48 protein-coding genes and 1 tRNA gene (1 of these 49 running past the window's edge) are annotated in these 57,671 nt (G+C 69.2%); 29 read left to right on the top strand and 20 right to left on the bottom strand.

What is annotated here, in order from left to right; all coding sequences use genetic code 11:
• From ffh to rimM, 3 genes are all read left to right on the top strand, one after another.
• Window positions 1-521: the end of a signal recognition particle protein gene (gene ffh / locus MKK64_RS20095; RefSeq protein WP_243936689.1), read on the top strand. The gene continues 1,045 nt to the left of window position 1, outside the view; 521 of the gene's 1,566 nt are visible here — the last part of the coding sequence; its start codon lies beyond the left edge, outside the window; its stop codon occupies window positions 519-521.
• 104 nt (window positions 522-625) lie between these two features.
• On the top strand, window positions 626-988 hold the full coding sequence (rpsP, locus tag MKK64_RS20090) for a 30S ribosomal protein S16 (protein WP_147728730.1): 363 nt from the start codon (window positions 626-628) through the stop codon (window positions 986-988).
• 11 nt (window positions 989-999) lie between these two features.
• Window positions 1,000-1,665 carry a ribosome maturation factor RimM gene (gene rimM, locus MKK64_RS20085; protein ID WP_243936687.1) on the top strand — a complete coding sequence of 222 codons (666 nt, stop codon included), beginning with the start codon at window positions 1,000-1,002 and terminating at the stop codon, window positions 1,663-1,665.
• Between the two features lie 33 nt (window positions 1,666-1,698).
• Here the strand turns inward: rimM and MKK64_RS20080 are convergent, their stop codons facing one another.
• Together MKK64_RS20080 and MKK64_RS20075 are read right to left on the bottom strand one after the other, a co-directional pair.
• A complete protein-coding gene (locus MKK64_RS20080) occupies window positions 1,699-4,005 on the bottom strand; it encodes a PAS domain-containing protein (RefSeq protein ID WP_243936686.1) in 2,307 nt (768 codons plus the stop codon).
• A gap of 5 nt (window positions 4,006-4,010) precedes the next feature.
• Window positions 4,011-4,814, bottom strand: coding sequence for a Crp/Fnr family transcriptional regulator (locus tag MKK64_RS20075; protein ID WP_243936684.1), 804 nt, complete (start codon window positions 4,812-4,814; stop codon window positions 4,011-4,013).
• Window positions 4,815-4,970: 156 nt separating this feature from the next.
• Between MKK64_RS20075 and MKK64_RS20070 the strand changes: the two genes are divergently transcribed.
• Entirely contained in the window at window positions 4,971-6,032 is a 1,062-nt protein-coding gene (locus MKK64_RS20070) for an MBL fold metallo-hydrolase (protein WP_243936680.1), read from the top strand.
• 54 nt (window positions 6,033-6,086) lie between these two features.
• On the opposite strand, the gene MKK64_RS20065 is transcribed toward MKK64_RS20070, so the two are convergent.
• The 4 genes from MKK64_RS20065 to MKK64_RS20050 form a co-directional block, all read right to left on the bottom strand.
• A complete protein-coding gene (locus MKK64_RS20065) occupies window positions 6,087-6,971 on the bottom strand; it encodes an EamA family transporter (RefSeq protein WP_409567984.1) in 885 nt (294 codons plus the stop codon).
• Between the two features lie 4 nt (window positions 6,972-6,975).
• On the bottom strand, window positions 6,976-8,289 hold the full coding sequence (gene hslU, locus MKK64_RS20060) for an ATP-dependent protease ATPase subunit HslU (protein ID WP_147843262.1): 1,314 nt from the start codon (window positions 8,287-8,289) through the stop codon (window positions 6,976-6,978).
• On the bottom strand, window positions 8,286-8,939 hold the full coding sequence (locus MKK64_RS20055; RefSeq protein WP_243936679.1) for a hypothetical protein: 654 nt from the start codon (window positions 8,937-8,939) through the stop codon (window positions 8,286-8,288). The genes hslU and MKK64_RS20055 overlap by 4 nt, the downstream gene beginning before the upstream one ends.
• Window positions 8,940-9,048: 109 nt before the next feature.
• Entirely contained in the window at window positions 9,049-10,719 is a 1,671-nt protein-coding gene (locus MKK64_RS20050) for a methyl-accepting chemotaxis protein (RefSeq protein WP_147843265.1), read from the bottom strand.
• Window positions 10,720-10,979: 260 nt separating this feature from the next.
• On the opposite strand from MKK64_RS20050, the gene MKK64_RS20045 reads away from it, so the two are divergent.
• Entirely contained in the window at window positions 10,980-12,440 is a 1,461-nt protein-coding gene (locus MKK64_RS20045) for a hypothetical protein (RefSeq protein WP_243936678.1), read from the top strand.
• A 60-nt stretch (window positions 12,441-12,500) separates the two neighbouring features.
• On the opposite strand, the gene hslV is transcribed toward MKK64_RS20045, so the two are convergent.
• The 5 genes from hslV to MKK64_RS20020 all read right to left on the bottom strand — a co-directional run bounded on the left by hslV (window position 12,501) and on the right by MKK64_RS20020 (window position 18,269).
• Window positions 12,501-13,031 carry an ATP-dependent protease subunit HslV gene (gene hslV, locus MKK64_RS20040; protein ID WP_147844277.1) on the bottom strand — a complete coding sequence of 177 codons (531 nt, stop codon included), beginning with the start codon at window positions 13,029-13,031 and terminating at the stop codon, window positions 12,501-12,503.
• Window positions 13,032-13,139: 108 nt separating this feature from the next.
• On the bottom strand, window positions 13,140-13,862 hold the full coding sequence (locus tag MKK64_RS20035) for an ABC transporter ATP-binding protein (RefSeq protein WP_147728685.1): 723 nt from the start codon (window positions 13,860-13,862) through the stop codon (window positions 13,140-13,142).
• Entirely contained in the window at window positions 13,855-15,927 is a 2,073-nt protein-coding gene (locus tag MKK64_RS20030) for an ABC transporter permease subunit (RefSeq protein WP_147844276.1), read from the bottom strand. The genes MKK64_RS20035 and MKK64_RS20030 overlap by 8 nt, the downstream gene beginning before the upstream one ends.
• Window positions 15,928-15,931: 4 nt before the next feature.
• The gene (locus tag MKK64_RS20025; protein ID WP_147728683.1) at window positions 15,932-16,804 is read right to left on the bottom strand and encodes a branched-chain amino acid ABC transporter permease; all 873 of its coding nucleotides are present in this window, start codon (window positions 16,802-16,804) and stop codon (window positions 15,932-15,934) included.
• A 238-nt stretch (window positions 16,805-17,042) separates the two neighbouring features.
• Window positions 17,043-18,269 (bottom strand): ABC transporter substrate-binding protein, encoded by a 1,227-nt coding sequence (locus MKK64_RS20020; RefSeq protein WP_147727533.1) that lies wholly within the window; start codon window positions 18,267-18,269, stop codon window positions 17,043-17,045.
• A 442-nt stretch (window positions 18,270-18,711) separates the two neighbouring features.
• Here MKK64_RS20020 and MKK64_RS20015 point away from each other — a divergent pair.
• Together MKK64_RS20015 and MKK64_RS20010 are read left to right on the top strand one after the other, a co-directional pair.
• Window positions 18,712-18,785 (top strand) — tRNA-Gln (locus MKK64_RS20015).
• A gap of 116 nt (window positions 18,786-18,901) precedes the next feature.
• On the top strand, window positions 18,902-20,686 hold the full coding sequence (locus tag MKK64_RS20010) for a site-specific integrase (RefSeq protein WP_243936677.1): 1,785 nt from the start codon (window positions 18,902-18,904) through the stop codon (window positions 20,684-20,686).
• 43 nt (window positions 20,687-20,729) lie between these two features.
• On the opposite strand, the gene MKK64_RS20005 is transcribed toward MKK64_RS20010, so the two are convergent.
• Window positions 20,730-20,987: a helix-turn-helix domain-containing protein gene (locus MKK64_RS20005; RefSeq protein ID WP_243936676.1), complete on the bottom strand. Its 258-nt coding sequence runs from the start codon at window positions 20,985-20,987 to the stop codon at window positions 20,730-20,732.
• A gap of 106 nt (window positions 20,988-21,093) precedes the next feature.
• Between MKK64_RS20005 and MKK64_RS20000 the strand changes: the two genes are divergently transcribed.
• From MKK64_RS20000 to MKK64_RS19965, 8 genes are all read left to right on the top strand, one after another.
• Window positions 21,094-22,344, top strand: coding sequence for an MBL fold metallo-hydrolase (locus tag MKK64_RS20000; RefSeq protein ID WP_243936675.1), 1,251 nt, complete (start codon window positions 21,094-21,096; stop codon window positions 22,342-22,344).
• Window positions 22,341-23,420, top strand: coding sequence for a hypothetical protein (locus MKK64_RS19995; protein ID WP_243936707.1), 1,080 nt, complete (start codon window positions 22,341-22,343; stop codon window positions 23,418-23,420). Before MKK64_RS20000 ends, MKK64_RS19995 begins: the two co-directional genes overlap by 4 nt.
• A gap of 191 nt (window positions 23,421-23,611) precedes the next feature.
• Window positions 23,612-24,418, top strand: coding sequence for a hypothetical protein (locus MKK64_RS19990; RefSeq protein ID WP_243936674.1), 807 nt, complete (start codon window positions 23,612-23,614; stop codon window positions 24,416-24,418).
• A gap of 28 nt (window positions 24,419-24,446) precedes the next feature.
• Window positions 24,447-24,884, top strand: coding sequence for a hypothetical protein (locus tag MKK64_RS19985; RefSeq protein WP_243936673.1), 438 nt, complete (start codon window positions 24,447-24,449; stop codon window positions 24,882-24,884).
• A gap of 14 nt (window positions 24,885-24,898) precedes the next feature.
• On the top strand, window positions 24,899-25,603 hold the full coding sequence (locus MKK64_RS19980; protein ID WP_243936672.1) for a hypothetical protein: 705 nt from the start codon (window positions 24,899-24,901) through the stop codon (window positions 25,601-25,603).
• Window positions 25,604-26,158: 555 nt separating this feature from the next.
• Window positions 26,159-27,367 carry a site-specific DNA-methyltransferase gene (locus MKK64_RS19975; RefSeq protein WP_243936671.1) on the top strand — a complete coding sequence of 403 codons (1,209 nt, stop codon included), beginning with the start codon at window positions 26,159-26,161 and terminating at the stop codon, window positions 27,365-27,367.
• A 75-nt stretch (window positions 27,368-27,442) separates the two neighbouring features.
• The gene (locus MKK64_RS19970) at window positions 27,443-28,144 is read left to right on the top strand and encodes a DNA methyltransferase (RefSeq protein ID WP_243936669.1); all 702 of its coding nucleotides are present in this window, start codon (window positions 27,443-27,445) and stop codon (window positions 28,142-28,144) included.
• Window positions 28,144-30,474, top strand: coding sequence for a hypothetical protein (locus MKK64_RS19965; protein WP_243936667.1), 2,331 nt, complete (start codon window positions 28,144-28,146; stop codon window positions 30,472-30,474). Before MKK64_RS19970 ends, MKK64_RS19965 begins: the two co-directional genes overlap by 1 nt.
• A 196-nt stretch (window positions 30,475-30,670) precedes the next feature.
• Here the strand turns inward: MKK64_RS19965 and MKK64_RS28455 are convergent, their stop codons facing one another.
• From MKK64_RS28455 to MKK64_RS19945, 5 genes are all read right to left on the bottom strand, one after another.
• Complete coding sequence (locus MKK64_RS28455) at window positions 30,671-30,787, bottom strand: hypothetical protein (RefSeq protein ID WP_409567983.1); 117 nt, start codon at window positions 30,785-30,787, stop codon at window positions 30,671-30,673.
• Window positions 30,788-31,067: 280 nt separating this feature from the next.
• Entirely contained in the window at window positions 31,068-32,465 is a 1,398-nt protein-coding gene (locus tag MKK64_RS19960) for a tetratricopeptide repeat protein (protein ID WP_243936665.1), read from the bottom strand.
• A gap of 2 nt (window positions 32,466-32,467) precedes the next feature.
• Entirely contained in the window at window positions 32,468-35,290 is a 2,823-nt protein-coding gene (locus MKK64_RS19955) for an AAA family ATPase (RefSeq protein ID WP_243936663.1), read from the bottom strand.
• Window positions 35,291-35,295: 5 nt separating this feature from the next.
• Window positions 35,296-35,835 (bottom strand): hypothetical protein, encoded by a 540-nt coding sequence (locus MKK64_RS19950; RefSeq protein WP_243936661.1) that lies wholly within the window; start codon window positions 35,833-35,835, stop codon window positions 35,296-35,298.
• Window positions 35,835-37,655: an ABC-three component system protein gene (locus tag MKK64_RS19945; protein WP_243936659.1), complete on the bottom strand. Its 1,821-nt coding sequence runs from the start codon at window positions 37,653-37,655 to the stop codon at window positions 35,835-35,837. Before MKK64_RS19945 ends, MKK64_RS19950 begins: the two co-directional genes overlap by 1 nt.
• Window positions 37,656-38,353: 698 nt before the next feature.
• On the opposite strand from MKK64_RS19945, the gene MKK64_RS19940 reads away from it, so the two are divergent.
• The 3 genes from MKK64_RS19940 to MKK64_RS19930 all read left to right on the top strand — a co-directional run bounded on the left by MKK64_RS19940 (window position 38,354) and on the right by MKK64_RS19930 (window position 42,088).
• Complete coding sequence (locus MKK64_RS19940) at window positions 38,354-39,571, top strand: PGN_0703 family putative restriction endonuclease (protein WP_243936657.1); 1,218 nt, start codon at window positions 38,354-38,356, stop codon at window positions 39,569-39,571.
• Window positions 39,572-40,002: 431 nt separating this feature from the next.
• Window positions 40,003-40,590, top strand: a complete 588-nt coding sequence (locus MKK64_RS19935; RefSeq protein ID WP_243936656.1) for a hypothetical protein — start codon at window positions 40,003-40,005, stop codon at window positions 40,588-40,590.
• Between the two features lie 259 nt (window positions 40,591-40,849).
• Complete coding sequence (locus tag MKK64_RS19930) at window positions 40,850-42,088, top strand: phospholipase D-like domain-containing protein (RefSeq protein ID WP_243936654.1); 1,239 nt, start codon at window positions 40,850-40,852, stop codon at window positions 42,086-42,088.
• A 528-nt stretch (window positions 42,089-42,616) separates the two neighbouring features.
• Here the strand turns inward: MKK64_RS19930 and MKK64_RS19925 are convergent.
• Both MKK64_RS19925 and MKK64_RS19920 read right to left on the bottom strand, forming a co-directional pair.
• A complete protein-coding gene (locus tag MKK64_RS19925; protein ID WP_243936652.1) occupies window positions 42,617-43,795 on the bottom strand; it encodes a hypothetical protein in 1,179 nt (392 codons plus the stop codon).
• 206 nt (window positions 43,796-44,001) lie between these two features.
• Complete coding sequence (locus tag MKK64_RS19920) at window positions 44,002-44,247, bottom strand: hypothetical protein (RefSeq protein ID WP_243936650.1); 246 nt, start codon at window positions 44,245-44,247, stop codon at window positions 44,002-44,004.
• A gap of 1,001 nt (window positions 44,248-45,248) precedes the next feature.
• Here MKK64_RS19920 and MKK64_RS19915 point away from each other — a divergent pair.
• Window positions 45,249-46,151 (top strand): ArdC family protein, encoded by a 903-nt coding sequence (locus tag MKK64_RS19915; protein ID WP_243936648.1) that lies wholly within the window; start codon window positions 45,249-45,251, stop codon window positions 46,149-46,151.
• Between the two features lie 143 nt (window positions 46,152-46,294).
• A complete protein-coding gene (locus MKK64_RS19910; RefSeq protein WP_243936646.1) occupies window positions 46,295-46,642 on the top strand; it encodes a 2Fe-2S iron-sulfur cluster-binding protein in 348 nt (115 codons plus the stop codon).
• 130 nt (window positions 46,643-46,772) lie between these two features.
• Here the strand turns inward: MKK64_RS19910 and MKK64_RS19905 are convergent, their stop codons facing one another.
• Entirely contained in the window at window positions 46,773-47,294 is a 522-nt protein-coding gene (locus tag MKK64_RS19905) for a MarR family winged helix-turn-helix transcriptional regulator (protein ID WP_243936644.1), read from the bottom strand.
• Between the two features lie 122 nt (window positions 47,295-47,416).
• On the opposite strand from MKK64_RS19905, the gene MKK64_RS19900 reads away from it, so the two are divergent.
• The 9 genes from MKK64_RS19900 to MKK64_RS19860 form a co-directional block, all read left to right on the top strand.
• Window positions 47,417-48,691, top strand: a complete 1,275-nt coding sequence (locus MKK64_RS19900; RefSeq protein WP_243936642.1) for an amidohydrolase/deacetylase family metallohydrolase — start codon at window positions 47,417-47,419, stop codon at window positions 48,689-48,691.
• 65 nt (window positions 48,692-48,756) lie between these two features.
• Window positions 48,757-51,060: a xanthine dehydrogenase family protein molybdopterin-binding subunit gene (locus MKK64_RS19895; protein WP_243936705.1), complete on the top strand. Its 2,304-nt coding sequence runs from the start codon at window positions 48,757-48,759 to the stop codon at window positions 51,058-51,060.
• Window positions 51,057-51,923 (top strand): FAD binding domain-containing protein, encoded by an 867-nt coding sequence (locus MKK64_RS19890; protein WP_243936640.1) that lies wholly within the window; start codon window positions 51,057-51,059, stop codon window positions 51,921-51,923. Before MKK64_RS19895 ends, MKK64_RS19890 begins: the two co-directional genes overlap by 4 nt.
• A complete protein-coding gene (locus tag MKK64_RS19885; protein ID WP_243936638.1) occupies window positions 51,920-53,143 on the top strand; it encodes a xanthine dehydrogenase family Fe-S subunit in 1,224 nt (407 codons plus the stop codon). The genes MKK64_RS19890 and MKK64_RS19885 overlap by 4 nt, the downstream gene beginning before the upstream one ends.
• Before the next feature lie 37 nt (window positions 53,144-53,180).
• Entirely contained in the window at window positions 53,181-54,332 is a 1,152-nt protein-coding gene (locus MKK64_RS19880; RefSeq protein WP_243936636.1) for an ABC transporter substrate-binding protein, read from the top strand.
• Window positions 54,333-54,405: 73 nt separating this feature from the next.
• Complete coding sequence (locus MKK64_RS19875; RefSeq protein WP_243936635.1) at window positions 54,406-55,278, top strand: branched-chain amino acid ABC transporter permease; 873 nt, start codon at window positions 54,406-54,408, stop codon at window positions 55,276-55,278.
• Window positions 55,275-56,303 carry a branched-chain amino acid ABC transporter permease gene (locus tag MKK64_RS19870; RefSeq protein WP_243936634.1) on the top strand — a complete coding sequence of 343 codons (1,029 nt, stop codon included), beginning with the start codon at window positions 55,275-55,277 and terminating at the stop codon, window positions 56,301-56,303. Before MKK64_RS19875 ends, MKK64_RS19870 begins: the two co-directional genes overlap by 4 nt.
• On the top strand, window positions 56,300-57,127 hold the full coding sequence (locus tag MKK64_RS19865) for an ABC transporter ATP-binding protein (RefSeq protein ID WP_243936633.1): 828 nt from the start codon (window positions 56,300-56,302) through the stop codon (window positions 57,125-57,127). The genes MKK64_RS19870 and MKK64_RS19865 overlap by 4 nt, the downstream gene beginning before the upstream one ends.
• The coding region (locus MKK64_RS19860) for an ABC transporter ATP-binding protein (RefSeq protein ID WP_243936630.1) at window positions 57,120-57,671 on the top strand (552 nt) is incomplete at its 3' end. The genes MKK64_RS19865 and MKK64_RS19860, both read left to right, overlap by 8 nt.

The following is a 57,671-nucleotide window of genomic DNA, read 5'->3' as shown; positions in this document are numbered from 1 at the left end:
TGATGGGCATGCTGCCCGGCATGGGCGCGATGAAGAAGCAGGTCGAGGGCGCCAACCTCGACGAGAAGATGTTCAAGCGCCAGCGCGCGATCATCTCCTCGATGACGGCGCGGGAGCGCAAGAACCCCGATCTCCTCAAGAACTCCCGCAAGAAGCGCATCGCGGCCGGCTCGGGCACCAAGGTCGAGGAGCTGAACAAGCTCCTGAAGATGCACCGGACCATGGCCGACATGATGAAGGCGATGGGCTCGGGCAAGCGCGGCATCGGCCAGGCGCTGGGCTTGATGTTCGGCCTCGGCGGCGGCGGGATGCCGGGCGGCATGGGCGGGATGCCCGGGCTTCCCCCGGGGATGCCCGAGCCGACGCCGGAGCAGATTGAGGCGATGCAGAAGCAGTTCGGCGGCAAGCTGCCGCCGATGCCCCCCGGCCTCGGGGGCGGCGGCAAGATGCCGGGCCTTCCGGGTCTCGGCGCGCCGAAGATGCCGGGCCTCGGCGGCTTCCCGTTCGGGAAGAAGAAGTAGGGCGAATGGGGAGTAGCGAATAGCGAACGGGGCTTTCGGCTATCTGTTCGCTACTCACTACCCACGATTCGCCGATCGATCGAAGCAAATCAGGAGCTGAAGACATGTCCCTCAAGATCCGCCTCACCCGTGGCGGCGCCAAGAAGCGCCCGTACTACCGCATCGTCGTCGCCGACGCCCGCGCGCCCCGCGACGGCCGCTTCATCGAGAAGGTCGGCGCCTACGACCCGATGAAGGCCAAGGACGACCCGGCCCGCATCGTGCTCGAGGCCGAGAAGATCACGGCGTGGCTCGCCAAGGGCGCGCAGCCGACCGACCGCGTCCTGCGCTTCCTCGACGCCGCCGGCCTCGCCAAGCGCCCCACCCGCAACAACCCGCAGAAGGCCGAGCCGGGCGAGAAGGCCAAGGAGCGCGCCGCCAAGCGCGCCGAGAAGGCCGCCAAGCCCGCCGAGGACGCGGCCGCTTAAGGAGCGCCAGCATGCGTCGTCCCGCAGGCCCATCCCGCGGCGACGGCGCGCGCCGCGGCGCCATCGCGCCCGGCACCCAGACCTCGCCGCGGCCCAAGCCCGCGGCGAAGCCGGCTCCCGCCGCGGTCGATCCGAGCCTCGTCGTGATGGGCGAGTTCGGGCGGGCGCAGGGGCTGAACGGCGAGATCCGCCTGAAATCCTATACCGGCGACCCGCAGGCGATCGCCGGCTACGGCCCCCTCGTCGCGGCCGACGGCCGGACGTTCGAGCTGACGAGCGTGCGCCCGGCGCCCGGCTCCTCGCCCGACCTGCTGATCGCGCGGGTGCGCGGCGTCTCCGACCGGACCGGCGCGGAGGCGCTGAACCGGACCCTCCTCCACGTCCCCCGCGAGCGCCTCGGCGACCCCGATGAGGACGAGGTCTTCACCGCCGACCTCGTCGGGCTGCCGGCGATCGATGCCGCCGGCACCGTGCTCGGCACCATCGTCGCCGTGCCGAACTACGGCGGCGGCGATCTCCTCGAGATCAAGCCCGCGCAGGGTGGCGCCACCGCGCTGCTGCCCTTCACCAAGGCCTTCGTTCCCGAGCTCGACGTGGCGGCCGGGCGCGTCGTCGTCGCTCCGCCGGAGGATTTCTTCGCGCCGCCCGGCCCGAAGCCCGCGGACGATCCGGGCTGAGCGGAGCCCCGGCGTGCCCGGCGGCGATCCGCCCTACGCTTCCATCAATCCGCTGAGCGGCGCCGTGACCGTGCAGGTGACGCCGGTTTCCGGGTAGGCCAGCGCCACCGCGCCGCCGATCGCGCCGACGAGGCCGCGCTCGATCAGCCGGGTGCCGAAACCCTTGCGGCGCGGCTCGACCACCGGCGGACCGCCCTGCTCGCGCCAGAGCAGGTGGATCACCGCGCCGGGCCCCTCGCCGGCGACGTGCCAGCCCAGGGCCACGCTGCCGCCCGGCACCGAGAGCGCGCCGTACTTGACCGCGTTGGTGGCGAGCTCGTGCGCCATCAGCGCCAGCGACAGCGCCGCCTTCGGGCCGACCGCGAGGTCGGGGCCGGACAGCCGGAACCGCTGCGGCCCGCCGTCGTCGTGGATGCTCAGCGCGCCGCTGAGCACCGCCTCCATCCCGGCGCTCTCGCTCTCGCCGGAGAGCAGGATGTCGTGGGCCTTGCCCATGGCCACGAGACGGGCCGACAGGGCCTCGCGCGCCGCGTCCAGATCGGTGACGTTGCGCAGGGTCTGCGTCGCGATCGCCTGGACCAGCGCCAGCGTGTTCTTCAGGCGATGGCCGAGCTCGTGGTGGAGGATGTCCTGCTGCGCCGCGGCGCGCTTGCGGTCCTCGATGTCGCTGATCGCCACCACGGCGCCGATCGTGGCGCCGGACGGGTCCTTCACCGCCTCGCCGACGATCTCGATCCAGCGGCGCGACCCGTCCGGCCGCTGGTAGTGCGCTTCCAGCTCGGCATGGTCGACCTCGCCCGCGGTGAGGCGGGCGAGCGGGTAGTCCTCCGGCGCCACCGGCGCCCCGTCCGAGCGGAAGGCGCGGTAGGCGCCGTAGCCGGCACGGTCTTCGGCGTAGAGGGTGGCGTGGCCGAGGATGCGCTCCAGGCGCGAGTTGCCGAAGACGATCCGGCCGCTCGGGGCCTCGGCCAGCAGGATGCCCACCGGCATGGTCTGGAGCACGGTGTCGAGCTGCGCCTGGTTCTGGCGCAGGCGGCGCTCGGTCTCGTTGCGCCGGGTGATGTCGAGCATCGCCCCGATCATCCGCACCGCCCGGCCCGCGCCGTCGCGGATGATGTAGCCGCGGTCGATCACCGCGGCGTAGCTGCCGTCGCCCCGCCGGAAGCGGTACTCGTCGGTCCAGGTCTCGGTCGCGCCGTCGATCGCCGCATGGATGCTGCGGGCGATCCGGTCGCGGTCCTCCGGATGGATCTGGGCGAGCCACCAGGCGCCCTGCGGCGCGACGTCCCCGAGGTCGTGGCCGTGGGCCAGCATCAGCGCCTCGTTCCACCGGACCTGGTCCGCGACGAGGTCCCAGTCCCAGATCGCGTCGGTGGTGGCCCGCGCCGCCAGGCGATAGCGCTCCTCGGTCGCCTTCAGGGCGAGGTCGGCGGATTTGTGCTCGGTGATGTCGCGGACGGTGCCGATGAAGCGGACCGCGACGCCGTCCTCGAGGATCGCCCGCCCGCGGGCGGCGATCCAGCGCTGCGCGCCGGTGTCGGCCGCGATCACCCGGTAGTCGATGTCGAGCGCGCCGGTGCCGGCCGGGTCCATGGCCGCCCGGACCGCCGCGTCCGCGCGCTCCCGGTCGTCGGGGTGCAGGCCGCCGAGATAGGTCTCGGCGTAGGTGACCGGGCCGCGGGCCGGCACGCCGAACAGGGCGCGCACCCGCGCGTCCCAGCGCAGCTCGCCGCTCGCGAGGTCGAAGTCGAAGATGCCGATGCCGGTGGCTTCGACCGCGAGCCGCAGCTGCTCCTCGGCCAGCGCGCGGGCGGCGAGCGCCTGCTCGCGGTTCTCGATCGCCCGGCGCAGCTCGAGCTGGACCATCACCTGGCGCGCGAGGGCGGCGAGCGTCGCCATCTGCCGGTCGGTCAGCCCTTCGGGGCGCGGGACGGAGTCGATGACGCAGAGCGTGCCGAGGGCGAAACCCTCCTGCGTGTGCAGCGGCGCGCCGGCATAGAACCGGATCTGCGGATCGCCCGTGACCAGGGCGTTGTCGCGGGTCCGCGGATCGCGGGTCAGGTCGGGGATGACCAGGATGCCGTCCCGGCCCAGCGCGTGCGCGCAGACCGATTGCGACAGCGGCGTCTCGCACGGGTCGAAGCCGATGCGGGCCTTGAACCATTGCCGGTCCTTGGCGACGAAGCTGACGAGCGCGGTCGGGGTCTCGCAGGCCTGCGAGGCCAGCAGGACGATGTCCTCGAAGCCGGCCTCGGCGGGCGTGTCGAGGATGTCGTAGGTGTCGAGGGCGGCGAGACGCGCGTCGTCCAGCGGGTCGTCCGGCGTCGGTGCGGCGGTCATGGCGCTCAGGCCGCCCTTCCCTGCGAGGGCTGGCCGGCCGCGGACCCGCCGGCCGCGGCCGGGTCGACGGCCACCAGCGTGCCGTCGTCGCGATAGACCGCGCCGAGCACCTCCTCGAAATGACGGCGCACCCGGTCGTGGCACTCGCAGGCCGCCCGCTCCAGGGCCGCCCGGTCGCGGATGGCGATGCGGCCGCGCGACACCGCGATCATCCCGCGGTCGTGCAGGCCGCGCAGGACGCCGGACAGGTAGGTGCGGCGGACGCCGAGCATCTCGGCGAGCACGTCCTGGGTGATCGGCAGCACGTCGGTCGAGAGCCGGTCGTGCAGGGTCAGCAGCCACTTGGCGGCGCGCTGCTCGATCGGGTGCAGGGCGTTGCAGGCCACCGATTGCAGGAGCTGGGCGATCAGGCAGTCGGAGTAGCGGGTGAACAGGTTGCGCAGCGTGCTCGACGCGTGCTTGGCCGCCTGAAGGCGCCCCGCCTCCACGCGCAGCCCCGGGCCGCCGATCTGGACCACGGCGCGGCTGAAGGCCGGCAGGTAGCCCTGGCTGACCACGCCGCCGACCGCGCCCTCCCAGCCGACCGTCGCGGTCTCGGTCATGCGGCCGTCGAGCATGGTGATCGCCAGGGTGACCACGGTGTGGTCGCACGGGAAGGTGACGTGCGAGACCGGATCGCCCGATTCGAACACGATGTCGCCGCGCGCGAACTCGGCCGGCTCGGCGTAGGGCGCGATCAGCGCCCGGTCGGCGGGCTGGAGGGCGCGCAGCAGGAGGTTCCTGCCGAAGGACGTGGCGGTAACGGCCATGGCGGAGCGGTTCGTTTCCCAGGTGCAACAAGGCCATAGCGCAGCGCGAGGCCGCCGTCTGTTCACAAGTCGAAGTTCGCGCAAGTTTTCGATGACGGCCGGGCCGGCATCGGCATCCGCTTGATTCCGGGGCGGCGCCGGCCATGTGATCACGGCATGAAACGGCGAAGCCTGCTCACGGCCGCGAGCGCGGCCACGGTGATGACCCTGGGCGGCGTCGGCTACGCCGTGCACAGGCGCGGGCGCAACCCGTACTACCGCGGGCCGGAAAGCGACCACTTCGACGGGGTGCGGTTCTTCGCGCCCGGCCAGGTCGCCGACAAGGCCCTGGCCGACGTCCTCCGCTGGAAGGCCGAGCGCGGCGGAACGGCGTGGCCCAAGGCCTATCCGAGCCCCTTCCCAGCCGACCGTCCGCCGGAGCGCGTCACAGGCCTGCGCATCGTGCTGATCGGGCATGCCAGCTACCTAGTGCAGGTCGCCGGCCGCAACATCCTGATCGACCCGGTCTTCGCCACGCGCGCGAGCCCGACGCGCTTCGCGGGCCCGAAGCGGGTCAACCCCCCCGGCATCGCCATGGCCGACCTACCGCCGATCGACGCCGTGCTGATCACCCACAACCACTACGACCATCTCGACGGGCCGAGCCTCACGCGGATCTGGCAGGCGCACCAGCCGCTGGTCGTCGCGCCGCTCGGCAACGACACGATCCTGCGCGGCTACGACGACACGATGCATGTCGAGACCGCCGACTGGGGCGGCTCGGTCGATCTCGGCGACGGGGTGGCCGTCCACCTGACGCCGGCCTACCACTGGTCGGCCCGCGGGCTGAACGACCGGCGCATGGCCCTGTGGTGCGCCTTCGTGCTGACCACGCCCTGGGGCGTCCACTACCATGTCGGCGATACCGGCTTCGGCGACGGCGCGATCTTCCGGGACGTGCGTGCCCGCTTCGGGCCGCCGCGGCTGGCGACCCTGCCGATCGGCGCCTACGAGCCGCGCTGGTTCATGCAGGCGCAGCACATGAACCCGGCCGACGCGGTCGCCGCCCTCGACCTGCTCGGGGCGACCCAGGCGCTCGGCCATCATTGGGGCACCTTCCGGCTCACCGACGAGGGCATCGCGCAGCCGGCCGAGGCGTTGGACGCGGCAATGGACCAGGCCGGGCAGCCGCGCGCGCGCTTCCTCGCGCTGCGGCCGGGGCAGGTGTGGGAAGGCTGACCGCGGACGAACCACCCGCGTCGGTCACGGTGGAGACGCCCTCTCGATCGTCCGTCAGGCGGTCCGCTCCGTCGCGCTCGCCTTCCGGCCACCGGCGGTGATGCCGGCGGAGGCCGCGATGACGCAGCCGATCGCCAGCCATTGCAGGAGGGACAGGCGCTCGCCGAGCAGGATCAACGCCGCGAGCGCCGCGATCGCCGGCTCCAGGCTCATCATCACCCCGAAGGCCTGCCGCGTCAGCCGGCGCAGGGCCACCATCTCCAGCGAGTACGGCAGCGCGCTCGACAGCACCGCGATCCCGAAGCCGAGCGCCAGCGTCTCGGGATCGAGCAGGGCCGCGCCGGAGCTCGCCAAGCCGAACGGCGCTACCACGATGGCCGCCGCGAGCATGCCGAGCGACACCGCCTGCCCGCCGTCGACCCGGCCCGCGCGCTGCCCGAACACGATGTAGAGCGCCCAGGCCAAAGCCGCGACGAGGGCGTAGGCCACACCCGCCGGGTCCAGGCCGCCGGCCTCGCGCATCGGCAGCAGCAACCCGAGCCCGAGCACCGCGAGGCCGATCCAGGCGAAGTCGGCGGTTCGGCGCGAGGCCGAGAGCGCGACCGCGAGCGGCCCGAGGAACTCGATCGCCACCGCGGGCCCGAGCGGGATCGTGCGGAGTGCCAGGTAGAAGGTGAGATTCATCATCCCGAGCGCGGCGCCGTAGAGCGCGATGATCCCGGCCTCGCGCAAGCTCAGGCTCCGCCGCCACGGCCGCCACACCGCGAGCAGGATCAGGCCCGAGAAGCCGACGCGCAGGCTCGACACGCCGGCCGCGCCGACGATCGGGAACAGGCTCTTGGCCAGGGCCGCTCCGCTCTGGAGCGAGACCATGCCGGCGACGAGCGCGACGACGGGCAGGAGCGTCGCCGACGCGCCCGGCCGTTCGAGGCCGCGCACGGCGCTACAGGATGAACCGGCTGAGGTCGGCGTTGGCCGCCAGGCTCTCGACCCGGTCGCGGACATAGGCCGCGTCGATCGCCACCGTCTCGCCCGAGCGGTCGGTGGCGGTGAACGAGACCTCGTCGATGACGCGCTCGAGCACGGTCGAGAGGCGCCGCGCGCCGATGTTCTCGACCGAGCCGTTCACCTCCACCGCGACGCGGGCCAGCGCGTCCACCGCGTCGTCCGAGAAGGCCAGCGTCACGCCTTCCGTCTGCATCAGCGCCACCGTCTGCTTGAGCAGGCTCGCCTCGGTGGAGGTCAGGATCTGCTTGAAGTCCTCGACGGTGAGCGGCTGCAGCTCGACGCGGATCGGCAGGCGTCCCTGCAGCTCCGGCAGCAGGTCGGCGGGCTTCGAGACGTGGAAGGCGCCCGAGGCGATGAACAGCACGTGGTCGGTCTTCACCGGCCCGTGCTTCGTCGTCACCGTCGTGCCCTCGATCAGCGGCAGCAGGTCGCGCTGCACGCCCTCGCGGGAGACGTCGGCCGAGGACCGCCCCTCGCGGGCGCAGATCTTGTCGATCTCGTCGAGGAAGACGATGCCGTTGTCCTCGACCTCGCGGATCGCCTCGCGGATCAGCGCGTCGTCGTCGACGAGCTTGTCGGATTCCTCGGCGAGCAGGGGCGCGTAGGCGTCGCGCACGCTCATCCGGCGCGGCTTGCCCTTGGCGGCGCCGAACGCCTTGCCGAACATGTCGCCGAGGTTGACCGCGCCCATGGAAGCGCCCGGCATCCCGGGGATCTCGAACATCGGCAGGCCGGAGGACGGATTGCCGGCGAGCTCGATCTCGACCTCCTTGTCGTCGAGCTGGCTGTCGCGCAGCTTCTTGCGGAAGCTGTCGCGCGTCGGCTGGCTCGCGGTCGGGCCGACCAGGGCGTCGAGGATGCGGTTCTCGGCCGCCGCCTCCGCCTTGGCCTTGACCGCCTTGCGCTTCTCCTCGCGCACGAGCCCGATCGCCACCTCGACGAGGTCGCGCACGATCTGCTCGACGTCGCGGCCGACATAGCCGACCTCGGTGAACTTGGTCGCCTCGATCTTGAGGAACGGCGCGCCGGCGAGCCGCGCGAGCCGGCGGGCGATCTCGGTCTTGCCGCAGCCGGTCGGGCCGATCATCAGGATGTTCTTCGGCGCGACCTCCTCGCGCAGCGGCCCGGTGAGCTGCTGCCGGCGCCAGCGGTTGCGCAGCGCGATGGCGACGGCACGCTTGGCGTCGTGCTGGCCGACGATGAAGCGGTCGAGTTCCGAGACGATCTCGCGGGGGGAAAACGTGGTCATCGGGCTCCGATCGGGTGCGGCAGCCGGTCTGCCAGGCGCGCGGGCAGGCCGCGCAGGACGACGCCCCGCATCGCGTGCCAGCCGGCGCTGAGCAGCAGGACGAAGGCGCCGAGCGCCAGGAAGCTCAAGGGGGCGGCCCGGTTGCTGAAGCCGGCGTCGCGGATCAGGGTTCCGAACGCGATCCCGGCATAGGGAAGCGGTGCCGGCGCGCCCGATCCGCTCGGTCCCGGCAGGGCGCTGCTCCAGCCGATCGCGAGGCCGGCCATCGACGCGAGCGCCAGGAAGGACTCGACCGCGAAGATCGCCAGCAGGGCGATGCTCGGCAGCGCCATCCTGCGGCGGCGGGTGAAGAACTCCGCGAGCGCCCAGGCCAGGGCCGCGACGAGCACCCGGCTGCCCGTCTCGCCGAGGGTGTCGCCGGCCAGGAGCCAGGCCGCGCCCAGGAACAGGCCGATGCCGAGGGTGACGAAGATGTCGGCGAAGCCGGTGATGAAGCGCAGGCGCTCGTCGTCGTCCACGCGCTCGGGCACCGGCACCGCCTCCTCGCGGGCCAGCCGGTCCAGGGCCTCCACCTGCGCGGCGGTGAGGATGCCGCGGGCGACCGCGCGCGACAGGAGCGCGGGGTCGATCACCGGAGGGCCGGCGGGCACGGGGAGGGACGTCGCATCGCCCCGATCTAAGCGCGAAGCGGGACGCTTACCAGGGTCGATCGCGCCGCCGAGCGCGCGGCTGATCCGGCGTGCGATCCCCCGGCCGGCGTCAGGCAGCGCGGATCTCGCCGACGAAGCCGGCGACCTCGCCGCCGAGGCCCTCGGAGCGGCGCGCGAGCTCGCCGGCCGCGGCCAGCACCTGCGCCGCGGCGGCGCCCGCCTGCAGGGCGGCGGCCTGGACCTCGGCCATGGTCTCGCTCACCGCCCGGGTGCCCTCGGCGGCGTCGCTCACGCTGCGGGCGATCTCCTGGGTGGCGAGCTGCTGTTCCTCCACCGCCGCGGAGACGCCCATCGCGATCTCGTGGACCGAGCCGATGGTGCCGCCGATCTCCTCGATCGCCGCCACCGCGTCGGCGGTGGCCTCGCGGATCGTGGCGATCTCGGCGGTGATCCGGTCGGTCGCCAGCGCGGTCTGGCCGGCGAGGCTCTTCACCTCGGCGGCCACCACCGCGAAGCCGCGTCCCGCCTCGCCGGCCCGCGCCGCCTCGATCGTGGCGTTGAGCGCCAGCAGGTTGGTCTGGCCGGCGATGCCCGAGATCAGCGAGACGACCTCGCCGATGCTGGCGGCACTGCGGGCGAGCCGCTGCACCGACTGCTCGGTGCGTCGCGCGTTCTCGACGGCGCCGGCGGCGGCGACCGAGGTCTGCGAGACCTGCGCGCCGATCTCGTTGGCGGTCGCGGCCAGCTCCTCGGTGGCGGCCGCCACCGCCTGGACGTTCATCGAGGCCGCGCCGGCGGCGTCCATGACGGCCTGCGACTGCAGGCTGGTGCGCTCGGCGTTGCGCGCCATCGCGCGGGCCGTCTCCTCCATCGTCCCGGCGGACGCGGCCAGGTGGCCGACGAGGCCGCCGACGCTGCCCTGGAATCGGTCGGCGAGGGTGTCCATCTCGGCGCGCTTGACGGCGCCGGCTTCCAGGCCGGCTTGGGCCTGGCTGCGGCGCAGGGCGTCCGCCTCGCCCATCGCGTCGGCGAAGGTGCGCATGCTCGCCCAGATCGCGCCGATCTCGTCGCGCGAGGGCTTCACCGCCGGCAGGTCGCGGTCGCCCTCCGCGAGGCGGCGGATCGCGGTCGACACGGCCCGCAGCGGCCTCGCGATCATGCGATGGCCGAACAGCCCGCCGATGAGCAGGCCGCCGAGGGCGCCACCGAAGGCCAGCGCCAGGAGCAGGCGCAGGCGCCCCGTGTAGAGCGCGTCGGCACCGGCGTTCAGGCTCTCGATGCGGTCGCGGTTGCGCATCACGAGGGCCTCGATCCCGGCCTGGAAGGCGATGCGGTTGTTGCGGTTCTCCTCGGTGAAGCCCTGCTCGGCGGCGGCCTTCGGCGAAACCTCGGTGCCGAGACGGGCCGTCTCGGTGCGGTGCCGTCGGAAATCCGCGGCGTCCTTCGCCACGCGGTCGAACAGCGCCCGATCCTCCGCCGGCACCGCCGGGAGCCACTCGGTCAGCAGCGCATCGATCGCCGAGAGATCGCGGACGATGCCGCCGGCGTAGGTCCGCGCGGCCTGCGTGCTGGCGGCGGCGTAAATGCCGCGGGATTCGAGTGCGGTGTCGGTGGTGAGCCGGGTGAGCTCGGCCGCGAACAGCGCGTTCTCGGTGGCGTTCCGCGCGGCCCCGACCGACGCGTTGAAGGTCCGCAGGGTGTCGAGCCCGACGCCCGCGACCACGAGGGTCACGAGGCTGGAGGCGCCGACCAGTCCGATGAGTTTGCCGCCGATCGTCATCGCGTCCACGCCCCGTGCTTGCGTGGTCGAACCTACCCAGAGGTTGTCAAGGACCCGTTAAGCTTGCAACCCGCTCACCCCTGCACGGCCTCGGGGCGCGAAGCCGACATCCTCGATGCTTCGCCACCCTGCGGTCGAAGCTGCGAGAACGACAGCATAAACCCGCTGACCCGGCGGCATAACCTTGACCGTTCCTTCGTCAGCCCGGATGAGTGGACCCTGCCGGGATCGATGATCGAGCCCGGTCCGGGGGACGTCAGATGAAGCGATGGATCGTGGGGGCCGCCCTGCTCGCCGGGCTGGCCGCGCCGGCTTGCGCCAAGGATATCGTCCTGCCGGCGAAGGAACCCGCCGTCACCGCGACGATGCCGGACGACTGGGACACCAGCGTCTACGAGACCGAGATCGCCTCCGTCTCGGCCGACGGCGACATCGTGGTCAACATCGCCACCGACAGCAAGGCGCGCCTCGACGCGCTGATCAAGGACAGCAAGGCCTACCTGACCAAGAACAAGGTCAAGCTCGTCGGCAAGCCGACCGAGCAGACCATCGACTTCAACGGCACCCCGGGCCAGGTGCAGCGCTACCAGGCGACGGACAAGAACGGCAAGGCGATCATCGACTTCGTCACCCTCGACGCGAGCCGGAACCGGGTGGTCCTGCTGACCGTGTGGGGCTCCGAGGACGACCGCCAGACCAACGGGACCGCCCTGGACGCGATCATGAAGAGCGTGACGGTCCCGGCCGGCGGCGGAGGCGGCGGGTTCTGGTCCGGTGCCGCCGTCCCGTCCGGCAAGGCCGGGACGGGCAAGACGGAAGCCACCGCGCCCGAGGCGGTCAAGCCGCCGCCGGGGGCCGCCGCGGCGGCGCCCCAAGCGCCCGCTCAAGCCCCCGCTCAAGCACCCCCTGCCGCAGCGCCGGCCGCCACCCAGACCCTCGGGGTCCGGCGCGTGCTGTTCGTCACGCGGCCCTCGGACGGCTTCGGCGACGCCGACCCGCGCGCCGCGAGCCCCTTCCTGCCGAGCGAGAAGGTCATCACCTACATGGAGCCGATCGGCGAGACGCTGGTGCCTGTCGCCGGCGGCGACGTGCGGTTCGGCCTGGTCGTCGACTACGCGCTGCAGACCAGGGGCGGCGCGATCCTCGCGGGCCAGAAGGCCGTGATCGACCGGGAGTTCACCGCCGGGAAGGACGCCCTGCTGGACGGCTCCCCGAAGTTCTCCTTCCACTTCACACTGGGCATCACCGGCGTCGACCCGGGCGAGTACGTCCTCGCCTTCACGCTGCGCGACAAGTTCAGCGACCGCACGACCCAGATCGAGCGGCCGTTCACGGTGGCGGCGGCCCCGGCCGCGCCCGTCCCCTCGGCTCCGACGGCCGCCGCGCCCGCGCCGTCGACGCCCGCTGCCGCCCCGGTCGTCGCGGCGGCTCCGCCCTCGCCTGCGGGTGGGCTCTGCGCGCAGGACGCGGTGCGCACGGATCTGATGGCCTCGGTCAACGGCGCCCCCGACTTCAAGGACGGCAAGCGCCGGCTCAAGGCGCTGGTCGAGCCCGAGACGGTCTTCGAGGATCGCAAGGCCAAGCGGATGACCTGCCGCTACACCTCGGTCTGGGACGAGACCCAGGACACGGGCACGACCGAGACGCGCATGAAGATGACCTTCAAGGCCAGCGACGACGGCAAGGACGGCATCGACCTCGATTACAGCTTCGACAAGTAGCAGCCGCTCAGCCTCCCGGCGGCCCGAGGGCCGTCGGGACGGAGCCGGTGAGGGCCGGACCTAGCCCGCGTCGAGAGCCTCGAGGACGAGGCTCTCGTTGGTGTAGACGCAGATCTCGGCGGCGATCCGCATGGCCTTGCGCACGATCGCCTCGGCGTCGAGGTCGGTGTCCTCCAGGGCGCGCGCGGCCGACAGCGCGTAGTTGCCGCCGGAGCCGATCGCCATCACCCCGCCCTCCGGCTCGAGCACGTCGCCCGCGCCCGACAGCAGCAGGCTGACGTCCTTGTCGGCCACCAGCATCATCGCCTCCAGGCGGCGGAGATAGCGGTCGGTGCGCCAGTCCTTGGTCAGCTCGACGCAGGCGCGGGTGAGCTGCCCGGGATACTGCTCGAGCTTGGCCTCCAGGCGCTCGAACAGGGTGAAGGCGTCGGCCGTCGCGCCGGCGAACCCGCCGATCACCGCGCCCTTGGCGAGCTTCCGGACCTTCCGGGCATTGCCCTTGACGATGGTCTGGCCGAGGCTGACCTGGCCGTCGCCGCCGATGACGACGCGGCCCCCCTTGCGCACCATCAGGATGGTGGTGGCGTGCATCTGGGCCGGGCCTGAATCGTCGTGTGCCAAGGGTGTCTCCGGGTGTCGCTCGGCGTCAGGTAGGGGCTCGCGCCCCGGATTGCCAAGCGGCGCCGCGAAGACCCGCGGTCAGTGGTCGCCGCCGAGATAGGCCGCGCGCACCGCCGGATCGCTCTTGAGCCGGGCCGCCGGCCCCTGGAAGCGGATGCGGCCGTTCTCGAGGACGTAGGCGTAGTCGGCCACCCCGAGCGCCGCCATGGCGAACTGCTCGACGAGCAGCATCGTCACCTGCTCCTCCTTGAGCTGGCGGATGATGCGGAACACCTCCTCGACGAGCTTCGGCGCCAGCCCCATCGACGGCTCGTCCAGCAGCAGGATGTCGGGGCGCAGCATCAGGGCGCGGCCCATGGCGAGCATCTGCTGCTCGCCGCCCGAGAGCGTGCCGGCGAGCTGCAGCCGGCGCTCCTTGAGGCGCGGGAACAGCGCGTAGGCGCGCTCGCGGTCGGCGGAAACGTCGCCCTTGGGGCGCGAGCCGGTCAGCCGCGGGAAGGCGCCGAGCGTCAGGTTGTCCTCCACCGACAGGGTCGGGAACACCCGCCGCCCCTCCGGCGAGTGGGCGAGGCCGGCGCGGGCCACGTCGTGGCTGTCGAGCCCCGAGATCTCACGCCCGGCGAGCCGGATCGAGCCGGCGCGCGGCTGGATCATCCCCGAGAGGGCCCGCATCGTCGTGGTCTTGCCGGCCCCGTTGGAGCCGATCAGCGTCACGACCTTGCCCTTCGGCACCTGGAACGAGAGCCCGTGCAGGACCTCGATCTGGCCGTACCCGGCCGACAGGTTGGCGACCTCAAGCATGGGCTGGCTCCGGAGCGGCCGAGCCGCCCATGTCGTCGGGGGCGCCGAGATAGGCCTCGATCACCTTCGGGTCGGCCTGCACCTCGCGGGCCCCGCCCTCGGCGATCTTGTGCCCGAAATCGAGCACGCTGACCCGGTCGCACAGCCCCATCACCACGTCCATGTGGTGCTCGATCAGGATCACGGTGATGCCCGCGTCGCGGATCTTGCGGATGATCGCGGTCAGGTCCGCGATGTCGGGCGCGGTCAGGCCGGCGGCCGGCTCGTCCAGCAGCAGCAGCACGGGGTCGAGCGCCAGCGCGCGGCCGATCTCCAGGAGGCGCTGCTTGCCGTAGGGCAGGTTGCGGGCCTCCACCTGGGCGAGGCTCGACAGGCCCATGAAGTCGAGGATCGCCATCGCCCGGGCGCGGGCCTCGCGCTCCTCGCGGCGCCGCCGCGGCGTGCCGAGGATCGCGTCGACGATGGTGCCGTGGAAGGCGTGGTGCAGGCCGACGAGCACGTTCTCCAGGGCCGTCATCTCGCGGAAGAGCTGCACGTTCTGGAAGGTGCGGGCGACACCGGCGAGCGCGATCTCGGAGGGCGTGCGCCCGTCGAGGCGCTTCGGCGCGCTGCCGGCCGCGGCCAGCGTCACCGCGCCGGCGGTGGGTTTGTAGATGCCGGTGAGCACGTTCATCATCGTGCTCTTGCCCGAGCCGTTCGGGCCGATGAGCCCGTGGATCGTGCCGGGCCTCACCGACAGGTCGACGCCGGCCAGCGCCTTCAGGCCGCCGAACTGCATCAGCGCCTGCTCGACCTGCAGCAGCGGCTCGGTGCCGGCGGCCTTGCCGCGCTGCGCGATCAGCGCGTCGCCGTCGGCCGAGAGCGCCTTGCCCTCCGCCGTGTGGGCCGGGCGGAGCGCCGGGATCTTCTCGCGCAGGAAGCCGACGATGCCGTCGGGCAGGTAGTAGACCACGAACAGGATCAGCAGGCCGAACACGCTGAGCCGGAAGTCGGTGACCGATTGCAGCGCCAGCGTCGCGGGCAGGAACAGGATGCAGAGCACCACCGGCACGAGGATCGCGAAGCGGTTCTCGCGCCGGCGCAGGAAGGCCTGGATGCCGACGACGAGCGCCACGGCGGCGATGAGGCCGGCCATGATCCGCACGAGGTCGATGTCGGCCAGGATGTTGGGCATCATCACGATGATCGCCGAGCCGATCAGCGGGCCGGCCCGCGATTTCCGGCCGCCCATCGTCACCGCGAGCAGGAACAGCACGGTGAGCTCGAAGCCGTAGGAATTCGGGGCGACGTAGCGCTCCGACCAGGCGAACAGCGCGCCCGCGAGCCCCGCCAGCGCCGCTGAGACCACGAAGGCGTAGACCTTGTAGCGGTAGACGCTGACGCCCATGCAGTCGCAGGCGATCGGCGAGTCGCGCAGCGCCTCGAAGGCGCGCCCGAACGGCGAGCGCACGATGCGGTTCACCACCACGATCGTCAGCAGGAGGCAGGCGCAGACGAGGTAGTAGAACTCGAGCTTGCGCCCCGCCGCGCCCCAGGGCGGCGTGATCCCGAGCGTCGCGAAGTCGATGACGCGGGCCGGCGGCAGGGTGATGCCGAGCGGCCCGTTGGTGATCGGCGTCAGCTCGTTGATGAAGATCTGCACGATGGTGCCGAAGGCCAGCGTCACCATCGCGAGGTACGGGCCGGTGACCCGCAGCGCCGGCACCGCGAGCAGCAGGCCGAAGGCGGAGGTGACGCCGATCCCGGCGAGCAGGCCCCACCAGATCCCGAGCTTGAAGTGCAGGAACAGCACGGCCGCCGCGTAGGCGCCGACGCCGAACAGCCCGGCATGGCCGAGGCTGACCTGGCCGGTATAGCCGACGACGATGTCGAGCCCGAGGATCAGGATCGCGTAGATCGCGATCACCAGCAGCAGGTGGATGTAGTAGCTGCTGGTGACCACGTGCGGGAAGGCGGCGAGGAACACCACGAGCAGCACCGCGCCCGCCGCGCCGATATGCCGGCCGAGACCGGCGGAGGCCGAGGGCGCCGGGGCGGCGGCCGGCGCGAAGGTGGAGTGCGCCATCGGCTCAGACTTTCTTGATCACGGCCTTGCCGAACAGCCCCACGGGGCGGATCGACAGCACGACGAGGAGCAGGATCAGGCCCGGCACGTCCTTGTAGCCGGTGGAGATGTAGAAGCCGGTCAGCGTCTCGGCGATGCCGAGGATCAGCCCGCCGACGATGACGCCGAGGCCGGATTCGAGGCCGCCGATGATCGCCACCGCGAAGGCCTTCAGCGCCAGCACCGCGCCCATCGTGGCGCCCGTCAGCGTGACCGGGGCGACGAGCACGCCGGCGAACGCCGCCGTCATCGCGCTGATCGAGTAGGACAGGGTGATGACGCGCTTGGTGTTGATGCCCATCAGGCCGGCGGCATCGATGTCGTTCGAGGTGGCGATCACCGCCTTGCCCCAGATCGACTTGCGATTGAAGATCTCGACCGCGAGCATCATCAGCAACGCCCCGGCGATGATCAGCAGCTCCATCGGCAGCATGCGGATGCCGCCGAGCTGCAGCGCCTCCTCGGGCAGCGGCGACGGGAACTTGAGGTCGTCGCGGCCCCAGATGTTCTCGGCGAGATTGCGAAAGATGATCCCGAGCGCGATGGTGGCCATGATCCACCCGTACTCGGACTTGATCTTCACCGCCGGGCGCACGCCGAGGCGCTCGACCACGGCGCCCAGCGCGAAGCCGAAGACCAGCACCAGCGGGATCATCAGCCAGTAGCCGGTGAACGGCGCCAGCGTCAGGCCGAACAGGGCGCCCAGCGCCAGCGCCTCGCCCTGCCCGAAGTTCAGCGTCTTCGAGGTGGCGAAGGTGAGCTGGTAGCCGAAGGCGATGGCGGCGTAGATCATGCCGACCGCGACGCCGGACGCGACGAGCTGCAGGAAGATGGTCATCGTGTCACCGGCGCCCGTGCGTGAGGGTTTGGTCGTTCATGACGTCCGGTCCCGACCCGATCCGTCGAGGCGCGGGCTCCCGTCCCGCTCGGGATCGGGCCGCGCGACGGGCGACCGGACGGCGTCGGGCCGGCCGTGCCGCCCCGGCACGCGGGCGGTTGCGGGACCTCGCGCGCCGCCGGACGCTCGATAAGCGTTCCGGCGGCGGTGGATCATCCCGCCCGACCGACGAAAATCGTCAGTTGGAGGTCTTTTCCTTGACGCGCACCACGCCGGCGTTCTTGGCGTCCGTGTCCTTGGCGTAGACGATCTTGCCGTCCTGCACCTTCCCGAACACGACCATGTTGCGCGAGATCGCGTTGTGGTCGGCGGCGGTGAACGGCTTGTCGTAGGTCGTCACCACGCCCTCGACCTTCTCCTTGAGGTTCTCGAGCGCCTCGCGGATCTTCGGCCCGTCGGTCGAGCCGGCCTGCTTGATCGCGGCGGCGATCAGGAACACCGAGTCGTAGCCCTGCGCGCCGGCGACCGGGGTCGGGATCTTGGTCACGCCGTAGGTCTTGTAGTAGTCCTCCAGGAAGGCCTTGCGCTTCGGCAGCGTCTTGTCCTCGATGAAGGTCTGCGGCATCACCACGCCGTTGCCGTTGGCGCCGGCGATGTCGATGAAGCTCTGCATCGAGGCCGGCCACGAGGTGATCATCGGCACCTTCCAGCCGAGCTTGGCCATGCCGTTGGCGATCTGCGCCAGCTCCGGCCCGATGCCGTAGGCCAGGATCACGTCGGCGCCGGCCTGCTGGGCCTTCAGCAGCTGGGCCGTCATGTCGACGTCCTTGATGTTGAACTTCTCGACCACCACCGGCTTCACGCCCTTGGTGCCGAGGTACTTCTCGATGTCCTCGCGGCCGAGCTGGCCGTAATTGGTCGAGTCGGCGAGGATGGCGATCTTCTTGTGGCCCTGCGCGACGGCCTCGTCGACCATCATGCCGGCCTGCAGCACGTCGTAGGCCGAGTTCCGGAAGACGTAGTTGCTGTCGTAGTCCGGCGCCTTGAACTGGTTGGTGATGACGGTGCCGGTGGCGACGTTGTTGAACACCGGGATCTCGGCTTCCTGGTAGAAGCGCTGCGCGGCCAATGCCACGCCGGTGTTGATGAAGCCCAGCGTGGCGACGACCTTCTCCTTGCTGATGAGCTCCTGCGCCACCTGGGCGCCGACCTCGTTCTTGGCCTCGTCGTCGCGCTCGACGAGCTGGATCTGACGCCCGAGCACGCCGCCGGCCTTGTTGATCTCGGCGGCCGCCAGCCGTGCGCCATCGCGCATCGACACCCCCATGGCGGAGGAGCCGCCGGTATAGGGGCCGGTGACGCCGATCTTGATCGGGTCCGCGGCCTGGGACGGCAGGGCGCCGAGCGTGGCCAGTGCCGTCGCGCCGAGCAGGGCGCCGACGAACGCGCGCGTCGTCAGTGTCATGGCTGTTTCCTCCGTGTCCCGATCCGGGCATTTTTTGTGTCGCGGTGCCTTGAGGCACCGTCGCGGGTTCTGCGGCCCGAAGTCTCGGACCCCTGCCCGGGCGCTGGAATATTGTCGAACGTGCACGCGAACGCAACGCAGGACGCGAGGTCCGGCCTACAAATCCAAAGGGTTGTGGGTTTTACGGCGCGAACCTCGGGCCGCCGCGGCGAGGGTCGGCCAGGCGGCGTCCGTCGCGGCCTCCGCGGGGACCATGCTCCGGCCGATGCGCCCGGGCGTTCCGGAAGCACCGGGCCGGCCCGGAAATGCGCCGGCGCGGGCAAAGCCTGTTGACCGATCCGCGCTTTCCCCTTAACGGAAGCGCTCCCGAACGACGGACCCCTTCCGAGCGGTCGCCGGCTTCCAGCCGTGCCCGGATCGCGAGCGGTACCCGTCCCTTCGGTGGGGGATAGTTTAACGGTAGAACGGTGGACTCTGACTCCTCTGGTCCTGGTTCGAATCCAGGTCCCCCAGCCACTTAAGACCTAAGCCACTGCAGGCATTGATCTTTTTCCTGATCCGCCCTGCGGTCTGAGCGCTTTGCTACACACCGCTGCTACACAGGCCGTCCGTGCGGATGGCGGGAGCGCGGTTTGGGTTCGGTCACCAACGTCGTCCAGCGCGGTCGCACCTTCCACTTCCGACGTCGTGTTCCAGCCGACCTGCGACGGCGCCTCGGCCGGCACGAGCTCGTGCGCAGCCTCGGCACGGGTGAGGTCCGTGCTGCCAAGCTCGGAGCCTGTCAGCTATACGTGGCGGCAGAACAGCTGTTCTCGACCTTGCGTGCCGCTCCAATGCTCACTGACGACCAGATCGCCCATCTCGTCCGGGACTTCTACGACACCATCCTAGTGGACGAGAACGCAGGCCGGCTTCGCCGCGGATCGCTACCGAAGGGCGTGCGCGAGGCTCGAGTGACGCAGTACGCGACGATGGCTGCCAAGGGCCGCGAGGCGCTCGCCGCCAATCGCCTCGACGAGGCGGCCTTCGTCGCCGAGATGATGTTGAAGCGTCAAGGGATCGCCATCCGAGACCTGGCTCCGGCGGACGCAGCGAAAGCCAAGCAGGCGATGCTTCGCGCTGGCATCGACCTCTCCGAGGCTCTGAAGGCCCGCTATGAGGGCGACTTCAACTACGAGCCGCGCGACAAACTCCTGAAGGCGACGCTCGCCGAGCCGCCCGCGAAGGTTTGGCCAACGCCCGCGTCAGCGCCGATGGCCGCGACCGCAACTGCTCCTCCGGCGGCATCACCACCACCCGAAAAGGACGAGCTTGCTCCCGCGCCCAATATTCCGTTCGAGGAACGCGGCAAAGCCTTCCGCGATCAACAAGTCCAGACGAAGCGCTGGGATAAACAGACCGCGGCGCAGGCCGGCGCCACCTATCGACTGTTCGTCGATGTGTGCGGCGACAAGCCCCTCGAAGCCTACACACGCAAGGACGCGGGACGTTTCCGCGAGCGCGTCGAGCGCTTGCCCAGCGACTACGGAAAGCACCCGCGCTACCGTGGCCTCAGCGTCGAGGCGATCCTGAGCGCCTACACGGCCCTGCCGGAGGGAACTCGCACTGGGATCATCTCTCAGAAGACCGTCAAACGCCACTTCTCGGCCCTGTCGACCCTCTGGACGGCAGCGGTGGCGGAGGGTGACGCGAGTGAGAACATCTTCTCCGGCCATCGCTTCGCCGCCACCCGCAAGCCAAGCGAGCAGCGGGACATGTGGGAGCAGGCCGACCTCGCACGCCTGTTCGCCACGCCGGTCTGGACCGGCTGCCGATCGGCGACGCAGCGCAGCACGCCCGGCACGCTCGTCCTCCGCGATGAACGTTTCTGGCTGCCGCTGATCGCTGTCTTCTCCGGCCTGCGCCAGGAGGAGATCTGTCAGCTGCAGATCGAGGATGTTCGGCAGGAAAACGAAATCTGGTACTTCGATATCAACGATCGACCACCGCGCAAACTCAAGAACGGTACAGCGATCCGGCGCGTGCCTGTACACTCGGACCTGATAAAGCTGGGGTTCTTGGAGCACGTCGAGCGACTACGCCGCAGCCGCCAGACCCGCGTGTTTCCCGCATTCCGCCCCGGCGGAGCGGACGACCGTCTCGGTCACGCCTTTACCAAGTGGTTCACGCGCTATCGTCGGGACGTCAGCCTCTACCGCCCGGGGCTGAACTTCCACTCCTTCCGGCACACCGCGACGACGCTGATGCATCAGTCCGGTGTGGCCACGGCCGTGATCGATCACGTCACAGGCCACACCACCCCGGGCGAGACGGCCCGGTACACCAAGCGTTCGACGCTCGCGCAGCTGAAGGCAGCGATCGAGACGATCCAGATCGATGTGGATCTCTCCCCACTCAGCACCTGCGTGCTCGACTGAGCCAATCAGCGGGGCACCCAGCCTTACCCGATAAGGGGAGCAATCAACGACGACGCCCACCCGGGAGTGGCGCGGGCGGCGTCGCCCCTTCGGCGGGGGCTACGAACAGCTCACCCAGCGGCACCGCCAGCGCCTCGGCGACCTTATCGAGCAGGTCGACCGTCGGGTTCTCCGCCTGCCGCTCCAGCCCGCCGAGATACGCCCGGTCCACGCCCGCGTCCGCCGCCAACCGCTCCTGGCTCAGGCCCTGCGCCACGCGTACCCGCCGCAGGTTCCACGCCACCAATGCTCGACCCTTCATGAGCCAGGATCAGCGGTCAGCGCGGGCTATCTAACCACTGGCTATAGCCACATGGTACGGCTAAGCTCGCTCCGCGGCGGAGGACCGTAAGAGGCACAGAGTCACGATGCAGGTGTGCATCCATCGCGGCACGCGCGAGATCGGCGGCACCTGCGTCGAGCTGGAGCACGATGGGGGCCGGCTGCTACTCGACCTCGGATTGCCGTTGGACGGGGACCACAGCGACACGAGCCGCCATCCGGCGGTCGAGGGACTTACCGGCAGCGGCGACCTGTTCGCGCTCGTACTCAGCCATGGCCACCGCGATCATGTTGGGCTCAGCCACCTCGCCGGACCGGATCTTCCCGTGGCGATGGGCGCGGCCACCCTGCGCATCCTGCAGGCGGCCGCAGCCTTCGTCCCGGACAGCTATGTCCCTACGAACACCGTCACCTTCACCGACGGGCAGGCGCTCCGCTTCGGCCCGTTCACGGTCACGCCGATCCTCGTCGATCACTCGGCCTACGACGCCTACGCCCTCTTGGTGGAGGCCGCCGGGCAACGGCTGCTGTACTCCGGCGACCTGCGGGCCCACGGCCGCAAGGGCGCGCTGTTCGAGCGCCTCGTGCGCGATCCGCCGCGCGGGATCGACACCCTGCTGCTGGAGGGATCGAGCCTCGGCCGCCTCGAGGACGACCGCACGTTCTCGACCGAGACGGGCATCGAGGCCCGCTTCGTCAGCCTGTCCGGCGACACCGAAGGCATGGCGCTGGTGGCGGCCTCGGCCCAAAACATCAACCGCGTCGTCTCCCTCTACCGCGCCTGCAAGCGCACCGGCCGCACGCTGGTGCTCGACCTCTATGCCGCCGAGATGCTGGCCGCGACCGGCAACTCACGCATCCCGCAATCCGACTGGCCCGGCGTGGCAGTGTTCGTGCCCCAGCACCAGCGCGTGCGGATCAAGCGCACCGGCCGCTTCGACCTGATCGAGCGCCACGGGGCCAACCGCATCTACCCAGAGCAGCTCGCGACGCTCGCCTCGCGGGCCGCCCTGCTGTTCCGGCACTCGCTGCTGCCCGACCTCGACCGAGCCGGGTGCCTCGCGGGTGCACGGGCAATCTGGTCGCAGTGGGCCGGCTACCTCGACCAGCCCCGAGGCCAGGCGCTCGTCACCGATCTGGCTGCCCGCGCCATTCCGCTTATCCACGCCCACACTTCGGGCCACGCCAGCATCCCGGATCTGAAGCGCCTGGCAGGGGCGATCGCGCCGCGGCAGCTCGTTCCGGTCCACACCTTCGAACCCGAGCGCTTCCCGGCGCTGTTCGGATCATGCGTCACAATCAGAGAGGACGGACAATGGTGGGAGACGGCGGCATGAGTAGCGTGGAGACCGCCCCCGGGAGTGGTACGGCAACCGTTCCCTATCGAAGCCTGGGCGAGCCCTTCCTCGCCGCCCTCGAAGCTCTGGTCGACGCACCGAACGGAGCGTGGTGGGCCGACCTGCTCGCCGACCCGGATCTGCTGCTGGCGGTCCGGAACCGGTCGCTCAACGTCTACTACCGCGGCGCCTCGCTCTTCCGGATCACCCCAGCGAGCGAGGGCGTCGCGGCTGAGACGCACGTGAAGTACTTGGTGCGCCAGCGCCAGGCCATGACCCGCCTCGCCGCGGATGCCGGCTTCAGTCTCGATCCGGCTGCTGCGGTCTGGACCCGCTATGAAGGCCCGGCGACGCTGGCCGAGATGAAGCGAGCCGCAACGCCGCTCGCCGGTCTGGAGAAGACCGGTGTGCACACGCTGGTGCAGGCCAGCCCGCACGTCGTCGACGTTGAGGTCTCACTCACCGGGGCACCCCTCGAGACGGCAGCCGAGCCTGATGGAACGCAGGCTGAGGTAGATGCTGCGTTCCACTCCCCTGACGTGAATGCGGTACCCTCCTCGACGAAGCAGGATCGGCTCGACGTGGCGAGCCTGGAGGAGCGGGGCGTGGCCGACGAGGCGTGGCTCGTCTTCCATGAGGCCAAGCTCGCGACAAATCCTGCCCTGCGCTCGAAATCGATCCCAGCCATCGTCGGGCAGGTCGAACGCTACCGTGCCACGCTGAAACATGAGGCCGAGCGCCTCGCCGCGAGCTACCCCGCCCTGTGCCGTGACCTCGTCCGTCTCGACACCTTGCGCCGCACGGTGCGGCTCGCCCGCGGTCTCGACGTGGGAGCGCTGCCGCAGCGCGATCAGCTCGTGGCCGAGGTGGCCTCCGGCCCACGCCGGCTGCGGGTCGACCCCGAGCCGCGCCTCGTCCTGTTCGGCTTCGACGCTGACCAGAGAGACGGCATGGTCGCGACAATCACCGAGAGCCTGAGAAGCCAGCACAACCTGAGGGTCTACGCAGTCGGCCGTCCGGGCAAAGACACGGCCGCCTTCCGGCGCCCGAAGGATCTGCCATCCGAGAAGGCCTGACCCAGGGTGCGACCGCCGGCCGCAGCAGGAATCTGCGGCCGGCGGTAAATTCGCGGGGTGGGCAGCGGGAATACCTATCCTCGGCTCCGCCGGAGCGTCCGCGAGACCCCTTCGTCATGTCCATCCCATCCGCCGCGGTTCGCTCCCCTGCTGATATCCAGCGGGGTGAGCGTCCAACCCCAAGACCGCCGATGACCATCCTCGTCTGTGCGGGCCTCTGCGCTGCTCTCACCCTCGCCGCCGCCACAGCCACCCAGGCCCGCGAGCCCCTACCACAGGGTGAGGTTCGCCTCCCGACGCTGCCCGCCTACAACGGCACCTGGGCAGCCAGCACGGAGGAGTGCCGCAACCTGAGCTTCCTGCACCAGCGCATCACGATCGATGCCAAGCAGGGCTTCATCACGGATAACCGTGCCGGCGACACCGAATGCCGCATCGTCCGACAGAAGCATTACGCGCAAGGGTCCAACATGGACCTGGTCTGCCAGTTCGGGCAGGAGTCGCCGTTCAACTTCCGCACCGACATCTCGCTGCTCCGTACCGGCGCGGGTCGCATGGCCCTTACGAACAGCTTCGTCGACCGCAAGCCGGAGACGCTGGACCTGATCCGCTGCAAGGACAGCGACATACCGACCCGCACCGTCTACCCCTCGGGCCCGGACGGCGCCCTCACGCCCTCCTACGAGCTGCCGCCTCTACGAGAGGGCGAGTTCTACGCCGGTCAAGCCTACCCCGCGAACTACGCCGAGCGCCGCACTGAGCTGCTGGGCGCGAAGGCGAAGCCGGTCCCCCGCGTCGCCAGCGAGACCTGCACCCACGCTTTCTGCAAGCGCTACCCGGAGATCCGCGCCTGCTACGCCGACTACTGCGTCGGCCGCTGGCAGCGCGCGGACGGCGCGACGGTCGACTACGTCGTGAAGCCGGACGACCTCACCGTGCTGAAGACGGTCTGCCGCGACACCTGCGGCGCGGACGAGATCCGGTCGCCCGCCCGCTGACGACCCACGCTCTGGAGAAGGCGACGCCATGCGACCCGACGTCGAGTACGGATCGGAGCGCCGTGACGGCCAGACAGCGACCGAGCCGAGCGTCGGCATCTTCTGGGGCGTGCAGAACGGCGGACGCACGGTGCTGGTCACGGACCGTACGACGCTGGCGCAGGCGGAAACCTACGGCGACTGTCTCACCCACCCGCGCGGGCACCACGAGGTCTGGGAAGCGTGGCGTCGGCTCGGGGCTACGGCCCTGCGCCGCCGCGGTCTGCCGCCAACCATCGCCACTCACGAGTACGAGGCGTTCCCGCGCGGGCGGGTGGTCTACATGCGCGGACCGGCGCTGTTCACCCTCTACGCCGACCGGCGCCTGCAGCGGCCGGCGACGATCAGCGAACTCGTCCGGCTGTTCGGCCTGACCGGCCTGCATCACGCGGTACGTTCGGACGCGCACTACCGCATACTGGCTTGAGCCGGGGATACGCCATGGGCGGCAGCTCGGCCGACATCGAGGCGCTGCTGGTCGACGTCACCGGCCCGGACAACCCGACACCGGGGATGCTGCCGGCGATCTTCCGCGACATCGTCGGGCGCCTCGACGCGGCCGGGCACGTCTACGCCGTCCTTGGGCGCATCGCCCTGACGCTGCACGAGCAGGCCCGCTTCGTCGGCGACATCGAGATCGTGGCGGACCTCGACCTGGTCGGGGGCGGGCACGCGGCAGACCTCGTGCGGGCGACGCGGACCCGGTTCGCCGCGCACATGGACCCGCACCAATGCCGGCGACCCATCGTCCTGACGCTGCGCCCTTGCACGTGCGCGACCGAGACCCGACTGCTGAGGGAGGCGATCACCCGCCCATGGTTCGGCATCCCGGCGCAACTGGCGAGCGCGGAGCACCTGCTCTGGCTCTGGTGCTGCACCGACGACCTCGACAATAGCGTGAACGCCAGCGCGCTGATCGCAGGCGGCACGATCGACCTCAACCGCGCGCAGGGCCTGCTGCGCGAGACGGACAACATCGAGGAGAACGGCCAGCGACGGCTGCGGCTGGCGATCGGGGACGCGGTCCTGTCGACGATGTCCTCGTTCAGCCGGTACATGGCCGAGCGGCGCGCACGGCTCGACCCGAACCACGTGCCGGTCTGGCGGCAACGGCAGACGGAAGCTCCGAACGGCGACGGCCGCTGATAGCCCAACCGTCCGACACACTGCGGCGTGGCATCGCTGCGAAGGGCGACGCGGTCCACGCCTGCATCGCGGCTGTCGCGATCACTAAATCACCGCGAAAATCACTCCAGCCGGCGGTAGACAAGCTGGACCGACAGGACCACTCCCGCCGCCTACGGCACCCTGGCCGGTGGGCGCCGGTGTACCACCGACAGGCAGATTAGTGCCCCTGCCCCACACCTCTGCCCCAGCACTCCTGCTACCACGCCTGTACGGCTTGGGCCCCCTGGAGCCCCATGCCCGGCTGACCTCAGCACCGAGACCACCCGACCCGGACTATCGCCGGTTTCCCGCCGATTCCGGCCCCGCCAAGTCTTTGAAACTCGGCACCCCTCGCCGGCACCGTTCTGCCGACACGCGGCCTTGACCGCAGCCAGCGACCTCCAGCTCAGGCCCGGCAGGACGATGCCCCGGAGAACGGATCATTCAAGGGTGGTACGGTAAGGAAAGCATCGGCAGGCCCTAGAAGATTACACCTTCTTAAAGTATGTTCTTTTTTTGTTCTGATCGGTTCACATGAATGACACCTTGTCCGACCCGACCCTCGCGGATGCGATCGAAGATCTCGACCGCGAGGGTCTGATCAAGCTCGTGCGCGGGCTGATGTCGAGCGGCGTTGCGCTGAGCTTCCACGGCAAGCGCACCGCCATGGAGATCGCCCGACGGGTCCGCCCGCGTGTAACGCGGCGAGAGCCGCGGCTGCATGTGGGCCCCCCGGCGGAACAGGCCCGCAACCTCCTCGTCGAGGGCGAGAACCTGCAGGCGATGGTGACACTGTACAAGTACCGCGGGCAGGTGGACCTGATCCTTACGGACCCGCCATACAACACCGGGCAGTCGTTCCGCTACAATGATAGGTGGGACAAGGACCCGAACGATCCCGACCTAGGTGCTGTGGTGACGCGCGAGGACGGCTCACGCCATACCAAGTGGATCAAGGCGATGATGCCGCGCCTTCAGATGATGAAGGCCATGCTCAAGCCGTCCGGCGTGGTCGCCGTGTGCATCGATGACAACGAGCTCTTCCATCTCGGCATGCTGATGGACGAGGTCTTCGGCGAGGACAACCGCCTGGCGATCATCAACTGGCAAAAGACCACCGTCAAAAACAACACCAAGCACGCCTCACAGACGACCGAGTACGTGCTCGTCTACGCCAAAGATCGTCCGCTCTCGACGACCGGCCTGCTGGAGCGCAGCGAGAAAAACAACGCTCGTTTCCAGAACGGCGACGCGGACGCAAAGGGCGCCTGGAAGCAGGGCGACCTTACCGGGACCGGCGCCGACAGCCATCTCACCGCGCTCTATGCGATCCAGTCCCCGTTCGACGGCAGCCTACAGTATCCCGGCGAGAACCGCTGTTGGGCGTTCGAGAAGGGGCGAATCAAGGCATGGCTCACCGAATGGGGCGGCGAGTACGTCGAGCGCGACCTTAAGGATGGCCGGACCAAAGCCCTGGTTCTGAAGGGCGCCCCACTCCCGGGTGAGCTCGGCCACGGGCCCAACGATTTCGTCCTGGCCGCGACGCGCACCCGCGCGATGGACCGCCTGAACCAGGGCAATTGGCCGAGGCTTTACTTCGGCATGAAGGGCACGGCCAAGCCGATGGCCAAGGTATACCTGTCCGAAATTAAGGCCGGCGTCGTGCCAACCACCTTCTGGGTCGACGAGGAAGATGAGGCTGACGGGCCGGCCGATCCTGTCGAACTCGGCGCGGCGTCCTAGAGCGCCGCCGAGACCGGCCGCAGCCGCGAGGGCCTGGAGGAGCTGGACGAGGCGGTCGGTCCCGGCCACAACTTCGTGACGGTTAAGCCGCTCAAGCTTTTCAGGAAGCTCATCCAGATCTGGTGTCCGCCAAACGGCCTCGTGCTCGATCCCTACGCCGGCTCGGGCACGACCGGCCATGCCGTACTCGACCTGAACAACGCGACCGGCAGCGCGCGCCGGTTCATCCTCGTCGAGCAGGGGGCTCCGGAGAACGGCGACAAGTACGCCCGGACGCTGACGTGGCAGCGGCTCAGCAACGTCGTCACCGGCCATAGGCCCGGGGGGCGCAGGGCCCCACCGGTCCCCGGCGGCTTTGAGTACCGCCTGCTCACCAAGGCGATCGACGCCCGCGCCGTGATGGAGATGAAGCGCGACGAGCTCATCGACGTCGTCATCACCTCGCACTGGGAGACCCACCGCCGGGGCGCGTCGAACCTCCAAAGGTTCGACGAGGAGGGCTACCAGTACCTTATCGGTCGCGACGAGCTCGGCGAGGGCTACTTCTTGATCTGGAACAACGGCGGCCCCGTGGGCTCGCTGGACCTGGACAGCTACAAGCTCGTGTCGGCCGAGGCCCGCAAGGCCGGCCTCAAGCCGCCGTTCCATGTGTACGCCCGCTACGAGACGTTCCAGACCCACAACGTCCGGTTCTGGAAGATCCCGGACCGGATCCTCGCGCACCTCGGCCTCGACGAAGACGCCCGTTACAACGACGGCGGCGAGGAGGCCGCGTGATGGAGCTCTTTCCGTTCCAAGAGGCCGCCGCCACCCGGATCGCCGAAAGGTTCGCGGCCTACGTCGCAGATCCGCTGATGATCGACCGGACCCGGGCGGTGCCGTTCTTCCAGATGCTGGTGTCGATCACCGGAAGCGGCAAGACCTTGGTCCTCGCCGACGCTGTGGCCCAGATGCAGGCGCGTTTACCCCGCCAGCCCATCGTCCTATGGCTCTCGAAAGGACGGGTCGTCGTCTGGCAGACCTACGCCAACTTGGCGGCTGGCAAGTACGCCTCGAACGTCCCAGGCTTCGTGGTCAAGCCACTGCTTGAACTCGCCCCACAGTACATCGAGGACGGCGATACGCCGTTGATGCTCGTAGCCACCGTCGGCAAGTTCGCACGCCAGGACGATCAGGAAGCGGATCGGCGCATCTTCCAGGTCCAGCTCGACCTGGCCAGTGAATCGTTGTGGACGCTGCTCAAGCGGAGGGCTTCCTCGCGGGGGGACCGCCGGCCGCTGATCGTGATCTATGATGAGGGCCAGAACCTCTCGGACCTCCAGACCCAGCGCCTGTTCGAACTGGCCCCGGACGCCCTCATCTCGGCCAGCGCGACCCCCGCGGTCCCGCACGCCCTCGAACGCATCCTCGCCAGGCTGCGCGCCGACAAAGGGTGGGTGGACGCCGACTTCAAGACCGTCGTGTCCAGCTCCGACGTTGTGGCGGCGGCCTTGGTGAAGAGTCGGATCTCCCTCGGCGGGTACGTCACGCCGATGGAGACCGCGGTCACCGCGATGCTCGCCGACATAGCCGATGCCACCGATGCCGCGGCGGCGATCGACGAGCCGTTTCGGCCGAAGGCCATCTACGTCTGCACGACGAACGCGGTGGATGGCGTCCCGATCTCAGAAGACGCCAAGCGGCCTTTCGAGGACCGGCAGGCGCGGCCGATCGTGATCTGGCGCCACCTCGTCGCGTCGGGCGTCGACCCGGCCAAGATCGCCGTCTACTGCCAATTGGCCTTCACCAAGGACACCCCGCCGCCGCCGTCCTTCAACCTGTTCGGCGGCGCTGACCGTGACTACGACCGCTTCGTCGCCGGGGGATTCGAGCACATCGTGTTTAATCTGAGCCTCCAGGAGGGGTGGGACGACCCACACTGCGGGTTCGCCTATATCGACAAAGAGATGGCGTCCGCCCGCCAGATCACCCAGGTCATAGGCCGGGTCCTGCGCCAGCCCGGGGCGACGCACCACGCCGATCCTATCCTGAACACGGCCCATTTCTACATCCGGGCGGACGAGCGGGGCGTGTTCGAGGACATCCTCGACGAGGTGCGAGCGCAGCTCACCTCCGAGCACCCCGCGATTGAACTCAAGGTTCGCCCGGAGAACCGGCGAGCGGACCGGGACCGAGAACCGCCGTCGAGGCCGCGAGCCGTGCCGACGACGTCGATCTATTCCGGGAACGCCCAGACGGCGATCGGCCGGATCGTGGATCGGATGATGGACTTCCGGGCCGGTGGCCCGAACACCGTGGGGCAGGGAGCCAGGATGCAGGTGCTGCAGGAGGTCGGGCACGGGGGCGCCGCCACCTACGAGTGGATCGAGGTCGAGCACAGCAACCGGGTCTCGGCGCGATCCATCTTCCGGCGGGAGCTGCAGCGGCTCTTCCCCGGCGGCCTCAGGCGTGCGGGCGGTCCCGTGAACCTCGTTGACATCGAGCTGCCGAAGTTCGACGCTGCCGTGGAGATCACGAGCCCGGCGGCCGACCACGTACGGGGCGTCGCTGCCGAGGTCGTCGACGCCTACATCGACAACGCCCGGCTTCTCCAGAACGAGGACGACCCGCCGTACTCCGTCGGGCCGGTGACAATCGACCCCAGCGACGCAGTCCCCTTCGCCAACGCGCTGCACCCACGCTACAGTGGCCTGAATAGCTTCGAACTAGACTTCGCCCGTGCCCTCGACCGGACGCAGCGGGTGTGGTGCCGCAACTCGGTGGGATCCGGCTACTTTATCCCCATGCTGGACCGAGGATCCACGGCAACGTTCTGGCCGGACTTCCTAGTCTGGGTAGACCGGACGGTTGTCGCCATCGACACCAAGGGCAAGCACGTGCTGTCGGAGGACGTCCGCCGCAAGCTGTTCGACATCAACGGGACCGGCGAGCGTCCGCGCGTCGTCCTGCGTCTCGTCTCGCAGGGGACCTGGAGCATTTCGGCTGCCGGCCAGGTTAGTCAACAGGGCAAAGTTGGGTACACTGTGTGGCGATGGGCGAACGGGCGGTTGAACGCGACCTTGTGCCCCGACCTGCGGGCCGCCTGCGAAGCAACTCTTACGATATAGCGCTGAGCTCGACCCTCTCGGCAAAGACAAGTACCAGCGATCAACGACGGCGACGCTCGACCGGACTGAATCGTGAGTGCTCTCAAGACCCGTATAGCGCTAGACAAATAGAGTCTGCTAATGAGCGCAGAAACAACCTCTGCCTATGGCGGATCCCAGGAGCAAAGTTCGACCGGCGGCCGTCAACCTCTTCGGCCTACTCGCCGACAATCCAAACCAGGCCATCCGCCCGAAAAATCCGCGTATAGTCACAAGCCGTGGCTCTGCGCCTGAATAAGTCATTGGTCGGACTTCGTAATTCCGGCCCACCCACACGCCCACCTGCCCCGTTCCGAACAAGGCAGGTGGCGACCGGCGGAGCGGTTCTCTCGACGACGTTCTCGTTCAGCCGATTTCCGACGGCGCGACGTGTCCGGCTCGATTAGAGTCTTTTGCTAGTCTGGCGTCTATAACCGGCGAAGATCGCGAGACGATGCCCCGGAGACTCGCCTACCCGCCTCGGCGAGCCGCCGCTCTCTAGCCAGTGCAGGACGAGATAATCGAAGGTGACCCACTCCCGACGGAGGTATCCAGCTCTGTCGGATCGCCAACTCTCAGGGATGAACGCGTCGGATCGCGGACTGGAACTCCGGGTCTTGGACGAAGTCGCGGAGATCGTTGTCCGCAGGATCGCCGGGAATATCCGGGTCGAGCAACGTTCCCAGCAAGTTCCGGATAGGGGTCGCCGGATCCGGGGCCAACATTACGACGCGTTGGACCGACGACAGGGCGACGTCTCGCGCCACGCGCATTTCCTCTGCGCCGGCGCCATGCTCAGAGAACCAACGATGCATCTGTCCATAGGCGCATGCCCGCCAGAGATGGACCATCGCGTCCTGATCGGTGCGGGAATCGGTCGCTAGGGCATCGGCGAGGACGCGGGCGCGCGTGAAGCCGTCCGGCGCCGGCAGATATAGCGAGAGGAGAAGTTCCTGGCGCCGGACGCGCAGGTCGTCAGGCGCCTTAGCCCTCGCCTCGGCTAAGGTTTCGGACGCTCCCCGGAGGTCGCCCCGCAACATGCGGACCTCCGCGAGGCGCCGCAGGATACGGACGTCGTCGGGCGCTAGGGCGTTCGCCCGTCGGAGTGCGGTCTCAGCCGCCTCGTAGTTCCGTGCCCGGGCCTGCGCCGCCCCCCAGGCCGCAAACTCGTCCGCGGAGACGAGCTCGTCGAAGCCGTACCTTAGCACCGCGGCATCATCCGCTACTGGCGCCGCTGCCCCAAGCGGTGTTCCGATCCGAGCGCCAGCGGCAGAGCCCAAGGCTCGCGCCTCCGCGGCGATGCCGGCGTCGTTGGCCGCAGCGACCGTCTCAGCGGGCAGCCCGGCGCGCTGGATGCCTTCGGTCATGAAGAGCGTGAGCGTGATGCGCGTCCTCGCCTGGAGGTAGAGGAATATGAAGCCAAGTAGAAAGGCGGCCAGCCCCACGGACAGCACGACCAACTCGGCGCCGGGGCAACCCGATAGGGCCTTCTCCGCGACGTAGGCGGCAGCCCCCTTGGCCGTGTCGGCAACCTGCCCAGCGTGCACAAGGCCGAGCCCAACTAGAATCTTGGTGACCCAGTCAGAGATTTCCTCCAGATTCGAATTGCCCTGGAGGGGCCTGAAGCCGGCGACGGGGGCGGCGTTCGGCGGAGTGGCCGCAGGACCTGCGGCGTCGGCCGGGCGGCGTGTAGAGAGGGACGCGAGTTGCCCGTCCCCGGTCAGTAGGCGGGGGATCCCGAAAAGGAAACCGGCCAGCCCCCCGAGTAGGGCGCTGGCTAACGCAATCCCTCCTAGCACGCCAGCGCCGGCCGCCATCGAGCCGCTCGCGGGCGTTGCCCCCCAGACATAGCCGGCGATCACGACGATCAAGGCGACGACCGTCGCGCCCGCTGCCCGATCGGCCCAGGAAAGGTTGCGTCTTAGCTCCCCTCCCCCGTCGCGCGCGACCGTTCCTACCTTCTCGCCCGGCAAACTCAGGCCCTCCTTGTGGGGGCGATGCCAACCGCCGGGGCTGCCCGGCCCGGGAACATCACCGCGGCTGCCACCCCGTTCCTGCCGTTGCCGTGCATCTCGACGACCTGCATCGGCGGGAGATCCCGGTCACGCGCGACGCGCGCGAACTTCTCCGCGAGATGGCGCGCGAGCAGACGGCTTGACGTGGTGACGACGAGCCGAAGATGGCCGTTACCGGACAGGGTGACCGCGCGCAGGACATCCAGCAGCCCGACGCGATTCAGGTCGTCCATGTGTGTAACCGGCTCGTCGAGGAAGAAGGTCCCCCCGAGGCTCCGGGCCCGGGCGATGAAGAGCGACAACGCAAGATCCTGACGCTGTCCCTGGCTGAAGTCGCGCATCGGGTCCAGGGTCGCTTCTCCCGCGCCAGCGCACCATCTCAGAAAATCGGCTCCCTCCCCGAACTCGATGCGGTCGATCAGCCGGTTCGCGTGCATGCGCGCGAACAGCGGGTTGACGACCGCCGAAAGTTGGACAACGCGCTGGCGCGCCGCTTCCGCGGCATGGCGCTCGAACGCCTCGGCGCCGCGCATGGCGGCGGCCCGACCGCCCCGGATCAGTTCGAGACGACCCCGCTCGCGCGTCAACCTGGCCCTGAGCTGCCGCACGCGCTCGCGGTCGACCTCTGTCGCGAGGGCGGCCTTCGCCGCGCCGAGATGCGCCTCAGCCCGCGTTAGGACCGCGTCGACATGCTTAAGGACCTCGCGAGCCTCGTCGCGGGCCCGTACACCCATCCGCGCATCACCCGCGACGACGGCCCACGCTCGCGCGAGGCTGTCGTGAAGCGCCCGAAGGTGGGTAAGCCGCCCGCGCAACGCCTCAAGTTCGGCCTGCGCGGCCTCAACTCGGGCCTGTGCCGCCCCGGAGTCTTCCGCCGCCGCGGCCGCCGCCGCCTGCGTGGCCTGCCTCTCCCGGGAGACGGACGCCAGTTCCGCCTCTAAAACCGATGAGAAACGGGCCGTCGCCAGCCGGAGTGGGGTATCGTCCGGGAGCGCCAGGCGGAAGCGGGCCGTGCGCGGGCCCAGTTCGTCCTCTAGCGCCTGCAGAGCCTCTACGGCTTCGACGCGCCGGCGGAGGCGGGACAGGGCCCCGGGTAGGTCCGTGACCGTCGTGGCGAGACCGACGTGCCGGACCCGACGGGCAAAATCGGCCCTGACCTGCGTGTCCTGCGCCCGCGAGCGGCGAAGCGTATCGACCTTGCCCCTTGATCGTGTCGCCTCAGCGACCGCGGCCCCGGCTTGCCGGACGCGGCGTTCGCCGTCCGCGACCTCCCGCTCTAGGCCCTCCACGAGTGATGAGCCGCCGAGCATCGCCTCGACGGAGGCCCGCAGCCTTTCGTGCGTCCGCCAATCGTGGCCGCAGACCGGGCAATCGGCATCCGCGTGGCGATGGTCGAGGAACGCTAGCGCCTCGGCACGCAGCCGTTGCAGCGGCTGGCCGATCTCGGCCAGCCTACGCCGGGCCGCCTCTAGGCTGCCGGACGCAGCCGCGAGTTCCCCTTCCCGCCGCCGTACTTCCCCCTCGTCAGGCAGCGAGGCAAGTAACCGGGATAACCTGTCATCCACGTTGGCGATGCGTCGTTCGAGTTCCGGCATCCCGATGGCGAGCTGCCCAAGCGCGGCCAGCTCGGTGGCGCGCTCGTGCCGCAACGCGACGGACATCCTGGCCTCGGGAAGGCGCCGGAGGGCGGCGAAGGTGGCATCGGGGGCGAGGCCCGCGGCAGCGCCAGCGGCTGTAACCTCCGGCAGCCGTGGGGTAACGGCGCTACGGAACCTAACCGACTCTGCACGGCGGCGGTCGATGTCCTCGAATGCCTCGCTCGTGGCTCGCGCCCGGGCAGCGAGTCCCGACGCGCGTACCCTGGCCACGCCGAGCGCCGTAGACAAGCGGCCTTCCTCCACAAGGCCGTCCGCGAGTTCCCGGCTGGTCGCCCGCCGTGATGCCCAGCCCTCGTCCACCGCCGCCATGGCTGATATCGATGCAGCGTGGGCTTGCCGCCGCCGCCAAATCTCGGCGGCTAGAGCCTCCACCCGCCGTGGGCCTGGTGATCCGGCATTCATGCCAAGAAGCCGTTCGCCTGAATGGGTTTCCTCGTCGCTGGGACGCGGGCCCGAGCGCTGGAGTGTTCTCACGGCTGCAGCGAACTCCTTCCTCGCATCGTCCACAGCCTGGGATAGCGCGTTCTCGTCCGGGAGTAAGGCGTCCGCGTAACGCCTTAGCCGGCCGGAGGAATCATGCTCCTCCCGGATGTCGAGCAAGTCGGCGAAGATCTCTTTCCGGCGACCGAGCGTCTCCGGGTCGGTGTCGAGCAGCGTGGCGAGTTCCTCCGCGGTTAGGATGTGGGTCGCCCGGAGGAACTGCTGACGCCTCCGGATCGCCGTGGCGTGATGGGGCTCCCATCCTGCGTCCTGCCGGAACGGCGCAGTAAGCGTGGCAAGCAGGGCGCCGGGTTGTACCGGGCGTGCTTGGTCCCGTGTCGCGCCGAGCCGCGCGCCGTTCCTGTCCCTCCGCAGGTACAGAGGGCGGCCGTCCAATTCCAACTCCGCCTCGACGGTAGGCTCGGTTTCAGGCGCGAACTTTGATACCAGAAGGGCGGAATCGAAAGCGTTGCCTGTGCAGAGGCGGTGGACTTGCCCGGTCAGCAGCCACTCCGTTGCGTCGCACAAGGTGGTCTTACCGGTCCCGTTGGCGGCGTAGATGACCGTCAGAGCCGGTCGCAGGTCGAGCTCGACCGAGCCGGTGATGCCGCGGAACGCATCGACGTGCAGGCGATTGATCCGCAATCCACTCACAGCTCGACTTTGCTCCTTTCTTCCGCGGCGATGGCGAGGTGCCCGTGCTCGGCGATGCGACGCCACAGGGCCTCCGCCTCCGCGTCGAGGACGGGTCGCGCCTGCCTGCGCACGCGGGCGGCCTCTCGAGGCAGGCCGAGCACGCCAACGGCGGCTAACCCTCGCCAGCCGATTTCGCATTCATCGGGCCAGATCACGTGCTTCCGACAGACCTGTGTGGACAATTCCAGGGCCCGGACGAGTTCCGGCTCGGGGGCGGAGGCCAACGCCAGCACTAGGTAGCCATCGATCGGGGTCTGTCCATCCTCGTCCGCCTTCAGCAAGGCGTCGAGCCAAGCCTGCCCGGCCCTCGCGGCCTCGGCGAGCCCGGCCTCAGCGACGGGCCAAAACAGCAGCCCGGCATAGGTGCCGACCCAGAACGCGGCTTCCTCGGGAGGATCGACCGCCCCCGTGTAACCGGCGGGAAGCTGCTCTACCCGGGAAAGGCCGACCTGGTCGGAGAGCATGTCGAGGGTCGCATAAGGCCAATCGGGCATCACGCCGCCTCCCGGTCCGCCGCGGCTAGAAGATCGAGTAGCGCCGCAGCGGCATCCGCAGCGGGTACGGACCCGTCCATGTAGATGTCCGCCACGCGCTGAAGCCCGACGCAGGTCACGGCCCGCTGCGTGCGTGGCAAGGAGATGTCGCCGGGCTCAGCCGGCGGTTCAGTCAAGTCCGAGCGCCTATCGCCCGTCACCGGGCCCTCCGGCAAGTTCTGGCGCCGGCCTGTGCCCACCACGATGAGATGCGGATGCGCGGTCGGTGTCCTAGCCCACGCCTCAAGGAGCCGCAGCATCTCCTGCCCGTTACGCACGGGGTCTCGCCAGACGAGGACGTGCGTGCCCGACCCAGAAAGCCGAAGCTGGCCATGACGGTCCTCAGCGCCGTGCCATTCGATGCCAGCGACGCCCGCCAACGCGGCCAGGCCGTGTAGGGCCTCGCCCAGGATCTCTAAATGAGGTTCGAGCTTATCCGGGTTGATCCGCGTCCCGGCGGTACCGCTCAGCAGCGAGGACAACAGACTCGCCGCGACTGGGTGCGCTGTGCTCGCGAGATGATGCCTCACGGCTTCGAGTCCCTTGGGAAGCCGGGCGTTCCAGCCCGGCCCGAGGGGCAGCCGGCGGGTCAGGCGGTCAAGCTCGTGCGCCTCCGCGATCTCGTCGACATCCAGTCTGGTCCCGAGCCCCTCGCCGGTCAGCGGCACCGTACACTCGATCTTCCATAGGTCCAGTGCGGTAGCGGGTCCGGGGGCATGGAAGCTTAGCGGCCCTGCTGCGACTCGGGGACCGCTGCCCCGGACCAGTACGCCCTCCACTGTCCCCGGCACCGAGACCGGACGACCGCCTCCTGAAGCCCGCAGGCCGCGCGGGAAGATGGAGAACGGGCCGAAAGCGCCGCTGAGGGACCGCCAGCGGTCCACCTCCTCCTCGGAATGGCACGGGCAGCATGCCTGGTTGCACGTCACGAAACTGACGCGGCGCGTCGCCGAGATGTCGTTGACGAACCGGTCTATGGCCCGGCGCCAGTTCATGTTAGCTGGCGCTTCCTGAAGCAAGCTGGCGGTGACCAAGACGGGATGGGCGTCCCGCGCGTCAGCTTCGAGCGCGGCCCTGATGCGCTCCCTCGTCGTTGGGGCGCCCGGCGCCTCCGTCTGCACGGCCTCCGCGCATATCAACGGGAACAGGTCGAGGTCGGCCAAGCGCAGCCGCAGCAGCGACATCCCACGCCGCATGTGCGGCATCTGCCTTTCGTGGGCCTGCTCCAGGAATGTCTTGAGGAAGACGATGCAGGCCGTTCCCTCGCCGGGGCGATGGACCCAGCACCATCCGGCCCCGTACCTGTTGTCGTTACCCAGGGGGCCGACGCCCTCGCGGTCCCAGGCCGGATAACGCCCTTCTCCGCCGTCGAGCCAAGCCTCGATGCCTCCCCCGTTCGCGACGCCGAAACCGGCGACGAGGATCAGGGTGCGGGGGCAGGACCGGACCGCCGCGTCGACGGCATCCCAATCCTGCGAGCCAAGCGCGTATTCGGGGGCAAGGACGAGCGTCGGAAATCGACCGGGCAAAAGATGGTCTAGTGCGGTGCCGTTCCCTGGCGGAATACGCGCGAACAACTGCGTAAGGGCCGCTACGACGGACGGTCGCGAAGCATCCCGCTCGATGACGCCTATCTCCACCTGGTGAGATTGGACCAGGCAAAGCTGCACCTCGCGATGCTGCAGCAGACCAAAACCGATGTCGAACGTCGCGATGCTGCCTTCATGACTGACTCTGATTGGGAGCGGCATGCGTGCGATGTCGGGAATCCGTTGGGCCATGGGCAGGACGGCCTTGCGCCCACGTCAGTCGTTCACGGTACAGCACCCAGCAATCACAAGGGATAGTGCGCAAGCGCTATCCACCACCAAGATTGCCGAGACGAAGCGAAGGACGAGTTCCACCTCGCGGCGGCCTCCCAGAATCTGCCGAATCTAGCTAAGCTGATCTTGGTGCCGTAGCCGAGCTTGGCCTTATCGGCCGGCCCCTCATCAAGGCAGACTGCTCGTCCGCCCGGCGCCTCATCTATGACGATCGCAAGTTTTTCAACGCAATCGGCGTATCTTGAAAGGGGCGACGGCGCTTTGACGCACAGCAGCAAGTGCACCACGAGTGTCGAGCCCACTATCTTCGCGAAAACATCAGCCAGACCGGAGGAGCTGCACACCACCCACCCACGCAGCCGGCTGGATGGTGGTACTGCCTTACCCTACCTCCCCTACGCCGATACCTCTGCCCCTACCCGCCCTACCTCTCCGCTAACAATCCAGCCGTCGGCTGCTTCGACCACTGCCGTCCCCTGACGGACCGGTAGCTCTAAGATCGATCGTAGCTGGGTTCATCGACCATACCGCACCCCGCCGACTCGCGCTGCCCATTCTACCACAAGCTGCGGCGTCCCCTTCGTCGTTCATTCTGCTGCCCCATCCGGGAACCCCTGGCCAGTCGCACCTCCGCGGCCGTGCCCAGGACCACCCCGATGGACATCACCGCCCCTCTGCTCTCCGCAGCCAACGACAACCCCACCCCTCTCGCGGCTGCCGCCCGCGCCGTCCTCGACCCCTCCGGGCTCGGCACGATCGACCGCGTGCCCGTCATCCCCGAGGCCGCCCGCCGCCGTCACCGCGTCTTCGTCCCCGCCGACCACCGCTTCATGGCCGCCGCCCGTTTCCTACAGGCGCTCTGGCGCGAGGGCCGCGGCCTCGCGATGGGAACCCATGTCGACCGCCGCGAACCGCACCGCCCCCGCCGGCTGGGCTCGCGCATCTCGACCGCGGCTGGCACGCTCGGCGCCAACTTCCTTCATCCGGACATCGTCCCGGTGGTCGCCCGCGCCCTCGCCTACCGCGAGCCGGGCGCGGCCTACGACGTCGACCGCCTCAAGACCAACCTGCTGTCCTCGCAGCCCCTGGCCTTCAACCTGTTCGGTCTGCTCACCGGCAATCCGACCCTGGCCACCTGCTTCGTCAACGAGCTGCTGCCGGGCACAATGACCCACGTCACCGACATCCTGTTCGAGCACTCGCCGGGCCGGGGCGACCCACGCTTCACTGCCGACCGCACCGCCTACGATGTCGTCCTTCGTGGCCGGGATGCGACCGGCGCGCGGGCCCTGCTCTGCATCGAGATCAAGTACAGCGAAGCGGGCAACGAGCCGGTGCCACCGCCCCACCCGCGCCACGCGGAGATCGCTCGCACCACCCCCGGCCTGTTCGTAGACCCGGCCAACCCGACACTTACCGGCCCCGCCTGCCAGCAGCTCTACCGCCAGCACTGTCTTGCGAGCGCCATGCTCACCGCCGGCCTCGCGGACACGGCGACGCTGGCCTTCATCGCCCCCACCCACAACCAACTCGCACACGCAGCGGCGGCAACGTACACGCGCCATCTCACGGACCCGCAGGCCGGCCCGATCCCCTTCGTCCCCCTGACCCTAGAGCATGCTTTCGCAGCCCTAGCGACGGCCGGCCTCCCGAACCACGCTCGCGCACTTCATCGCCGTTACACGGACTGGTGGCTCGTCGACGGCGAACTCGACCTTGCCGTGGCGCCGGCATCCGCTGTCACGCCACTCCCCGCCACGGCACCGACCGCACCGACCACGACCGATACACCGATAGCCCCGGCGCGGCCCGTCCGACGGCGCCGGCCGCACGCAACTCGACTCTCAGTCGAACCAATCGCTCGCGCGGCCTGACACGGTCCCTATCACCACGGGCGCCCGCCCCAACCAGACGGGCGCCCGCACCCCGCTTCGTCCCCGGCGCAGCAGTCGACCGCGCCGTGGCTTCCACGACGGTCCGGCCGCCAACGACGCTGACCGCGACAGTACGGACCCCTTCGTCCAAACAGCGCAATCGGTACAGACATGCCGCAACCAACAACCCATCGCAAAACCTCGGTGGCTTCATTAGAGTCCTGCGAAGCCAAAATCTATCAGAGCGGATCACTGTAGTTTACAATAGGCCTTGTCGATCGACGGCGTCGCGCCGGAACCCTGCCGCAGACACGACTTACCGGACATGAACTTCCGCGTCTGCGCATGACAGGCGCTACTTCCCTTGCGTCCTTACCTCGAACCACCGCTGCAGTCCCGGTGCGGCGTCCCTTACCAAGGGATGCCCCTTCATGCTCTTCCACCACAACGATCACCGCCGCGACATCCGTACGCTCACGACAAGCCGCCTGATCGACGCCACCCCGCGCCACCTCGCGCAGACCATTCTGCACCCGGGTCTTTTCAGACTGGCAGCGGTGAACCCGCAGCGACCACCCCTGGTCGCGATCGACCTCGATCCCACCCCCAACGGGCATGGTGCGGTCACGCTGCACTGCCCGCACAGCGGTATCAGCGAGCTCCGCCCCCTGCGAACGCGACACACCTCGCCCACACGCCTCACGGCCGATACCGGCGGCAACGTGGTCTTTTCCGGCGCGGGTGAGACGCCCGCCCTAGCGCTTACCATTGACCTAACGCCGCTCGTCCGGCCGGGGCCGACGCTCGCCACCCGCGTGACCCTGTCCGTCAACTTCGTGCGCGAACCCTGGTGGCCCAACGACCTGACGCACACCCTAGGCAGCCTCCCCGACCTATGGCTCCGGCGTTTGGAGAAGCAAGCTCGCGATGGCCAGGGACCACCAGACCTCCGAACGCGGCAGGCCCCCACCCGGACCATCGCCCTTCTCGCGCCGATCCCCTCCCCGCCAAGTGTCTGAAACTTGGCACCTCTGACCACGGACATTCTGCCGACATGCCGCCTGGGGCGCGCCCGGCGAGCTCCAGCTCGCACTTGTATGACGAGGCGGCCAGAGTCGGCGTGCGCGCCATCTCCCTGACAACAATTGACCCAATAAAGCAAGTCGGACATCTACAATGACTGCGCACTACTAAGAGGCATGAGGCCGTCGGAAGAAAGAATTTGACGTCGTCCGTTGTCTCGCGTTCAAATGCGGAGCAAGCGCATCAAGGCCGTGTATGTTTCTGACGCAGGAAGAACTCCTCACCCGTCTCAAGGATTGCCTTGGAGCGGCCGATCGCGTCGACATTGCCATGGCTTGGATGTCATTCGGCGAAGCATTCTCGGCGCTGCACGAGTTCGCGAAGGCCCGGCCCAAGGCACTCAGAGCCATCGTGGGTACGACCGGAACGGCGACTCACCCGCGGGCTTTGCGCCTCATTCATGAGACGGCTCGGCTGCGCCTCCCCGGCGGCTCACCTCTGTTCCATCCCAAACTCATCATCTTCCACCGGGGCGAGACGGCGCTGGTCTGGATTGGCAGCGCGAACCTCACCCGCTGCGGTTTTGAGCAGAACACCGAGATCGTCGCGGAGCTACCTGACGAAGGCGGGACCGCGCGTGCCTGGTTCGACGGCTTCTGGACCGGGTTAGACGCCGATTGCTGCCCGCGTTTGGATCGATACGAGGCGGACTGGAAGCCGTCCCTCTTCGGCCAGGCCACCGATCTGGAACCGCCCACCTCACACGAGGCGCTCTGGGCGATCGCACAAAATCTCTCGGACTGGCCGTCCTTCGTTCGTGCACTAAGGGTGGCCAGTTCATTCTGGCAGCGGGAGTTCAAATGCACCGTGGATGGCGAAGCAAGCAGCTGGCTCAACACGGTCACCCTCGGGATGGAGATCACACGCCGGGAGAGCTGGGATAAGCTCAGCGATGTCGACTACCACGTTCTACTAGGCATCCGGGACAACGCCGACGACGTCATGGGCTACGGCCTCCTCGGCTCGATGCAGGGGGCTGGAGAGGTCAAGACTACCTTTCTCAAAAACACCGGCCCACATCGGAAGATTAGGGAGCACATCCGGTCATGTCTGCGGGGGCCGATCCACGCATCTGACGCCGCCTTCCCCGACGCCGCTGTCGCATTCATTCGACAAGTCTCGGCTTTGGAGCGGTTCGGTCCTGCAGTCGCGACGAGATTGCTCGCCCTGGCTCGGCCCGACCGGGCCGTCTCGGTGAACAATGGCTCTCGCCCCGGCCTCGCTAAGCTATCCGGCCTGCCCCGCAGCGCTCTGAGCAACGTCCCGGGCGGCCCGCGGGCAAAATCCTACTCTGATCTGCTCGCGTTCCTTTCGACGAAGGAGTGGTACTGCCACCCGAAACCCGCGAACCGGTACGAGCAGACGCTCGCCAACGCCCGGGCGGCCCTTCTCGATTGCCTCGTCTACGTGCCGACTGGCAGCGAGACGGCGTAGGCGACCATTAGCTGGGGGATAGCAATCTCAGCAGGCAGGCCGTCCCGCAGTTCATCAACCCAACGCGGATACCGGCGCGATGTGTAACTGGGCCGATAGACAGGAAGCGTCAGGTTTACCCCACAGGATGGAGTCCTCAATCGGGGCGACTTTCGAGCGGAGTTCGGACTGGACCCTGGAAAAATCCGCGTATAGTCACAAACCTGTCGTCCACGCCCAGATAACCCGTTGCACGGACAAGGAAAATTAGGTTTCTTCCAGCAACCATCTGCCTAGTTTGGGACGAGGCAGATGTCACAGGCGCTCGCGGACTAGCCTCTGCCGACACGGCGTAACACGGGGACGACGTTTGACATGCCGACGTTCGTCACCCCCGCCGGCGAAGAGGGGGGAGGCCCAGAAAGGCAAAAGGAGGCACCCGCATCGGCGAACGCCCCCTCGTTTACTGTTCCGCGGACGGTTCAACCAGCGCGTCAACGGGGTAAGCGTCCCGATGCCGATGGGCTGGACGCCAGCATTTGCGTTGCCTCAGATGAGTTCCATCTCTAATCGGAGCTTTTCCGGCGGCGGAGGCCGCCGTGACGGCTCGGGCTCGTACGACAACTTCGTCACCCGCGTATTAAACTCCAACGGATACAACCAGCGAACGTCGCGCCACCCGTCCTCGTATCGCGACGTGAACGGGGGACGGGGAACCGTAGGTGTCCGGAGGCTTCCCAACTGTTCCTCAAGACTCATCGCTCGCTGCACTGACAACTTCTTCGGCCGTGGCGAATTCCGAACTTCGTCGCAGCCGTCTGGGATACCGATCCGACGGCGAGCCGGGCCAAGATTCAACGCATGGCCTAGGCGCGGCACCATCGTGACCACGCCGGGGTCCTGCCAAGGACACGCGATCAGGTCACCCAGCATCACATCGGTCGCGGACTGCGAGTTATATGCCTGCCGCACGACCCCCTGCGGGTCGTAGCCCTTTACCTGATAGTGAAAGCGGTGCCAGTGCAGCCATGGAGTCTTCCTCGCCGGACCAGTTACCCGGATTGCCCGCGGACAGGATCCATACCCATTCCGCTCCGGCCAACCCATTGCCCACCGACGGAACTCATCGCGTGCTTTCGAGCGGGAGTACGTCGACAGGCACAGATAAACCGCAAGATGGGTATGCACGCCGATCCGCGCGCTGCTCTCGTGACTGAAGAAATAAACAGTTGGCAGATGTCGCTCATGTAGCCAGGCGTTTAAGTCTTTCAAGAAACGAGAGAAAGTGTCCTGCGCGCTTACCGCATTCGGAACGCCGAGCGCACCCCACCACAAGGTAATAGCCGTCTCGCATGTCAAACCGTGATGGGCGGCAAACGCTGCCGCCGTATAGTGCTCGCTGAACTCCTTCGGCGTAATATAGGTGGATGCGGGAGGCGAAACGGAGCCTTCGGCAACCACTGGCTGCACGAACAGATGGCGGGACGGCAGCTTTCGTACATAAATATCTGGCCGCCCCGCCTGCGCCAGCTGCAGGTAGTCATAGCTCGAGAGGGGATCGGGTGGCTCGTCCCACATCGCGCGCAGTAAGGTCCCGAAGTGGCCGGTAACGAGACTTAGATCGAAGTCGGTGCCGGGTATCGCGCAGCATTCGTATAAATACTTGGACCAAGTATCGGTGTCCTGAAATCGATCGCGGCAGAACACAGAACGGGGCTTGAACGCCATGGAGAAACTCTCGGGCTGGTCACGGCGCGCAGCAGCAAATTCCCCGATGACCTCGTCGCGGGCATTACTGCACTGGCAGAGCCTGCGCCTGACAAAAAACGGAGACCGCGCGTACAGCCGGGTGCGGTCAATTAGGCTCAAACGGGACTGAGGCAACGCGATCCTGGTCGACGTGCCTCAGCCCCGCGACACTTATCGTCGGCCCATCAGCTCGACAGCACCTCGGGCGACTCGCCGGCATCCCCACGAGCTCCAACGTTCATGCTCGCCAGGATCTCGACCAACGGCGGCATCACGTAGGTAGGACGGCCCCTAACCTTGGGCGGTTGTGACGCGTCCAACTGGCGATGAATATGCGAGACGAGATCGGCCAGAGCTCCGCGATCTACGGACGTTTTCGACGCGCCCTGACCCGGCGCTCCCGACTGGCGATTTTTGAACTGGCGGCTCATGGCAAACTCCTTTGCTTGAGAGATAGAAGTACTACGGAACACTGGCCTCAGCTAAGCAGAGCAAAATCATCACGCTCGAAGCGCGGAAGCTCTGACGGGCTGAAGCAACAGCGACCGGGTACTTCCAATTAAACCACCGCGAGGCAGCTTAGCTGGAGACCGCCCGCCAAACTGGCGGGACTCCTCTTTCAAGCTTGGGGACTGGGCCGGGGGGCACAGGCGCCATTAACAGCAACTCGCATGTGGGGCGCGAAGCTCTTCCGACAACCGGCGCAGGGCCGACCACCCGCAATTTTTCTAGCGAAGGATAAGCGGACGCTGGACCTTCTCCGCTCGCGCCGTCGACGTACCAGCTGCGTCACGCTCGCTCTAATGCTGGACGTGGCGGCAAGCTCCTAGTTCGCCAGATTCAGAGCCACGCTCCCTATGAGCCCCTGCGCCTCAACCGCTAGCCAGGCGGGATGGGAACCAGCCAGGGAAACTACCGAAGGGCATCGGTTGCAAGGGGTCTCGCGCGCGCGGGACCGCAGGATGGAGGATGACGGGTAGCCCCAACCCTCCTAGACGACCCCGACGTCCCGCGGATCGAGCGGACGGGTCCGTCCGCGCTGGCCGTCCAAGCTGACGGGAAGCGGTGCGTAAAGGCCGACAGCACAGCCCCGGCCTGCCTCTTACAAGGTTGCACTTCGATCCGCCGGTCGACCGACGACGTGGCTCCGAGATCCGGAACCCCTCGCGGGCGGGCGCGGCTTTGCCCGCCATCGGCAAAGCCTTGCCTTCAGCAAGCCAGTCTCCCTCAAACGTCCACCAAGATCCAGAACGAGCGGGCAGGCGGAGACACTCCGGGACGCAGACGAGACACCGGCCGAGGCAGAGACCCCCGATCACCACCGGCCCGCTGCAACACGCACCGGCCCCACCCATCTGGTGAACGCTACCTGCCGTCCCGGGAAACTTCGGCCGAGCCGCCGACACCGCGGCCGCCCGGAGCCCTGCCCTTCATGCCCGCGCCCGACCTGCACGCCCGCGTGACCACCGCCATCCTCGCGCAGATTGAGACCGCCGACCCCGCTTCGTGGTCCCCGCCCTGGCACGGCGCCGACCCAATGCCGCGTAATGCCCGCACCGGACGACGCTACCGCGGCATCAACGTCCTGGCCCTCTGGTGCGCGGCCCAGGCTGAAGGCTACACGGACGCGCGCTGGGCCACCTACCGGCAATGGGCCGCCCTCGGCGCGCAGGTCCGCAAGGCCGAGCGCGGCACGCTGGTGCTTTTCTATAAGGACCTGCCGCGAAGCGCCCGCGCCGGGACCAGCGACATCGACCCGCCCGACGGCGCCCCCTTCGTCGCCCGCGCTGCTCACCTCTTCAACGCCGCCCAGGTCGACGCCGCCTCGCAGACCGTGGACACTGCTACCCTCACGCCGCCCGACCCGCTTCCGTCCTTCGACGCCTTCGTTGCGGCGACCGGCGCAACGATCCGCGAGGGCGGCACCCGCGCCTGCTACGTCCCGTCCACCGACACGATCCACCTGCCGCCCCGCATCGCGTTCCACACGGCCACGGGCCGCGCCGGCACGCTCGCCCACGAGCTCACGCACTGGACCGGCGCCCCACACCGGCTCGCCCGCGATCTGACCGGCCGGTTCGGCGCCCGCGCCTACGCCGCCGAGGAGCTGGTGGCCGAGCTCGGCGCCGCCTTCGTCCTGGCCGACTTTGGGCTCGCGCGCACGCCCCACCCGGACCACGCCGCCTACTGCGCCTCATGGGCGCCGCTGCTGCGGGCTGATCCGCGGGCACTCAGCCACGCGGCCGCACAGGGCTCGCGGGCCGCGGACTACCTCACCGCGCTGCAACCGGGCACCCGGGAAGCACCGGGGATAGAGCGCTTCGGGCCTCTGTAATCTGTGGTTGGCCTGTACGAGTTAAGCGCCTCGGCGCCGCTCGGTTCTCCGAGGAAGGCCGGCGCTTCGATCCGGCGCTCCTGCGCGGCCCCGACGCGAACACCCATGTCTACGCTTTCGGTCCTCGGCGCCTCACCGAGGCCGTGCAGGCGGCGCTCGCCGCAAACGGCTGGCCGCTCGAGCAGGTCCGTGTCGTGCACTTCGCCGCTGTCTCAGACGAAAACTTCAAGCCGGAACCGTTCGACGCGCGAATCGCCTCCACCGGCGCCGTACTCCACGTGCCGGCGGACCGCTCGCTCCTCGACGTGCTGCGCGACCACGGTTTCTCCCTGCCCTCCTCGTGCGAACTCGGTGTCTGCGGCGCCTGCGAATGCGGCTACCGCGACGGTACGGTGATCCACCGCGATGCGGTGCTCCCGATCGGGAAACGCCAGGAGCGGATGACCCCGTGCGTCTCGCGCGCCCGGGTCGGCGTGACTCTAGACCTCTGACGGGCCCGCGATGGATCGACGGGGGGCGTTCGCCCCCCGTCGGCCGCGTCGGTGCGGGACGGTCGAGGTCAATAATCCAAGAACAGGTCACGAAGCAGTCGTAAGCTGCTCACGATAAGGGCGGCGTGGACTACCCGAGATCGAGATGGCCCCGGCGATGATCGTGGCCCGCTACGACGCGCCTTAAGAGCCCGACGAGAACGTCCTGATCCTGTGCGCCGAGCGCTGAGATCGTTAAGGCATGGGCCTCGTGGGCGGCGTGCTCCATCGCAGCGTGGAGCGCCCTACCCTCCGCGGTGATGCGACAGATCTGCGCCCGACGATCCGCCAGGGAGGTCGATCGGCTAACCAAACCTCGGGTCGCGAGCCGCTTCAACGCCCCGGTTGTGGTCGTCCGGTCGAGCGCGACCGCGTTGGCCAGCGTCGTCTGGTCGGCCTCGTCGAGGTCCCGCAGCAACGACAGCAGGCTGTATTGAAGCGGCGTGATCCGAAACGAGGCGCAGCGCTCGGAAAACAGGCTCACGTGGATCTGGTGAAGGCGCCGCGCGAGGAAGCCTGGGCGCTCAGCCAGCGGCCAGGTGCGGGCGGCGCCAGCGTTGGTCTCCGTCTCCTCGCAGTCGGCGGCCATGTCGTCGGCGATCCTCTCGTCCATCGCAATTCACCCTTCGAACCAGTCTGGCACGCAGACTGCATATCGGCAACTACGAAGCATACTTCGCTTTTCGATGCACCAGAGCGTCCACGCGACCGGCGCTCCGATGATGAGGCAGTCCTATGGACGATCCCCGTTTTGATCTGCTCCTGCGCGGCGGACGCGTGATCTGCCCGACCTCCGGCATCGACGGCATCCGCGACGTGGCGATCCGCGACGGGCGTATCGCGGCGGTCGCCGAGTCCGTCGTCCCATCGGCGGCGACAGAGGTGGTCGACGTGTCCGGCAAGCTGGTGCTGCCGGGCATGATCGACACCCACGGCCATGTCTACCAGTATGTCACCGGCCGCTTCGGCCTGCCGCCCGACATGGTCGGCGTGCGCTCCGGCGTCACCACGGTGATCGACCAGGGCGGCCCGTCCTGCATGACCCTGCCGGGCTTCCGCCACTTCGTCGCGGAGAAGGCCGAGACGCGGATCTACGCCTTCCTCTCCGCCTACCTCGTGGGCGGTCTCGAAGGGCATTTCTACCCGAACCTCTACAGCCCCGACGGCGTCGACATCGAGGCGACGGTCAAGTCGGCCACCGAAAACCGCGACCTCGTGCGCGGCATCAAGGGCCATGCCGAGATCGGGGGGTTCGCCCGCTGGGGCATCAAGGTCATGGAGATGGCGGCCGAGATCAGCCGCCGCTCCGACCTGCCGCTCTACGTGCATTTCGGCCAGCTCTGGGGACTGCCCGAGAGCGGTGCCAACGGCGAGGACGCCAACACCATCATGGAGCGGGTGATCCCGCTTCTGCGCCCCGGCGATTACCTCGCCCATCCCTTCACCCGGCATCCGGGCGGCTTCATCAACGAGGACGGCGTCGTCCACCCGATCATCCGCGCGGCGATGGATGCGGGCTTGCGGGTCGATGTCGGCCACGGCAGCCACTTCTCCTACCGGGTCGCCCGCGCCTCCCTGCCGGCGGGCGTGATGCCCTACACCCTCGGCGCCGACATGCACGGCTACAACACCGAGGTGCCGAAGCCCGCCGGCACCCCGGACGAGCACCACGACGACGAGAACCACCCCTTCCTCGGACAGGCACGCTTCAGCCTGACCCAGGCGATGAGCTCGATGATGGCGCTCGGCCTCTCCCTGGAGCAGGTCGTACCGATGGTGACCTCGCACCCGGCCGAGATGCTGGGGCTGTCCGATCGAATCGGCGCGCTGACACCGGGATTCGCCGCCGACGTGTCGGTGCTCCACGACCATCGCGGCCGCTTTCTCCTGCGCGACAACGAGGATACGCAAGTCATCGCCCAGCGGCTGCTCCAGCCGGCCTTCTGCCTGCGCGCGGGCAAGCGCTTCGACGCGGATTCGCCGATCCTGCCGCAGGCGATCGCGGCGTGACGGCGCGACCGATCCTCGGCGAGGGCGTCGGCGCCCGCCTGCCGCGCAAGGAGGACGACCGCCTGATGCGCGGGCGCGGCCAGTATGTCGGCGACATCCGCATGCCGAAGATGCAGGACGTAGCCTTCCTGCGCAGTCCCCTGGCGCATGCCCGCATCCGGGCGATCCACGTGCCGGAGGCCTATCGCGACCGGGTGTTCACCGCGGCCGATCTCGACGGCGTGCAGCCGATCCGCGCGGTATCTGGGCTGCCGGGCTTCAAAGTCTCGGAGCAGCCGGTGCTGGCCGTGGGCAAGGTGCGGCAGGTCGGCGAGCTGCTGGCGTTCTGCGTCGCGCCGACGCGGGCCGAGGCCGAGGATATCGCCGCCTCGATCGTCCTCGACCTGGAGGAGCTTCCGGCCGTCCACGACATGCTCGCCGCCCGCGAACCGGGTTCGGCGCTCGTCCACGAGCACTGGGGCGACAACGTCTTCCTGGAGACGCAGGTCGACGTGAACTTCGCCGACGCGCTCGATGCGCCGATCCAGGTCTCACGCACGATCTCCACCGCCCGCCAGTGCATGGCGCCGCTCGAGGGGCGCGGCGCCGTGGTGCATCTCGATCACCGCATGGACCAGCTCGTCGTCCACTCCGCCAGCCAGATGCCGCACATCGTGCGCAACGGCCTCAGCGAGTGCCTCGGGATCGAGCAGGGCCGCATCCGCATCGTCGCGCCCGATGTCGGCGGCGGCTTCGGCTACAAGGGCATCCTGCTCGCCGAGGAGATCTGCCTCGCATGGCTCGCCCTGCGCTGCGGCCACCCGGTGCGCTGGCTGGAGGACCGGCGCGAGCACCTCACCGCCAACGCCAATTGCCGCGAGCACCATTACCGCATCACGGCCTATGCCGACCGCGACGGAACGCTTCGCGGCATCGACTGCGAGGCCACCGTCGACTCCGGAGCCTACTCCGCCTATCCGTTCTCGGCCTGCCTGGAGGCGGCGCAGGTCGCGAGCATCCTGCCCGGTCCCTACGACTTCCCGAGCTACCGCTGCCGCACGTGGTCGGTGGCGACGAACAAGTGCCCGATCCTGCCCTATCGCGGGGTGGCGCGTACCGGCGTCTGCTTCGCGCTGGAACTCGTGCTCGACGCGGTGGCCCGCGAAGCCGGCATCGAGCCGTGGGTGGTGCGCGCGAAGAACCTGGTGCGCCCCGAGCAGATGCCGTTCGACAACATCACGAACAAGCATTTCGACAGCGGCGACTATCCGCAGGCGCTCGCCCGCGCGCTCGACGCCGTCGATCTGCCGGCCCTGCGCGCCCGGCAGGCCGCGGGCGAGCCGGACGGTCGCCGGGTCGGCCTCGGCCTGTCGATCTACTGCGAGCAGGCGGCGCACGGCACCTCGGTCTATTCCGGCTGGGGCATCCCGATGGTGCCGGGCCACGAACAGGCCGGCGCCCGCCTGACCCCGGACGGGGGCCTCGAACTGCGCATCGGCGCCCATTCCCACGGCCAGGGCCTCGAGACGACGCTCGCCCAGGTCGCCCACGAGATCCTCGGCGTGCCCGTCGCACGAACCCGTCTCGTCCACGGCGACACCGCGATGACGCCCTATTCCACCGGCTCCTGGGGCTCGCGGGTGATGGTGATGGCCGGTGGCGCGGTGGCCACCGCCTGCCGGGAACTGGCCGACCGGGCGCTCGCAATCGGCGCGCACCTGCTCCAGGCCGAGATTTCGGAGTGCCGGTTCGCGGCCGGACGCGTGGTCGGCCCGACGGGCGACGTGTCGCTCGAAGAGATCGCCCGCACCTGGTACCGGCGGCCGCAGGATCTCGCGCCCGACGTGAACCCGGGCGGCCTCGAGGTCACCGCCGGCTACAAGCCGCAGCGCGATTCCGGCACCTTCTCCTACGCCGCGCACGCGGTGGTGGTCGCCGTCGATCCAGACCTCGGCGCGGTCGAGATCCTGGACTATGTCATCGTCGAGGATGGCGGCGTGCTGGTGAACCCGCTGGTGGTCGACGGCCAGATCTGCGGCGGGCTCGCGCAAGGCATCGGCACGGCGCTCTACGAGGAGATGGCCTTCGACGACCGCGGCCAGCCCCTCGCCTCGACCTTCGCGGACTATCTCCTGCCCGGCGCCGCCGAGGTGCCCGATCCCCGGATCGACCACATGGAGACGCCCTCCCCCTACACGCAGTTCGGCGTGAAGGGCATCGGCGAGGGCGGCGCCATCGCGCCGCCTGCGGCTCTCGCCAACGCGATCAACGACGCGCTCGGGGGCCTGGGCGTCGAGATGCTGCGGTCGCCGATGAGCCAGCGCCGCATCGTCGAAGCCGTGCTCGCCGCCCATCATCGGACGGCCATAGGCGCGAGAGCCGCCGCATGAAGGCCGCCCGCTTCGCCTACGAGCGCCCCGCCGACCTCGCTGCGCTCCTCGATCGGCTCGCCGAGGCCGACGGCGCGGTCAAGCTGATCGCCGGCGGCCAGTCGCTCGGGCCGATGCTGAACCTGCGCCTCGTCGAGCCCGACCGGGTCGTCGACGTGACCGGCATCCCCGAGCTGCGGCAGGCGAGCCTCGAGGGCGCGACCCTGGTGCTCGGCGCCTGCGTCACGCATGCCGACATCGAGGACGGACGGGTGCCGGACGTGACCGGCGGCGCCATGGCGCGGGTCGCCTCGGCCATCGCCTACCGTCCCGTGCGCAACCGCGGCACCATCGGCGGCAGCCTCGTCCACGCCGACCCCGCCGCCGATTGGGTCACGGCGCTGCTCGCGCTTCGCGCCGAGGTCGAGCTGGCCTCGCGATCCGGGCGCCGCCGCCTCGCCCTCGACGCCTTCGTCCGCGGCGCCCTCGACGTGGCCCTGGAGCCCGGCGAGATGCTGGTCGCCGTGCGGATTCCTACGGTCCCGCACGGCCTCGCCTGGGGCTACGTCAAGCACTGTTCGAAGATCGGCGAGTTCGCCCACGCCATCGGTGCCGTCCTGGTCGATCATCAGGCCGGGCATGGACGGGTCGTGATCGGCGCGATCGAGCAGGCGCCGCTCCTGCTTTCCGACGCCCGCCCGCTCTTCGGCGGCCGCATCGGCGCGGATTTCGCGGAGCGCTTCGATGCGCGGGCGGCCGACGACGCCCTGCGGGAGGCGGGTATGTCCGAGGCGATCGACCGCCACGTCCACGTCACCGTGCTCGCCCGCGCCGTCGCGCAGGCGGCGCGTCCCGCACCGGTACCCCTGACGGAGGCCGCATGAGCACGGCGGCGCTCGCCCGCGACGACCGGATGCCCCTGGCGCTCACGGTGAACGGTCGTGCCGTCCGCACGGAGGCCGAGCCGCGCACGCATCTGGCCGACCTGCTGCGCGATACCCTCGACCTGACCGGAACCCATCTCGGCTGCGAGCACGGCGTCTGCGGCGCTTGCACGGTGCTCCTCGACGGCGAGCCGGCCCGCGCCTGCCTCACCCTCGGCGGCGCCTGCGAGGGCAGCGTCGTCACCACCATTGAGGGCCTCGACGACGATCCGATCGCCGGCGAACTGCGCGCCGCGTTCAACCGCGAACACGCGCTCCAGTGCGGCTACTGCACCCCGGGGATGCTGGTCGCCGCCCGCGACCTCGTCATCCGCCTGCCCGAGGCCGACGAGCGGCGCATCCGCGCCGGGCTCTCGGGCAACCTCTGCCGCTGCACGGGCTACGCCGGCATCGTCCGGGCCGTGCGCACGGTGATCGCCGAGCGCCGCGCACGGGGCATTCCCGCCGCGACGCATGGCGGCGCGGAGGCCGGGCGCGCGCTCGGGCCCGTCGGCGCCAGGATCGGGACGACCGTCGCCGGAGGCGCGACGCCGCCCGCCGCCCGCCCACCGGTCGCGACTCCCGCCGCAATCCTCGACATCGCGGACGACTTCGAGCCCGCGCATGGCTTCGCGCAGACCTTCGCAGTCGCCCATCCCCCCGAGGCGGTGTTCGCCCTGTTCGGGGATGTGGCGGCCGTCGCCGCCTGCCTGCCGGGCGCCGTGCTGACGGGCACGCCGCAGCCGGATGCGGTCGAGGGCGCGCTCCAAGTGCGGATCGGGCCGATCACGGCGCGCTTCGCGGGCCGGGCGCGGATCTGGCGCGACGCGCCCGTCCGCGCCGGCCGAATCCTGGGGGCGGGCAGCGACGCGGGCGGACGCTCCGCCACGGAGGGCGAGATCCGGTATCGGGTCGAACCCGGCGAGGCCCCCGGCACGGCGCAGGTGGTGCTCGCGGTCGGCTACACCCTGAAGGGTCCGCTGGCACAGTTCGGCCGCCCCGGGCTCGTGCGCGATCTCGCGGGGCGGCTCACGGCCGACTTCGCGCGCAACCTGGAGGCCCGGCTGTCCGGCGCAGCGCCCGCACCGCCGGCCGACCTCCATCCGATCCGCCTGATCCTCGGCCTGCTGCTCGATCCGCTGCGCCGGCGGTTCGCCGCGTGGCGCGGGACGCGGTCCTGACCTTCCCCCATCGCCTCACGACGTCCCGGAGACCGACATGACCCGCAAGACCCTCGCCCCCGCCCTGGCCCTGTCGCTGGTCCTCGCATCGAGCACGGCCTACGCGCAGGCGATCCGCATCGGCGTCAACGAGCCGCTCACCGGAGCGTTCGCGGCGTCCGGCACCTACGTGGTCAACGGCGCGAAGATCGCGGCCGACGAGATCAACGCCAAGGGCGGCGTGCTCGGGCGCAAGATCGAACTCGTGATCGAGGACAACAAGAGCAACCCCACCGAGGCCGCGGCGGTGGCCGAGAAGCTGATCACCAGCGACAAGACCCCGGTGCTGATGGGCGCTTGGGGCTCCAGCCTGACGCTGGCGGTGATGCCGAAGCTCGCCGACTACGAGACCGCGATGCTGGTGGAGACCTCTTCATCCGGCAAGATCACCACGTCCGGCAACCCGTACGTCTTCCGCATCTCGCCGCCCTCGTCCCTGGAGGCCGAGACGTTTGCGCCGATGGTCGCCAGGCTTGGGCTGAAGAAGGTCGACTTCCTCATCCTGAACAACGATTTCGGCCGTGGGGCTGCGGCCGATTTCGGCACGATGCTCAAGGGCAAGGGCGTCGCCATCGGCCTCGTCGAGACCATGGACCAGGGGGCGCAGGACATGAGCGCCCAGCTTTCCAAGCTAAAGGCCTCCGACAGCGACACCATCATGATCACCAGCGCCGTCGATCAACTGGTGCTGATCTTCAAGCAGATGGCCGCGCTCGGCCTCAAGAAGCGGATCATCACCACCGGCGGCTCACAGAACCCGGACCAGATCATCGCTCAGGCCGGCAGCGCCGCCGACGGCACGATGCACCTGACGACCTTTCTGCCCTGGTTCCCCGAGAAGACCCCGAACCCGCAGGCCACTGCCTACTTCATCGGCGAATGGAAGACGCGCGGTTTCCAGTTCGCCGGCGTCACCGAGAGCTTCCGCGGGTACGACGGCATCCGGGCGATCGCGCAGGCGATCGAGAAGGCGGGTTCCGCCGAGCCCGCCGCGATCACAAAGGCGTTCTGGTCGGTCGACTTCACCGGGCTCAACGGCCCGATCCGCTTCACCAAGGCCGGCCCCGCCGGCAAGGAGAGCGGGCAGAGCAAGCCCGACGTCTACCTGATCGAGATCCGGGACGGGAAGGTCGCGGTTCCGACCCTCTGACGCCGCCAGCCCGATCGATCCCGGCCGGCACCGAGCCCGGCCGGGCCCGCCCGAGACGGACAGGGACCGCCCGATGACCGAATTCTGCCAGCACCTCCTCAACACCCTGGTCCTCGGGGGCACCTACGCGCTCCTCGGGATCGGGCTGACGCTGATCTTCGGGATCATGAACGTCGTGAACTTCACGCACGGGGCGCTCTACACGGTGGGGGCCTACCTCACCTACCTCGCGGTGGCCGCGCTCGGACTGAACTTCTTCCTGGCGCTGCCGGCGGCGATCCTCGGGGGTCTCGTCCTCGGGGCCGCGATCGAGCTTGTGCTGCTGCGACCGTTGCGCGGTTCCGACATCGACACGACCATGCTGGTGATGATCGGGGCCGGCATCGTGCTGCAATCGGGCACGCTCTGGCTGTTCGGCGGCGTCGCCAAGGCAATCCCGACGCCGTTTCCCGAGGCGCCGCTCCAGATCGGACCGGTTTCCGTCTCGTGGCTCCGCTTGTTCGTCCTCGGCGCGGCCCTGGCCCTGATCGTGCTCACCTACGTTCTGATCAACCGCACCCGGCTCGGGCTCGCCATGCGGGCGGCCTTCCAGGACCACGACACCGCCGCCCTGATGGGCGTCAACGTGCGGCTGATCTACACCGCGACCTTCGCCATCGGCTCGAGCCTCGCCGCCGCAGCGGGCGCGCTGCTCGGACCGGTCTACGTCGTCTTCCCGCAGATGGGCGGGATGGCCGAACTGAAGGCCTTCGCCATCGTTATCCTCGGCGGCCTCGGCAACATCACCGGCGCGGCGATCGGCGGCTTCATCCTGGCGCTCGCCGAGGAACTCGGCGCCGGCTACATCTCTTCCGGCTACCGCGACGCGATGGGCTTCCTGATCATCATCGCGGTGCTGGTGTTCAGGCCGACCGGCCTGTTCGCCAAGGCGGAGCGCATCGGATGACCCGACTCGCGCCCCTCGCCATCCTCGCGGGCCTCGGCCTACTGCCGCTGGTACTCGGCACCAACCCGTATCTCCTCAACGCGCTGATCACGACCGGCATCCTGATCGTCGCCGCCATGAGCCTGAACCTGCTGCTCGGCTTCACCGGGCAGCTCAGCCTCGGGCACATCGCCTTCTTCGGCATCGGCGCCTACGTCAGCGCCCTGACGAGCCTCGGCTTCGACGTCGACCTCGGCTTCGGCCTGCGGGTCGTGCACGAGCCCTGGCCGGCGGCGATCGGCTTTCCCCTGGCGATCCTGGCGGCCGCCGCGTGCGGCTGGCTCGTGGGGCGGCTGTCGTTCCGGGTGCGCGGCGCCTACTTCGTCATCGTCACGATCTCGTTCGCCGAAGTCGTGCGGCTCGTGGCGCTGAACTGGGTCGAGCTGACCCAGGGGCCCCTTGCGCTCACCGGCATTCCGGCCTTCACCCTCGGCCTTCCGGGCCTCGGCACCTGGACCCTCAAGACCAAGCTGCAGAACTACTACCTCGTCCTCGCGGTCGGCACGCTCTGCTACCTGATCGTCGCCCGCCTCGTCGGCTCGCGCTTCGGCCGGGCGATGCGCGGGCTCAAGGAGAACGAGTCGCTCGCGCTCTCGGTCGGCATCGACGCGACCCGCACGCTCACCATCGCCGCGGTGATCTCGGCGGGCATGGCGGGCGCCGCCGGCAGCCTCTACGCGCATTATCTGCGCATCATCGACCCGGACGTGTTCCAGTTCTCCACGACCGTGACGATGGTGATCATGGTGGTCGGCGGCGGCAAGGGCACCCTGCTCGGGCCGATCGTCGGCGGGGTGATCTTCGGGATGCTGCCGGTGGCGCTCCGCCCCGTGATGGCGCCCGAGGCGCAGTGGATGGTCTACGGCCTCGTCCTCATCGCAATCCTGTTCATGGTGCCGAAGGGGATCGTGCCCGGGCTCGCCGGCCTCGTCCGCCGGCGCACCGCGCCGGCTTCGACTGCGCTAGCCGCCGAGGTGCGTCCATGAGCGCGCCGCTCCTCGCGATCGATCATGTCGGGGTGCGCTTCGGCGGCCTCGTGGCCATCGCAGACCTGCATTTCGACGTCCATCCGGGCGAGATCGTCAGCTTGATCGGCCCGAACGGGGCCGGGAAGACCACCGCCTTCAACGTGATGACAGGCTTCCTGAAGCCAAGCCGTGGGGAAGTCCGCTTCCGCGGGACCCCGCTCAGCGGCCTACAGCCCCACGAGATCGTCCGGCTCGGGCTCGCACGCACCTTCCAGCGCACTAGCGTGTTCCCCGACGACACCGTGTTCGACAACGTGATGATCGGCCTGCACCGACGCGGGTCCTCTGGGGACCGTCCGAACCTGCTCGACACCCTGCTCGGGCGCGACGGCGCCACCGAGCGGGCCTCGCGAGACCGGGCGCTCGCACTGCTCGACCGGGTCGGCCTCGCCGCCCGCGCGAACGAGAAGGCGGGCGCGCTCGCCTATGGCGAGCAACGCCTCGTCGGCGTGGCGCTGGCGCTCGCCAGCGACCCGGCGATGTTGCTCCTCGACGAACCGGTCTCGGGTATGAACGCCTCCGAGACCCAGGTCTTCGTCCGCCTGATCCGGGCGATCCGCGACGACGGCGTCACGATCCTGCTGGTGGAGCACGACATGCCGATGGTGATGGCGGTCTCGGACCGCATCGCGGTGCTAAACCACGGACGCCTGATCGCGCAGGGGCCGCCGGCGGCGATCCGCACCGATCCGGCGGTGATCGAGGCCTATCTCGGGCAAGGCAGCGCGGCCCGCGAGGCCGCCCACCGGGCCGCCGCCGCACGGGAGACGAGCGATGCTTGAGATCCGCGACCTCGTCTGCGGCTACGGACACGTGACGGCGCTGAAAGGTCTCACGATCGAGGTCCGGGCCGGGCAGCTCGTGGCGCTGGTCGGCGCCAACGGGGCCGGCAAGTCGACGACGTTGCGTGCCATCTCGGGCCTCGTCCCTGCTCGCTCGGGCTCGATCCGTCTGGAGGGCCGCGACATCACCGGAGCCGACCCGCGCCGCGTGCTCGGCCACGGCATCGCCCATTGCCCCGAGGGGCGCCGGGTCTTCCCGCAAATGAGCGTCGCCGAGAACCTCGCGATGGGGGCCTATCTCCGGCGCGACAAGGTCGGCATCGCCGCCGACCTCGCCCGGATCTACGGCGAGTTCCCGCGTCTCGCCGAGCGCCGGGCGCAGGCGGCCGGAACGCTTTCGGGAGGCGAGCAGCAGATGCTGGCGATCGGCCGGGCGCTGATGGCGCGGCCCAAGCTCGTCCTGTTCGACGAGCCGTCCCTTGGGCTTGCCCCCAACATCGTCGAGCGGATGTTCTCGGTGATCCGCGCGATCTGCAATGCCGGG

This window comes from Methylobacterium sp. E-025 (assembly GCF_022829705.1).
Lineage (GTDB): Bacteria > Pseudomonadota > Alphaproteobacteria > Rhizobiales > Beijerinckiaceae > Methylobacterium.
The sequence above is the reverse complement of the archived record's forward strand: the minus strand, read 5'-3'. Positions and strand labels throughout refer to the sequence as shown.

What these genes read in the sequence shown, in the direction of transcription:
- MKK64_RS19875 (WP_243936635.1), top strand. Translation starts at nt 54,406, where the DNA reads ATGACCGAATTCTGCCAGCACCTCCTCAACACCCTGGTCCTCGGGGGC.
- MKK64_RS20035 (WP_147728685.1), bottom strand. Translation starts at nt 13,862, where the DNA reads ATGCTTGAGGTCGCCAACCTGTCGGCCGGGTACGGCCAGATCGAGGTC.
- MKK64_RS19900 (WP_243936642.1), top strand. Translation starts at nt 47,417, where the DNA reads ATGGACGATCCCCGTTTTGATCTGCTCCTGCGCGGCGGACGCGTGATC.
- MKK64_RS19990 (WP_243936674.1), top strand. Translation starts at nt 23,612, where the DNA reads ATGACCATCCTCGTCTGTGCGGGCCTCTGCGCTGCTCTCACCCTCGCC.
- MKK64_RS19925 (WP_243936652.1), bottom strand. Translation starts at nt 43,795, where the DNA reads ATGGCGTTCAAGCCCCGTTCTGTGTTCTGCCGCGATCGATTTCAGGAC.
- hslV (WP_147844277.1), bottom strand. Translation starts at nt 13,031, where the DNA reads ATGCACGCCACCACCATCCTGATGGTGCGCAAGGGGGGCCGCGTCGTC.
- MKK64_RS19945 (WP_243936659.1), bottom strand. Translation starts at nt 37,655, where the DNA reads ATGGCCCAACGGATTCCCGACATCGCACGCATGCCGCTCCCAATCAGA.
- MKK64_RS19880 (WP_243936636.1), top strand. Translation starts at nt 53,181, where the DNA reads ATGACCCGCAAGACCCTCGCCCCCGCCCTGGCCCTGTCGCTGGTCCTC.
- MKK64_RS19885 (WP_243936638.1), top strand. Translation starts at nt 51,920, where the DNA reads ATGAGCACGGCGGCGCTCGCCCGCGACGACCGGATGCCCCTGGCGCTC.
- MKK64_RS19940 (WP_243936657.1), top strand. Translation starts at nt 38,354, where the DNA reads ATGGACATCACCGCCCCTCTGCTCTCCGCAGCCAACGACAACCCCACC.
- MKK64_RS19975 (WP_243936671.1), top strand. Translation starts at nt 26,159, where the DNA reads ATGAATGACACCTTGTCCGACCCGACCCTCGCGGATGCGATCGAAGAT.
- MKK64_RS20005 (WP_243936676.1), bottom strand. Translation starts at nt 20,987, where the DNA reads ATGAAGGGTCGAGCATTGGTGGCGTGGAACCTGCGGCGGGTACGCGTG.
- MKK64_RS19905 (WP_243936644.1), bottom strand. Translation starts at nt 47,294, where the DNA reads ATGGACGAGAGGATCGCCGACGACATGGCCGCCGACTGCGAGGAGACG.
- MKK64_RS19895 (WP_243936705.1), top strand. Translation starts at nt 48,757, where the DNA reads ATGCGCGGGCGCGGCCAGTATGTCGGCGACATCCGCATGCCGAAGATG.
- MKK64_RS20020 (WP_147727533.1), bottom strand. Translation starts at nt 18,269, where the DNA reads ATGACACTGACGACGCGCGCGTTCGTCGGCGCCCTGCTCGGCGCGACG.
- MKK64_RS19985 (WP_243936673.1), top strand. Translation starts at nt 24,447, where the DNA reads ATGCGACCCGACGTCGAGTACGGATCGGAGCGCCGTGACGGCCAGACA.
- MKK64_RS19915 (WP_243936648.1), top strand. Translation starts at nt 45,249, where the DNA reads ATGCCCGCGCCCGACCTGCACGCCCGCGTGACCACCGCCATCCTCGCG.
- MKK64_RS20030 (WP_147844276.1), bottom strand. Translation starts at nt 15,927, where the DNA reads ATGGCGCACTCCACCTTCGCGCCGGCCGCCGCCCCGGCGCCCTCGGCC.
- MKK64_RS19870 (WP_243936634.1), top strand. Translation starts at nt 55,275, where the DNA reads ATGACCCGACTCGCGCCCCTCGCCATCCTCGCGGGCCTCGGCCTACTG.
- MKK64_RS20045 (WP_243936678.1), top strand. Translation starts at nt 10,980, where the DNA reads ATGAAGCGATGGATCGTGGGGGCCGCCCTGCTCGCCGGGCTGGCCGCG.
- MKK64_RS19995 (WP_243936707.1), top strand. Translation starts at nt 22,341, where the DNA reads ATGAGTAGCGTGGAGACCGCCCCCGGGAGTGGTACGGCAACCGTTCCC.
- rimM (WP_243936687.1), top strand. Translation starts at nt 1,000, where the DNA reads ATGCGTCGTCCCGCAGGCCCATCCCGCGGCGACGGCGCGCGCCGCGGC.
- MKK64_RS20000 (WP_243936675.1), top strand. Translation starts at nt 21,094, where the DNA reads ATGCAGGTGTGCATCCATCGCGGCACGCGCGAGATCGGCGGCACCTGC.
- MKK64_RS19965 (WP_243936667.1), top strand. Translation starts at nt 28,144, where the DNA reads ATGGAGCTCTTTCCGTTCCAAGAGGCCGCCGCCACCCGGATCGCCGAA.
- MKK64_RS19920 (WP_243936650.1), bottom strand. Translation starts at nt 44,247, where the DNA reads ATGAGCCGCCAGTTCAAAAATCGCCAGTCGGGAGCGCCGGGTCAGGGC.
- MKK64_RS20025 (WP_147728683.1), bottom strand. Translation starts at nt 16,804, where the DNA reads ATGACCATCTTCCTGCAGCTCGTCGCGTCCGGCGTCGCGGTCGGCATG.
- MKK64_RS19865 (WP_243936633.1), top strand. Translation starts at nt 56,300, where the DNA reads ATGAGCGCGCCGCTCCTCGCGATCGATCATGTCGGGGTGCGCTTCGGC.
- MKK64_RS19890 (WP_243936640.1), top strand. Translation starts at nt 51,057, where the DNA reads ATGAAGGCCGCCCGCTTCGCCTACGAGCGCCCCGCCGACCTCGCTGCG.
- hslU (WP_147843262.1), bottom strand. Translation starts at nt 8,289, where the DNA reads ATGACCACGTTTTCCCCCCGCGAGATCGTCTCGGAACTCGACCGCTTC.
- MKK64_RS19930 (WP_243936654.1), top strand. Translation starts at nt 40,850, where the DNA reads ATGTTTCTGACGCAGGAAGAACTCCTCACCCGTCTCAAGGATTGCCTT.
- MKK64_RS20075 (WP_243936684.1), bottom strand. Translation starts at nt 4,814, where the DNA reads ATGGCCGTTACCGCCACGTCCTTCGGCAGGAACCTCCTGCTGCGCGCC.
- MKK64_RS20080 (WP_243936686.1), bottom strand. Translation starts at nt 4,005, where the DNA reads ATGACCGCCGCACCGACGCCGGACGACCCGCTGGACGACGCGCGTCTC.
- MKK64_RS19980 (WP_243936672.1), top strand. Translation starts at nt 24,899, where the DNA reads ATGGGCGGCAGCTCGGCCGACATCGAGGCGCTGCTGGTCGACGTCACC.
- MKK64_RS19935 (WP_243936656.1), top strand. Translation starts at nt 40,003, where the DNA reads ATGCTCTTCCACCACAACGATCACCGCCGCGACATCCGTACGCTCACG.
- MKK64_RS20070 (WP_243936680.1), top strand. Translation starts at nt 4,971, where the DNA reads ATGAAACGGCGAAGCCTGCTCACGGCCGCGAGCGCGGCCACGGTGATG.
- MKK64_RS19950 (WP_243936661.1), bottom strand. Translation starts at nt 35,835, where the DNA reads ATGCCCGATTGGCCTTATGCGACCCTCGACATGCTCTCCGACCAGGTC.
- MKK64_RS20050 (WP_147843265.1), bottom strand. Translation starts at nt 10,719, where the DNA reads ATGACGATCGGCGGCAAACTCATCGGACTGGTCGGCGCCTCCAGCCTC.
- rpsP (WP_147728730.1), top strand. Translation starts at nt 626, where the DNA reads ATGTCCCTCAAGATCCGCCTCACCCGTGGCGGCGCCAAGAAGCGCCCG.